This window comes from Nostoc sp. (assembly GCF_036917675.1).
GTDB lineage: Bacteria > Cyanobacteriota > Cyanobacteriia > Cyanobacteriales > Nostocaceae > Nostoc.
On record NZ_JBALCT010000072.1, the window covers coordinates 1 to 51,747 of the forward strand.

43 protein-coding genes and 3 pseudogenes are annotated in these 51,747 nt (G+C 42.4%); 33 read left to right on the forward strand and 13 right to left on the reverse strand.

Annotated features, from left to right (window positions below):
• Positions 1–96: 96 nt before the first annotated feature.
• From V7K31_RS28445 to V7K31_RS28475, 7 genes and pseudogenes are all read left to right on the forward strand, one after another.
• Positions 97–687, forward strand: a pseudogene (locus V7K31_RS28445) (D-2-hydroxyacid dehydrogenase); the annotation flags it as partial.
• A gap of 150 nt (positions 688–837) precedes the next feature.
• Positions 838–1,710, forward strand: a complete 873-nt coding sequence (locus tag V7K31_RS28450; RefSeq protein WP_334832861.1) for an S-methyl-5'-thioadenosine phosphorylase — start codon at positions 838–840, stop codon at positions 1,708–1,710.
• 260 nt (positions 1,711–1,970) lie between these two features.
• A complete protein-coding gene (locus V7K31_RS28455) occupies positions 1,971–2,438 on the forward strand; it encodes a MarR family winged helix-turn-helix transcriptional regulator (RefSeq protein WP_335099191.1) in 468 nt (155 codons plus the stop codon).
• A gap of 162 nt (positions 2,439–2,600) precedes the next feature.
• Positions 2,601–4,067, forward strand: a complete 1,467-nt coding sequence (locus V7K31_RS28460) for an HlyD family secretion protein (protein ID WP_335099194.1) — start codon at positions 2,601–2,603, stop codon at positions 4,065–4,067.
• A gap of 130 nt (positions 4,068–4,197) precedes the next feature.
• Positions 4,198–5,457: an MFS transporter gene (locus V7K31_RS28465; protein ID WP_335099196.1), complete on the forward strand. Its 1,260-nt coding sequence runs from the start codon at positions 4,198–4,200 to the stop codon at positions 5,455–5,457.
• A gap of 74 nt (positions 5,458–5,531) precedes the next feature.
• A complete protein-coding gene (locus tag V7K31_RS28470) occupies positions 5,532–7,112 on the forward strand; it encodes a DHA2 family efflux MFS transporter permease subunit (protein WP_335099199.1) in 1,581 nt (526 codons plus the stop codon).
• Positions 7,113–7,160: 48 nt separating this feature from the next.
• Positions 7,161–7,730 (forward strand): Uma2 family endonuclease, encoded by a 570-nt coding sequence (locus V7K31_RS28475; RefSeq protein WP_335099201.1) that lies wholly within the window; start codon positions 7,161–7,163, stop codon positions 7,728–7,730.
• A gap of 10 nt (positions 7,731–7,740) precedes the next feature.
• Here V7K31_RS28475 and V7K31_RS28480 read toward each other — a convergent pair whose 3' ends face one another.
• Positions 7,741–8,739 (reverse strand): NAD-dependent epimerase/dehydratase family protein, encoded by a 999-nt coding sequence (locus V7K31_RS28480; protein ID WP_335099204.1) that lies wholly within the window; start codon positions 8,737–8,739, stop codon positions 7,741–7,743.
• A 57-nt stretch (positions 8,740–8,796) separates the two neighbouring features.
• Positions 8,797–10,026 (reverse strand): tetratricopeptide repeat protein, encoded by a 1,230-nt coding sequence (locus tag V7K31_RS28485; RefSeq protein ID WP_335099275.1) that lies wholly within the window; start codon positions 10,024–10,026, stop codon positions 8,797–8,799.
• 667 nt (positions 10,027–10,693) lie between these two features.
• On the opposite strand from V7K31_RS28485, the gene V7K31_RS28490 reads away from it, so the two are divergent.
• From V7K31_RS28490 to V7K31_RS28500, 3 genes and pseudogenes are all read left to right on the forward strand, one after another.
• The gene (locus V7K31_RS28490; RefSeq protein WP_335099207.1) at positions 10,694–11,497 is read left to right on the forward strand and encodes a sensor histidine kinase; all 804 of its coding nucleotides are present in this window, start codon (positions 10,694–10,696) and stop codon (positions 11,495–11,497) included.
• Between the two features lie 21 nt (positions 11,498–11,518).
• On the forward strand, positions 11,519–13,993 hold the full coding sequence (locus tag V7K31_RS28495) for an EAL domain-containing protein (RefSeq protein ID WP_335099209.1): 2,475 nt from the start codon (positions 11,519–11,521) through the stop codon (positions 13,991–13,993).
• Between the two features lie 42 nt (positions 13,994–14,035).
• A pseudogene (locus V7K31_RS28500) lies at positions 14,036–14,424 on the forward strand (four helix bundle protein).
• 111 nt (positions 14,425–14,535) lie between these two features.
• On the opposite strand, the gene V7K31_RS28505 reads toward V7K31_RS28500, so the two are convergent.
• Positions 14,536–15,045 carry a hypothetical protein gene (locus tag V7K31_RS28505; protein ID WP_335099277.1) on the reverse strand — a complete coding sequence of 170 codons (510 nt, stop codon included), beginning with the start codon at positions 15,043–15,045 and terminating at the stop codon, positions 14,536–14,538.
• Between the two features lie 164 nt (positions 15,046–15,209).
• On the opposite strand from V7K31_RS28505, the gene V7K31_RS28510 reads away from it, so the two are divergent.
• The 5 genes from V7K31_RS28510 to V7K31_RS28530 all read left to right on the forward strand — a co-directional run bounded on the left by V7K31_RS28510 (position 15,210) and on the right by V7K31_RS28530 (position 19,110).
• Positions 15,210–16,109, forward strand: coding sequence for a YihY/virulence factor BrkB family protein (locus V7K31_RS28510; protein ID WP_335099212.1), 900 nt, complete (start codon positions 15,210–15,212; stop codon positions 16,107–16,109).
• Positions 16,110–16,195: 86 nt separating this feature from the next.
• Positions 16,196–16,702 (forward strand): DUF4112 domain-containing protein, encoded by a 507-nt coding sequence (locus V7K31_RS28515; protein WP_335099214.1) that lies wholly within the window; start codon positions 16,196–16,198, stop codon positions 16,700–16,702.
• Positions 16,703–16,721: 19 nt separating this feature from the next.
• Positions 16,722–17,651, forward strand: coding sequence for an alpha/beta fold hydrolase (locus V7K31_RS28520; RefSeq protein WP_335099217.1), 930 nt, complete (start codon positions 16,722–16,724; stop codon positions 17,649–17,651).
• A 517-nt stretch (positions 17,652–18,168) separates the two neighbouring features.
• Positions 18,169–18,402: a hypothetical protein gene (locus tag V7K31_RS28525; protein WP_335099219.1), complete on the forward strand. Its 234-nt coding sequence runs from the start codon at positions 18,169–18,171 to the stop codon at positions 18,400–18,402.
• A gap of 42 nt (positions 18,403–18,444) precedes the next feature.
• Positions 18,445–19,110 (forward strand): class I SAM-dependent methyltransferase, encoded by a 666-nt coding sequence (locus tag V7K31_RS28530; RefSeq protein WP_335099221.1) that lies wholly within the window; start codon positions 18,445–18,447, stop codon positions 19,108–19,110.
• A gap of 214 nt (positions 19,111–19,324) precedes the next feature.
• Here the strand turns inward: V7K31_RS28530 and V7K31_RS28535 are convergent, their stop codons facing one another.
• Positions 19,325–21,019 (reverse strand): fasciclin domain-containing protein, encoded by a 1,695-nt coding sequence (locus tag V7K31_RS28535; protein WP_335099224.1) that lies wholly within the window; start codon positions 21,017–21,019, stop codon positions 19,325–19,327.
• Between the two features lie 1,157 nt (positions 21,020–22,176).
• Between V7K31_RS28535 and V7K31_RS28540 the strand changes: the two genes are divergently transcribed.
• The 3 genes from V7K31_RS28540 (at position 22,177) to V7K31_RS28550 (ending at position 25,011) form a co-directional block, all read left to right on the forward strand.
• Positions 22,177–23,229: an aldo/keto reductase gene (locus V7K31_RS28540; RefSeq protein ID WP_335099227.1), complete on the forward strand. Its 1,053-nt coding sequence runs from the start codon at positions 22,177–22,179 to the stop codon at positions 23,227–23,229.
• Positions 23,230–23,345: 116 nt separating this feature from the next.
• Entirely contained in the window at positions 23,346–23,918 is a 573-nt protein-coding gene (gene dps / locus V7K31_RS28545; protein ID WP_335099229.1) for a DNA starvation/stationary phase protection protein Dps, read from the forward strand.
• A 346-nt stretch (positions 23,919–24,264) separates the two neighbouring features.
• On the forward strand, positions 24,265–25,011 hold the full coding sequence (locus tag V7K31_RS28550; RefSeq protein WP_335099231.1) for an ATP-binding cassette domain-containing protein: 747 nt from the start codon (positions 24,265–24,267) through the stop codon (positions 25,009–25,011).
• A gap of 107 nt (positions 25,012–25,118) precedes the next feature.
• On the opposite strand, the gene V7K31_RS28555 is transcribed toward V7K31_RS28550, so the two are convergent.
• Positions 25,119–25,733: a hypothetical protein gene (locus tag V7K31_RS28555; protein ID WP_335099233.1), complete on the reverse strand. Its 615-nt coding sequence runs from the start codon at positions 25,731–25,733 to the stop codon at positions 25,119–25,121.
• 483 nt (positions 25,734–26,216) lie between these two features.
• Between V7K31_RS28555 and V7K31_RS28560 the strand changes: the two are divergent.
• The 3 genes and pseudogenes from V7K31_RS28560 to V7K31_RS28570 all read left to right on the forward strand — a co-directional run.
• Positions 26,217–26,384: pseudogene (locus tag V7K31_RS28560) on the forward strand (ATP-binding cassette domain-containing protein); the annotation flags it as partial.
• Between the two features lie 8 nt (positions 26,385–26,392).
• Positions 26,393–27,025: an ABC transporter permease gene (locus V7K31_RS28565; protein WP_335099235.1), complete on the forward strand. Its 633-nt coding sequence runs from the start codon at positions 26,393–26,395 to the stop codon at positions 27,023–27,025.
• Positions 27,025–27,927 (forward strand): glycine betaine ABC transporter substrate-binding protein, encoded by a 903-nt coding sequence (locus V7K31_RS28570; protein ID WP_335099238.1) that lies wholly within the window; start codon positions 27,025–27,027, stop codon positions 27,925–27,927. The genes V7K31_RS28565 and V7K31_RS28570 overlap by 1 nt, the downstream gene beginning before the upstream one ends.
• A gap of 156 nt (positions 27,928–28,083) precedes the next feature.
• Here the strand turns inward: V7K31_RS28570 and V7K31_RS28575 are convergent, their stop codons facing one another.
• Complete coding sequence (locus V7K31_RS28575) at positions 28,084–28,464, reverse strand: hypothetical protein (protein ID WP_335099240.1); 381 nt, start codon at positions 28,462–28,464, stop codon at positions 28,084–28,086.
• Between the two features lie 167 nt (positions 28,465–28,631).
• Positions 28,632–29,348, reverse strand: coding sequence for a pirin family protein (locus V7K31_RS28580; RefSeq protein ID WP_335099242.1), 717 nt, complete (start codon positions 29,346–29,348; stop codon positions 28,632–28,634).
• 1,025 nt (positions 29,349–30,373) lie between these two features.
• Here V7K31_RS28580 and V7K31_RS28585 point away from each other — a divergent pair.
• Genes V7K31_RS28585 through V7K31_RS28595 form a run of 3 tightly spaced genes read left to right on the forward strand, consistent with a single transcriptional unit; the run spans position 30,374 to position 38,891 of the window.
• Positions 30,374–32,287, forward strand: coding sequence for a ShlB/FhaC/HecB family hemolysin secretion/activation protein (locus V7K31_RS28585; RefSeq protein ID WP_335099244.1), 1,914 nt, complete (start codon positions 30,374–30,376; stop codon positions 32,285–32,287).
• A 52-nt stretch (positions 32,288–32,339) separates the two neighbouring features.
• Positions 32,340–35,879: a two-partner secretion domain-containing protein gene (locus V7K31_RS28590; protein WP_335099246.1), complete on the forward strand. Its 3,540-nt coding sequence runs from the start codon at positions 32,340–32,342 to the stop codon at positions 35,877–35,879.
• Between the two features lie 51 nt (positions 35,880–35,930).
• Positions 35,931–38,891: a CHAT domain-containing protein gene (locus V7K31_RS28595; RefSeq protein WP_335099248.1), complete on the forward strand. Its 2,961-nt coding sequence runs from the start codon at positions 35,931–35,933 to the stop codon at positions 38,889–38,891.
• Between the two features lie 84 nt (positions 38,892–38,975).
• Here V7K31_RS28595 and V7K31_RS28600 read toward each other — a convergent pair whose 3' ends face one another.
• From V7K31_RS28600 to V7K31_RS28610, 3 genes are all read right to left on the reverse strand, one after another.
• Positions 38,976–39,119 carry a hypothetical protein gene (locus V7K31_RS28600; protein WP_335099250.1) on the reverse strand — a complete coding sequence of 48 codons (144 nt, stop codon included), beginning with the start codon at positions 39,117–39,119 and terminating at the stop codon, positions 38,976–38,978.
• 155 nt (positions 39,120–39,274) lie between these two features.
• Entirely contained in the window at positions 39,275–39,466 is a 192-nt protein-coding gene (gene rpsU, locus V7K31_RS28605; protein WP_094333031.1) for a 30S ribosomal protein S21, read from the reverse strand.
• A 130-nt stretch (positions 39,467–39,596) separates the two neighbouring features.
• Positions 39,597–39,920, reverse strand: coding sequence for an RNA recognition motif domain-containing protein (locus tag V7K31_RS28610; protein ID WP_334832914.1), 324 nt, complete (start codon positions 39,918–39,920; stop codon positions 39,597–39,599).
• Between the two features lie 377 nt (positions 39,921–40,297).
• On the opposite strand from V7K31_RS28610, the gene V7K31_RS28615 reads away from it, so the two are divergent.
• A complete protein-coding gene (locus V7K31_RS28615; RefSeq protein WP_335099252.1) occupies positions 40,298–41,692 on the forward strand; it encodes a TldD/PmbA family protein in 1,395 nt (464 codons plus the stop codon).
• Between the two features lie 393 nt (positions 41,693–42,085).
• Here the strand turns inward: V7K31_RS28615 and V7K31_RS28620 are convergent, their stop codons facing one another.
• The gene (locus V7K31_RS28620) at positions 42,086–42,976 is read right to left on the reverse strand and encodes a hypothetical protein (RefSeq protein ID WP_335099254.1); all 891 of its coding nucleotides are present in this window, start codon (positions 42,974–42,976) and stop codon (positions 42,086–42,088) included.
• A gap of 270 nt (positions 42,977–43,246) precedes the next feature.
• Between V7K31_RS28620 and V7K31_RS28625 the strand changes: the two genes are divergently transcribed.
• Positions 43,247–43,777, forward strand: coding sequence for a pentapeptide repeat-containing protein (locus tag V7K31_RS28625; RefSeq protein ID WP_335099256.1), 531 nt, complete (start codon positions 43,247–43,249; stop codon positions 43,775–43,777).
• 54 nt (positions 43,778–43,831) lie between these two features.
• Here the strand turns inward: V7K31_RS28625 and V7K31_RS28630 are convergent, their stop codons facing one another.
• The gene (locus tag V7K31_RS28630; RefSeq protein ID WP_335099258.1) at positions 43,832–45,496 is read right to left on the reverse strand and encodes an RNA-guided endonuclease InsQ/TnpB family protein; all 1,665 of its coding nucleotides are present in this window, start codon (positions 45,494–45,496) and stop codon (positions 43,832–43,834) included.
• A gap of 97 nt (positions 45,497–45,593) precedes the next feature.
• Positions 45,594–46,256 (reverse strand): HEAT repeat domain-containing protein, encoded by a 663-nt coding sequence (locus V7K31_RS28635; protein ID WP_335099261.1) that lies wholly within the window; start codon positions 46,254–46,256, stop codon positions 45,594–45,596.
• 172 nt (positions 46,257–46,428) lie between these two features.
• Here V7K31_RS28635 and V7K31_RS28640 point away from each other — a divergent pair, with 172 nt between their 5' ends.
• The 7 genes from V7K31_RS28640 to V7K31_RS28670 all read left to right on the forward strand — a co-directional run bounded on the left by V7K31_RS28640 (position 46,429) and on the right by V7K31_RS28670 (position 51,242).
• Positions 46,429–47,010: a phycobilisome protein gene (locus V7K31_RS28640; RefSeq protein WP_335099263.1), complete on the forward strand. Its 582-nt coding sequence runs from the start codon at positions 46,429–46,431 to the stop codon at positions 47,008–47,010.
• Positions 47,011–47,373: 363 nt separating this feature from the next.
• Positions 47,374–47,658 (forward strand): phycobilisome rod-core linker polypeptide, encoded by a 285-nt coding sequence (locus V7K31_RS28645; protein ID WP_335099265.1) that lies wholly within the window; start codon positions 47,374–47,376, stop codon positions 47,656–47,658.
• 137 nt (positions 47,659–47,795) lie between these two features.
• Positions 47,796–48,143, forward strand: a complete 348-nt coding sequence (locus tag V7K31_RS28650; RefSeq protein ID WP_442941402.1) for a phycobilisome rod-core linker polypeptide — start codon at positions 47,796–47,798, stop codon at positions 48,141–48,143.
• A 152-nt stretch (positions 48,144–48,295) separates the two neighbouring features.
• The gene (locus V7K31_RS28655; RefSeq protein WP_335099267.1) at positions 48,296–48,832 is read left to right on the forward strand and encodes a phycobiliprotein lyase; all 537 of its coding nucleotides are present in this window, start codon (positions 48,296–48,298) and stop codon (positions 48,830–48,832) included.
• A 77-nt stretch (positions 48,833–48,909) separates the two neighbouring features.
• Positions 48,910–49,539 carry a chromophore lyase CpcT/CpeT gene (locus V7K31_RS28660; RefSeq protein WP_335099269.1) on the forward strand — a complete coding sequence of 210 codons (630 nt, stop codon included), beginning with the start codon at positions 48,910–48,912 and terminating at the stop codon, positions 49,537–49,539.
• Positions 49,533–49,871: a CpeR family transcriptional regulator gene (locus V7K31_RS28665; RefSeq protein WP_335099271.1), complete on the forward strand. Its 339-nt coding sequence runs from the start codon at positions 49,533–49,535 to the stop codon at positions 49,869–49,871. The genes V7K31_RS28660 and V7K31_RS28665 overlap by 7 nt, the downstream gene beginning before the upstream one ends.
• 363 nt (positions 49,872–50,234) lie before the next feature.
• The gene (locus tag V7K31_RS28670) at positions 50,235–51,242 is read left to right on the forward strand and encodes a phycobilisome rod-core linker polypeptide (RefSeq protein ID WP_335099273.1); all 1,008 of its coding nucleotides are present in this window, start codon (positions 50,235–50,237) and stop codon (positions 51,240–51,242) included.
• Positions 51,243–51,747: the final 505 nt, after the last annotated feature.

Consider the following 51,747-nt stretch of genomic DNA (forward strand, 5'->3'; position numbering starts at 1 on the left):
CATGTTGCTCTCTCGGTGCTGTCTACTATCTATTCACAGCGTATACCGAGAGAGCTTTTTTACAATCTGTCCGACTTTTCAAACACCCTCTAAGATTTGCAGACTGAACACACTTGGGTAAGAGGAGTGTTTCTCGAAGAGTTGGCAGACGCGACTTTATTAATTCTTGGCACAGGAAATATAGGTAAAGCGATCGCATCTCGTGCCAAAGCCTTTGGAGTTCGAGTTTGGGGTAGTCGTCGCCATCCCGAACCCCTACCGAATTTTGACAAGATTGTGGGTGCTGATGAATGGCGATCGCTCCTCCCCGCAGTAGACTATGTTGTTATTGCTACACCTCTGACTCCAGAGACTAAAGGCTTAATCGATGAAGCTGCATTGCGCTCTATGCGTCAATCTGCTTACCTAATTAATATTGATCGTGGTGCAATAGTAGATGAAGCCGCATTGCTCACCGCTCTACCTGAGGGATGGATTGCGGGCGGAGGATTAGACACGGTTGCAACCGAACCTCTGCCGCCGGAAAGCCCCTTATGGTCGCTACCGAATGCCTTAATCACACCCCATTGTTCAGCCCTTTCGCCACGTCTGAGAGAGCGCATAGCACAACTGTTTATCGACAATCTCAAACGCTACCAAACCGGTCAGCCCTTGCGGAATGTCGTAGACAAGCAAGCAGGATACTGAACAATTCAAAGATTGGGCTTTGGGTAATCAGAAATTTGATTGCTAAAAATTATCGCTAGAATAACTGGGTGAGTTTATTTTCTGCCTTTTCTGATAGTCCCCTTTTCGATAAAATAACTTAGCAGATCAGCAAGGAACAGGTTTGGAATCATGGCTCAAGCTAGTGTTGGGATTATTGGTGGTAGCGGTCTGTATAAAATGGACGCGCTCCAAGATGTCGAAGAGGTGCAAGTCCAGACCCCCTTTGGTTCACCATCTGATGCTTTGATTCTGGGGACTTTGGATACTACACGGGTAGCTTTTTTGGCGCGTCATGGTCGCAATCACACGCTTTTACCCTCTGAGTTACCGTTTCGCGCTAATATCTATGCGATGAAGCAATTGGGTGTGAAGTATTTAATCTCAGCTAGTGCTGTGGGTTCCTTGAAAGCAGAGGCGAAACCACTGGATATGGTGGTGCCAGATCAGTTTATTGATCGGACAAAAAATCGGATTTCAACGTTTTTTGGTGAGGGAATTGTTGCTCACATTGCCTTTGGTGATCCGATTTGTAAAAATTTAGCTGTTGTGTTGGCAGATGCGATCGCATCTCTGAATTTACCTGAAGTTACTCTCCATCGCGGCGGTACTTATGTGTGCATGGAAGGACCGGCTTTTTCCACTAAGGCAGAATCGAATCTTTACCGCAGTTGGGGTGCAACAATCATTGGCATGACGAATTTACCAGAGGCGAAGTTGGCAAGGGAAGCCGAAATTGCTTATGCAACTTTAGCGCTGGTGACAGATTACGATTGTTGGCATCCAGACCATGACAGTGTGACGGTGGAAATGGTGATTGGCAATTTGCTGCGGAATGCTGTGAATGCTCAAAAGGTGATTCAAGAAACTGTGCGCCGGTTGAGTGAAAATCCCCCACCGAGTGAGGCACATTCGGCGTTGCAATATGCGATTTTGACTCAGTTAGATAAAGCACCAACGGCGACGAAGGAAAAATTAGGGTTATTGTTGCAGAAGTATTTGTAGTATTGGTATGAATAAGCGATCGCTACGACGGTCATTGATCTTTGCCGTACCCCTACGGGGAAGCAAGCTACGCGCAGCGTCTCCTAGAGAAAGGTCGAAGTTCGGGCTATGCCTATCCCGGATTTCTCACCAGATTTGAAAAAAGTACAGTCAAAGAATACCAGTTGATTCAAGTTCTTGCCTAACAGAGATGGAAAGTCACTGTTGCTAAATATAATTAGTCCAGGTAAGATAATATTACGCATACTAAGTATTATCAAATGATTTCTACATCTAATCACTCCCCAGCTTTAGAGTCGTGGCAGCAAAATCTGGCACCATACAATTTAGGCTACAGAATCAAATTAGTCTCACAACTGCTCAGTCGCAAGTTTACTGAGAGGCTAGAACCATTTGGACTTACGCCATTTCACTGGCTGGTGTTGTGCTGTTTGTGGCGAGAGGATGGTTTACCTACTTCTAGTATTGGGGACAAACTCAAACAAGTGGGAGGGACTTTAACAGGCGTACTAGATAGGATGGAAGAACGCGGCTTGGTGCGTCGAGAACGCGACACCCACGATCGCCGCATCTGGCGGATCTGGCTAACGGATGCAGGTAAGGAACTAGAAGCTGTCTTACCCCCAATCGCCGCAGCTGTACGTGATGAAGCAATGGACGGTATTTCTTTTGCTGACCGAGAACTGTTTTCCCAAATCTTGAATCGCGCGATCGCTAACCTCTCCTAAAGATGATCTCACAATCACCCGACCGGGTGAGGCACTGTAAAGATTTATTTTGAGATAATATTACGCATACTAAGGAAATAAGGATTTTTTTCAGAAAATACTACGCATTCTAAATAAACGACTATCAATCAAATTATTGAAAGAACAAGGAAGTTAACAATCATGAAAGCTAATACTTTGAACGGACGCAACGGACACAAGACCCCAATTTTAGAAAAAGAAGTGATTCCTGATTCAGAGACTTTAGAAGTTGTGACAGCAGAGACATCCGCAACAGCAGAAGCACCTGTTGTAATTCCTGAGATCGAGAAAGAAGTTCCAGCGAAGCCCAAAAAACCGACTGGTTTAATTTTGGCAACATTAGGTATGGGTGCGATCGTGGCAGGTACTTTTGGTTATCACTACTGGCAATACGGCTCCACCCACCAGGAAACAGACAATGCCACTGTTGCAGGAAACATTCACCAAATTAGTAGCCGCATTCCCGGAACTGTAAGTGAAGTGCTTGTGAATGATAACCAATTGGTGCAACCGGGACAATTGTTAGTCAAGTTAGATCCACGGGACTATCAAAGTAAGGTACAACAAGCACAAGCGTCCCTAGAAAATGCCCGTGGTCAGGCGCAAGCCGCCCAAGCAAATATTGCTTTAACTTCACAAACCACTACTGGTAAGACAACTCAAGCGCAGGGAGATGTTAGTGGTGCGGTAGCAGCAATTTCCACAGCCCAAGCAGCAGTACAAGAAGCCCAAGCTGGGATACCAGCAGCACAAGCCCAAGTCAGATTAGCCCAAGCGGGGATTCCCGCCGCCCAAGCGCAGGTAGCGCAAGCAAATGCGAATTTGGAAAAAGCTCAAACAGATTACAATCGTTATAACGAATTGTATAAATCAGGTGCGATCGCTCGTCAGCAACTAGACGCAGCCAAGGCAACTTATGATGTGGCTACAGCACAAAAAAACGCCGCTATTCAGGGAGTAGAACAAGCCCAAGCCAAGTTAGCCTCCGCCAAAGTTGGTGTCACCCAAGCCCAGTCTCAATTAGCACAAGCGCAAGAAAATGTGATCAACGCCCAAGCTAAATTGGCAGCATCTAAGGGAGGATTGCAACAAGCTACAGCCGGTGGACAAGATACAACAGTAAAACGTAGCCAATACGAAGCGGCAAAAGCTGCGATCGCCCAATCAGAAGCATCGCTGAAAGATGCACAATTGCAACTATCTTACGCCAACGTTACCGCCCCCAGTGCCGGACGGATAGGGAGGAAAAACGTGGAAATTGGCAACCGAGTCCAATCGGGAACACCATTAATGGCGATCGTGGATAACAACTATTGGGTAGTTGCGAACTTCAAAGAAACTCAATTAGAAAAGATGCGCCCAGGAGAAGCAGTAGAAATCAAGCTGGATAGTTTCCCTCATCACACTTTTGTTGGTCGTATTGACAGTATTTCGCCAGCTTCCGGCGCTCAGTTTGCCTTATTGCCACCGGATAACGCTACAGGTAACTTTACTAAAGTTGTCCAACGCATCCCAGTCAAAATAGTTTTCGACCAAAAGAGCATTCAAGGGTATGAATCGCGCATTACTCCAGGGATGTCTGCGGAAGTTGCGGTGGAAGTCAAGTAATACCAAATTGCTTGCAAAGAGATGAAAAACCTCCTTCTTGCTATGACATCTTCCTACATCTATTGAGAGGCGTATAGAGATGAGGTGAGATGATATTTATGAAAGCAGATTGGTATAAAACAAACCTTAGATGAAAAAACCACTACTACCTGCATTGAGGTCAAAAAACTACCAGCTGTTTTTTGCCGGACAAGGCATTTCACTGATTGGGACGTGGATGACACAACTGGCGACGATTTGGCTAGTTTATAACTTAACAAACTCCCCATTAATGCTAGGAGTTGTGGGATTTTCGAGTCAAATTCCTAGCTTTTTTTTAGCTCCCTTTGGCGGAGTATTTGTAGATCGCTTTTCTCGGTATCGTACCTTAATTAGTACGCAAGTCTTGGCGATGATTCAATCGTTAACATTAGCAGTGCTGACGTTAACTGGTGTGATTCAGGTATGGCACATTATCGCCTTGAGTTTGTTTCAAGGATTCATTAACGCCTTAGATGCGCCAGCCCGCCAAGCATTTGTGCCAGAATTGGTTGAACACAGAGAAGATTTAGCGAATGCGATCGCCATTAACTCTACAATGATCAACGGTGCGCGATTAATTGGCCCTGCGATCGGCGGTTTATTAATTGCTCGCGTTGGAACTGGCTATTGTTTTTTAATTGATGGTTTGAGCTACATTGCTGTAATCGCCGCTTTATTGGCGATGCAAGTTAAACCTTGGAAAAATGTGGTGCTTGACGGTAATCCCTTGCAGAAAGTCAAAGAAGGATTTGTATATGCCTTTAGCTTCCCACCCATTCGATCCATCTTATTGCTATCAGCTTTAGTCAGCCTTATGGGACTGCAAAACACTATTCTTGTACCAGTTATTGCACAACAAGTTCTCAAAGGTAGTGCAGAAACTTTGGGATTTTTGATGGCGGCATCAGGAGTTGGAGCCTTAACTGGTGGTATTTATCTAGCGACGCGCCAAACAATCTTAGGAATTGGGAAATTGATTGCCTTAGCCCCGGCAATTTTAGGAATTGGCCTAATTGGCTTTTCTTTTTCTCGATTTTTACCACTTTCTTTATTTACAATGTTATTTGTTGGCTTGGGAACAATTCTTCAGATTGCTGCTAGCAACACATTTTTACAAACAATTGTTGAGGACGACAAACGTGGGCGATTGATGAGCTTATACACAATGTCATTTTTGGGGATGATTCCCGTGGGTAATTTATTAGGAGGTTTATTAGCAAATTATATTGGTGCTTCTAACACTTTAATGATTGATGGGATAGCTTGTATTATTGGGTCGATTATTTTTAGCAGACAGTTACCTGCTTTAAGGCTAATAATGCGTCCAATCTATGAGCAAAAGGGCATTATACTAAGCAATAAAGCTTAAGATAAAAACTGCAAAGAGATGGTATAAGATTTAATCATAATTTTGTTACTTAATTTTGAAACAGGAAAAACACTATGGCTAATACAGGTGTAATTCGTCAGCAAGCACCCCCAGAACGTGTATCGCTAAGAACTTGGATTGGTGTATTAGCCAGTATGCTTGGTGCATTTATGGCAGTATTAGATATTCAAATAACTAATGCTTCGCTGCAAGATATTCAAGCAAGTTTAGGAGCAACTCTAGAAGAAGGTTCTTGGATTTCTACGGCGTATCTCGTAGCAGAAATCGTGGTAATTCCTCTAACAGGATGGCTATCACGGGTGTTTTCTCTGCGACGTTATCTGTTAGTCAATACTGCATTATTTATTTTCTTTTCTATATGCTGTGGTTGGTCGTGGGATCTCACTTCCATGATTTTCTTTCGGGTCTTACAAGGTTTTAGTGGAGGAGTATTAATTCCCACCGCTATGACAGTTGTATTAACGACTTTACCTCAATCTAAGCAATCAATTGGGCTGGCTGCATTTGGGTTTAGTGCAGTTTTTGCACCCTCAATTGGTCCGACATTAGGAGGTTGGTTAACAGAAAATTTTGGTTGGCAATACAACTTTTATATAAATGTAATTCCAGGGGCATTAATGCTAGCTGGCGTTTGGTATGGAATTAAGCAAGAACGACCCCAAATTAATTTACTCAAACAAGGTGACTGGTGGGGAATTATTGCAATGGCTATTGGATTAGGTTCCCTACAAGTTGTTTTAGAAGAAGGTAGTCGCAAAGATTGGTTTGGTTCAGCGTTGATTGTGCGCTTAAGTGTGGTCGCGGCAATTTTTTTGGCGATATTTTTCTATATTGAATTAACTCGTAAACAACCATTTATTAATTTACGGCTTGTGTTTCGACGGAACTTTGGTTTAGCGAGTATTGTCAATGTATCGCTGGGAATAGGATTGTATGGTTCAATTTATATTTTACCTCTGTATCTTGCCCAAATTCAACAATACAATGCGTTGCAAATTGGTGAAGTATTAATTTGGGCTGGTATTCCGCAACTGTTTATTATTCCGCTCATACCCAAATTGATGCAACGTATTGATGTGCGGTTAATGGTGGCTGTGGGTGTGACTTTGTTTTCCATCAGTGCATTTATGAACTCTGGAATGACTAATGAAACTGGATTAGATCAGTTACGTTGGTCGCAATTTGTGCGTGCAATGGGACAACCTTTAATTATGGTGCCGCTTAGTTCTATCGCCACTGCTGGATTGAGTCAGCAAGAAGCAGGTTCAGGAAGTGGTTTATTTAATATGATGCGTAATCTAGGCGGTTCTCTAGGAATTGCATCTTTAGCAACTTTATTAAGTAACAGAGAGCAATTTCACTCGAATATATTGGGTGATGGAGTATCTTTATATAACCCAGAAACTCAGCAGCGAATTGACCAAATGACACAGTATTTTATCAGTCATGGATCAGATTTGAGTACAGCACAAAATCAAGCGATCGCATCTATATCTAACATTGTCCGCCGGGAAGCGTTTGTAATGGCTTTTAACGATTGTTTCTACTTTATTGGCATTGCATTGTTACTCAGTGGGATTGCAATTTTATTCTTAAAAAAGGTTAAACCAACTGCTGGCGCTGTCGGTCATTAAATTTGTTCTATGGGTTAAAATGTTTGATAAAACTACTAAGGTACTAAAATGGTCATTAGTCAAAGTGAGTACTATATCTCCCCAGAAGAATATCTAGAAGGCGAGAAATTTAGTGAAATCAAACACGAGTATATTGATGGGCAAGTCTACGCAATGGCAGGGGCAAGTGATGCTCATGTCACAGTTAGCATGAATGTATCTATGCTGCTGCGAAACCATCTCCGGGGTAGTGGTTGCCGTGTTTACATGTTAGACATGAAAGCACAAATTGATGTCATAAATCGCTATTTTTATCCCGATGTTATGGTAACTTGCGATACACGAGATAGAGAATCTGAATATTTTAAATCTTATCCCTCCTTAATTATCGAAGTGCTTTCTGAGTCAACTGAGGGCTATGACAGAGGGAAGAAATTTGCTAGTTACCGACACTTAGAATCACTACAAGAATATGTGCTAATTTCACCAGATCAAATGAGTGTAGAATGCTTCCGCCGCAATGAACAAGGACAGTGGGTACTTTATGCTTATGAAAAAGAACAAGAAGTGCATTTAGCTAGCGTTGATTTTCGTTGTGCGATCGCAGCTATATATGAAGATGTATTATTAGTATCCTAATCATTCGACTTCAAACATCCTCTAAGAAATAAGTTCCCAACTCTTTGATTCGCTCTACCCAAGCCTTAACTTCATCAGCCGCTTTATATTTCCATTGAAGTTGAAGTACTTCTCTGGTGTAAGAATCATCAAACACCACGTTGTCTTTATTTTCAAATATTGGTGCTTGGAGTTTTACTTGAGCAGCCTCCGCAAACAAAGTTGCCATTTGGCTAATACTCAGATTTTCAGCCGCTGCAAGGTAGTGTTCTCCTTTGGAACCTTTTCGGGCTGCGGCGATGTAGCAGTCTGCTAAATCTTCAACGTGAATCCACGCAGTCATAAAGTCTGGTGGAAATGGCTGATAACCCTGGTGCGGTTTCCCGGTGATGAACTGCTGAATTGCAAAATCCCAGATACTGCCACGGGTAGGCGATGAACCATACACTGATGAAGGATAGACGATGGAGGCATTACCTCCTTTGCTAATATATTCTTCTATTAGTTCATCCTTCATCAAATTTACATTTACTAATAACTCAATCCATGCTAGATATTCCAGCTTTCTGGAACCTGTGTGAGGAGGTGTTTCTGTTATTCTTCCTCCATCAGCAGTCACTAAAGAAAAATTGCCACTGGTGGCAATGACATGAATATCTGGTGAAACCTCACTAGCAGCGTGTAAAGCGGCTTCTAATGCTATACGATCTTTCGCAAATTGAGCTTCTTGGGTTGATTCTGGAGGCATGTGCCATGCCAAATTAATTACCGTTTTAACATCATGCTTGCAAATTACTTCTTCAACATCCTGTTGAGAAAATTGTTCTTCTTGGGAGTAAATTATTTCTTTACAGAATGGTTTGATAGCCTCAATGTCACGGTTTGGACGCACAAGGGCTAACACGGCAAAATCTTGTGTTTGAGAAAGCTTGCGGCACAAAGCTCCACCAATATAGCCGGTTGTGCCCATCAGCAAGATATTTTTAACTGAACTGTTTGTCTCGTCTGGCAATTCTTTTGTTTCTAACATATTTGAGAGTTATAGCTAATCAAGTTCTTCAATTTCCATTCAACAAGCTAGTATTGACTATAAATTTGCTTTCGAGACTTTTTCAATTTGCCCAGTAAAGTATGCTTCCTCATGTTTGAGTTGTTTTGCTAATTCTAAGCCTTTTTGAAAAGCTGTTAATGCTTGAGGAAACTCTTTTCGTTCTAAATACAATTGCCCAATTTGGTCATAAGCTTGCATCATCCCGTAAAAGTTAGCGGCTTGCGCCTGTATTTGCACAAGAATCTCGCTAGCCTGCAAAGCCTCGTCTGTTTGTCCTTGAGAACGGTACAGCGCAATTAACTTCTGCAAAGCATCAGCAGCACGAACGTATTCTTTTAATTGCCAAGCAGTGGTATAAGCTTCTTGATAATTTTTAAAAGCTTCTAGCAGTAAGTTAGGATCTTTTTTTGCTAGAGATTCATAATCTGAAGCGATCGCTAGCTTTAATTCTGGTATTTCAGTTAGATTATTTTCATTGACGGAAATTTCTGCTAGTTTATTAAGTACATTCAATGACTGCTGCGGTTGGTTTGTCTGCTCGTAAATATAAGCTAGTCGTTGCAGATATGTTACCTCGTTTACACGTTCGCCTTGGGAAGTCGCTAAACCCAATAATTCCTCGTAGATTGGGGCGGCTTTGCGATAATCAAACCAACTCAAATGCAGTTCCCCAATTGTCTTAAGGATTTCTACTACTGCTGTTGGATTTTTTTGCTGTCGCACCACTAGCAAAACTTGGTCGTAAGCTTCCACAGCTAGTTTAACCGCTCGCACATTTTGGTAAGCTTGTCCTAGCGATCGCCACAATTCTAGATCAATTTGGGCAGTTGTTTTCTGAGATTGTGCCTGCTTTTGAATTGCTTGCAATCGCTGCGTAATATATTGTACTTCTGGGCTGTCGTTTTGATTCCAAGCGATCGCAGCGACTCGTGATAATGCTTGCACCTCTGCTAATGAACCTAAAAAGCGTCGCAAGCGCAGTTCCCGGTTCCAAATTTCAAACGCCGCCACCTGATCCCCTGCTTGCAGTTTCGCTGCTGCTTCTTGGTTTAAGGCATCCAGGGCTGGTTCTAAGTTTTGCCGTTCTTCGAGAGTTAAGGGCTGTTTATCCTTGGGCAAATGTGGTAGCAGTGGATCGGGTGTGGTAATTTCTAGGGGACTAGGAGGAAATTCATCCACTGGTTTGGGCTTTTTACTCTCTGCCAGGGTCAAGGAACTGCTAAAGAGTATAGCGGCAGTAACAATCACAATCAAGCGTCTGAGCATGGGTACTTTACTTTGCCTTGGGTTAGTTGCATGAGTTGACATTGCATACCACATTAACACAACTTATACAAGTGAAAATATATGGAATATAGCTGCGTAAATATACTGAATAATTCCCCAAGATTTCTTATTTACCTTCTCATGACTCAGAAAATATACGCTGCCAATAATTAATTAATATAGATATCCTTTACTAAAGGTTGTTTTAAAAGCCGCGGAAGGTATAACTTTGCCGTTCTGACTTAGGTCAACTGCAACGACAAAATAGGCTTTCAGCCATGTACTGAGATGCTTACCCGTACTCACCACGAGGGCAAAACACTCTTTTAAAACATCCTTTTAGAGCTAATTTGCTCTCGAAGTTAAGAAAATTGGTATCAGTTCCCAAGACTATGAGGAGTAGTACCGTAAAAATCTTTGGCATTGCTGATTTAGAGTATGAATCCAGATGTAGAGACGCGATATATCGTGTCTCTACATGGATTTTGACATCAAATAAAATCATTTTTATACTTATTATTCACCAAGCCAGTTTTTTCATGGATGCTATTTGCCGGAACGAAGATATAGCCACTCCGACTGGGGCTGCTAGTTACCCTTTTCCTTCTCTACGAGATGTTATTTAACGCAAAATAGTATAATTAAAATAGTTCAGGGTCAAGAGATAATGGAAGATATCCGAATGCTCACTACAGCTACGGAGAACGAAGAGAATGAGTTGTTTAAACGTCTGTTAATAGAGGCGAACTCCAACGATTATCAAACAAGTTTGCTGACTATTTTCGGCAGAATTATAGCTTCTGTTATCGTCGGTTTAGCGCGTAAAGAATCAGAGGAGCAGATTAAAGCATTGCTTGAAGAAAAAGAAATCCTATTAAAAGAGATTCATCATCGGCTAAAAAATAATTTGCAGATCATTTCTAGTCTGCTCAACCTGGAAGCAGAGTATCTCAAGGACAATCAAGCCATTGAGGTATTAAAAGATAGCCAGATGCGGATTCAATCAATGGCTCTAATCCACGAAAAACTATATCAATCTCAAGACCTGGCAAGGATTAATTTTCCTGACTATATCCAAGACTTAGTAACTAATTTGTTGTATTTATACAATCTTAATTCCAGTGCTATTACCTTGAAAATCAACGTTGAGGATGTTTTATTAGTCAGTGATGCGGCTATTCCTTGTGGTTTGATTATCAATGAACTTATTTCAAATTCTCTAAAACATGCCTTTCACCAAAGAGAATCAGGAGAAATTTGTATTGATTTTTGCTCCCTAGAAGCAAATGTTTTTACACTTACTATCAGTGATAATGGCATTGGTTTTGCCAAAGATTTTGACTTTGAAACTACACAATCATTAGGTCTGGAATTGGTAAAGGGTCTCACAAATCAGCTAAAAGGGAATATCCATTTTAGCAATAATAACGGAGTAGAGTTTAAAATTATGTTTTCGACCAAAAATTTATAATTTCATAAATCAACCAAAATTATGAGCAAAATAAATATATTAATTGTTGAAGATGACTTCATCGTGGGAATGGATATACAAAAGCGGCTACAAAAATCTGGATACACTGTTTTGGGTATTGTCGATACTGGAGAAAAAGCAATTGAAAAAGCAGCAGATGATTCTCTAGATTTGGTTTTAATGGATATTACCCTAAAGGGAAAGATGGACGGTGTGGAATCCGCCCAGATAATTCATAATAAGTTTAATATTCCAGTAATTTATCTCACTGTTGATGCAGATGAAAAAACATTAGAACGAGCAAAATTAACAGATCCATTTGGCTACATCATCAAACCTTTTAAAGAAAAAGAATTAAAGTTTAATATTGAAATTAGTCTATCCAAACATCGGATTCAAACTAAATTAAAGCAGAGTGAACAATGGTTGAATACTATACTTAAAAGTATTGGGGATGGGGTGATTACTAGCGACGCATTAGAAGCGGTGACTTTTATAAATCCGGCTGCGGAGATAATGACGGGTTGGAAATATGCAGATGCCTTTGGTAAAAAAGTAACAGAAGTATTCAATATTGCTGATGAAAAGACTCGGACAAAAATTGAAAGTCCTATCAGACAAGTCCTTGAGTCTGGGCTTACTGTCCATTTACCAGAACAGACGATGCTTATTGCTAGAAACGGTGCAGAAATACTAATTAATGATAGTATTGCACCGATTAAAGATGACGATGGTAAGATCACAGGTGCAGTTTTGGTCTTTCAGGATATAACCGAGCGTAAGCAGGTATTGGAGACACTAGCGCGTCACCAGCAAGAATTCAAAGCACTAGTTGAAAAGACACCTGATATTATTTCCAGATTTAACACTCAATTGCGCTACGTTTACGTTAATCCAGCTATTAAAAAGGTTACAGGAATATCACCCGAAACATTTATTGGTAAAACAAACGCAGAGTTAAATCTGCCGTCAGAATTTTGCGGGATGTGCGATCATAAGCTCCAGCAAGTTTTCCAAACTAAGCAAGAAACTGAGTTTGAATGCAGTTTAGCGATCGCTTTGGAAACAAAACATTACCATACCCGTCTCGTGCCAGAATTGGCTAGCGATGGTTCAGTATATTTTGTGATGAGTATCGCTCACAACATTACTGCTCTAAAAGCTGCCGAAGCGCAATTAGTTCATGATGCTTTTCACGATGTACTAACCGGTCTGCCAAACCGCGCCTTATTCATGGAACGGGTAAAACGTGCGCTAATGTCGGCAAAACGACGCGTGGACTATATATTTGCTGTTCTCTTTCTAGACCTAGATCGCTTCAAAGTAGTCAACGATAGTCTCGGTCACATGATTGGTGATCAATTACTAACTGCGCTTGCTCGCATATTGGAAAATTGCCTGCGTGTTGGAGACACAGTTGCCCGTCTAGGGGGAGATGAGTTTACAATTTTGCTTGATAATCTCAGCAACATTGATGACGTAATAAGGGTAGTAGAGCGGATACACCAAGCTCTGACATCTGCGTTTAAACTCAGCGGCAATGAGGTATTTACCACCGTCAGCATTGGTATCGCCCTGAGCAATCCTAGTTACAACCTACCGGAGGAACTTCTCCGCGATGCTGACATTGCAATGTATCACGCTAAGGCATTGGGTAAGGCACGCCATCAGATATTTGACTCAACCATGTACAGCCAAGTAACGAAACTATTAGAGTTAGAAACGGCTCTACGACGGGCAGTTGAACGCCAAGAGTTTCTGATTCACTACCAGCCAATTGTTTTGTTAGAAACTTACAAGATTGTTGGCTTCGAGGCTCTCGTTCGTTGGCAGCACCCGGAACACGGATTAGTTTTTCCAGACAACTTTATTCCACTGGCAGAAGAAACTGGGCTGATTATCCCGATTGGTTATTGGGTACTGGGCGAGGCTTGTCGTCAGATGCGCGCTTGGCAAATACAATTTCCTGCTGACCCACCCTTGACAATCAGTGTAAATATTTCAACTAAACAGTTTTCACAACCTGGGCTGATTGAACAAATTAAGCAAATTATCCAAGAGACTGGACTGGAAGGGAGCAATTTAAAACTGGAGATTACCGAAAGCGTACTTATGGAAAATATTCAATCATTACCTTTTATACTTTTGCAACTGCAAGAGATGAATATTGAATTACACTTAGATGATTTTGGCACAGGCTATTCATCCTTGAGTTACCTGCAACGTTTTTCAAGTAGTGCCTTGAAGATTGATCGTTCTTTTATTGCCAAGATTGGTACTAATGGAGAAAATCTAGAGATTATTCAGGCAATCATCACCCTAGCCCAAAATTTAAATAAAGATGTAATAGCGGAGGGCATAGAAACGGCGGAACAGCTAGCACAACTTAGAGCCATGAAATGCAAGTACGCACAGGGATATTTTTTCTGCAAACCCCTAGATAGCAAGTTGATAGAGAGATTAATGGCATCTGGCGCTCATCTGAGACAAGGATAGTGGCGCGAAGAGGCAGGGGGCAGGGGGCAGGGGGCAGGGGGAATGGAAAAAGAACCAATTAAAAGTCATGAAGACTTGGAAGTATATAAAATGGCATTTGATGTAGCCATGAAAATTTTTGAATTATCTAAGAAGTTTCCTATAGAGGAAAGATATTCGTTGACTGACCAAATTCGTAGATCATCACGCTCTGTTTGTGCAAATCTTGCTGGATCTTGGAGAAAGCGTCGTTATGAAGCCGCTTTTATTGCAAAATTGAATGATTCAGAAGCTCTGTTGCAGCAGAAACTCAGACTTGGCTTAAATTTGCTGTGAAATGTGGTTATTTAGACGTTGATACAGGCAGAGAACTTTATGGAGTTTACAACCGAGTTTTAGGGATTCTAGTAACTATAATCAACAATCCATCTCCTTGGCTCATAAAACGCTAATTTCTAATTTCTAATCCCCCCTGCCCCCTGCTCCCTGCTCCCTGCCCCCTACTCCCTGCTCCCTGCCCCCTACTCCCTGCCCTTTGCCCCCTACTCCCTGCCCCCTGCCCCCTACTCCCTGCCCCCTGCCCCCTGCCCCCTGCTCCCTGCTCCCTGCCCCTTTTCCTCTTTTTCTCGTCCGGCTCGTTCGTGTGTCAAGCTATCAATAGCATCACCTAAGGCAGTAGTTAGACTATTGCGGGTCTGGGCGTGGTTATCCTGTTCAGTTTTCAAAGCTTGCAAAAGGCGATCGCGTTCTTTGATCACGGTGATCAGTTTAGCTTGCAAGTCGTCCAAAGATTTTAGTTGTTCTATTTCTGGTTGGATTGCTGTGACTGGTGTCTCAGCAGCCAGTGTCTCAATTTCAAGACCGTGGAGTTTATGCAGGTCTGCCTTCAGGGATGCGATCGCCTGTTGGGATAGTTGCACATCTGTGCGGCGTTGTTCTGCTTCTGTGTTGTAAAGCTGACGCCATTTTTGGGCACTTTCCCAAGCAGCATCGCGATCGTGTTGAAGTCCCGCCATCTGCTCTTTGAGTACCTGGATTTCTGCCAACCACTGTTGTGTTAAATCTTGATTCATAAATAAATAGTTATTAGTCATTAGTCATTTGTCATTGGGCATTGGGCATTGGGCATTGGGCATTGGGCATTGTGGAAAGAATTCTTATAACTCCTAACTCCCCACTCCCCACTCCCCACTCCTAACTCCCCACTCCCCACTCCCCACTCGCCATTATCTTAATCATGCCAAAGCCTCGTTTTTTGCGCTTTTTTCGCCACCTCAATTGGCGCACCCTCAAAAAAACTTTTACCAGGACAATCGAAAGACGACTTTTGGGACTTGCCTCTGAAATCGCCTTCAATGCCATGCTATCGCTGTTTCCAGCAATTCTTGCTTTCATCACAGCCATTGGCTTATTAGCAGAATCTTTGCAAGCCACCTTTAATAAACTGGCGGTTCAACTAAGTCAAGTTCTACCTGAACAAGCTCTGGATCTGATTCGTGATTTTGCCACTACAGAAATTACCAACTCCAAAAACAGTGGTTTGTTTTCTCTGAGCTTTATATTAGCAATTTGGGCTGCTTCTGGGGCGGTGAATACCGCGATGACAGCCCTTGACCAAATCCATAAAATTCCCCCAGAAAAGATGCGCCCCTTTTGGAAAGCCAAGCTCGTCTCTCTGGGATTAACAGTCGGTACTATGTTGCTTTTAGTGTTCGCTTCTTTTTTAGTGTTTACTAGCGACTGGCTGTTGGGAATGGTAGTGCGCGAAAATGGTTCTTTGATCTTCTTGGTGCATCTTTGGCAGTTGTTACGCTGGCCTTTAGCTTTAACTATTGTTGCTGTCGCCTTTGGCTTTGTTTATCGCTATGGACCAAGCCAGTGGAACTCAGGCACGCCAATGATGCCTGGAGCAATTTTAGCAGCTGTTTTCTGGGCAATATTGTCTGCCCTATTTCGGCTTTATGTGGCGAATTTTGGCAACTATAATAAAGTCTATGGTGCTGTAGGGGCTGTGATAGTTTTAATGCTCTGGCTGTCGATGAGCGCTGCTGTTTTGTTAATCGGCGATCAGTTGAATGTGACTGTGGGCGAAGATATGCGCCCAAAAGCACAGTCAGAATCTCCCGAAAAATATTAATTAGTAAATCCCTGAGAAAACTTTTAACAAATCTCAGTAGGGGAGTAGAATGTCTAACGATTCAATACAAATAAGCGATCGCCTTTATGCCTGATTCTCCTCTTCGGTCTTCGATGATTGAACCTGATGCCAAAGCACCCACCTTGAAGCGCCTGCGTCAGTTAAGTCGGCTGCTGGATAATGTTATTACCATTCCTGGTACGAAGATTGGTTTTGGTCTAGATCCAATTTTAGGACTGATACCTATTGGTGGTGATTTTTTGGGAGTCATGTTTTCTAGCTACATCATCCTAGAAGCCGCGCGGCTGGGTGTATCTAGAGCCACTTTAGGCAAAATGGTTTTGAATGTGATCATTGATGGCTTGGTAGGCGCTGTGCCAATTTTGGGAGACTTGTTTGATTTTGCCTGGACAGCTAACAGTTATAATATCAAGTTATTAGAAGAGTACTTAAAGTTTCCCAGCCAGCAAAGGAGTGCAGACAGGTGGTTTATCTTTGCCGTTTTGGCTGGATTGTTGCTAATCTCCATTGTTTTAGTAGCATTACCCGTCATTCTGATTAGAATACTATGGAACGCCTTAACTGGCGGTTAAATTATTAATTGATAATTGAATGAAAGATTGGTGGCAAGCTACTTTTCCTCAAGGGCGGCAAAGTCTAATTATTACTGATGCTAAAGGGTATCCTGTACAAATTGCTTATGGCGAAAAAGGTAGAGGTAAACCGCTAATTTTATTACATGGCATGGGTAGTTGGAGCTATAATTGGCGGCACAGCATCGAACCATTATCTAAATATTATCGGGTAATTTGTTTTGATGCCAAAGGTTTTGGTTTTTCCGAAAAACCATTGTCTCGTAGAGAAGACAATGGTCATCAAGTTATTGAGTTTCAAAGAATTATTCAGGCATTATGTGATCAACCCGCAGTGATTGTGGCTGAATCTCTAGGGGGATTAGTTGCTCTTGCTCTTGCTCAAGAAAATCCGCAATTAATCGCACGGCTTGTAGTAGTAAACGTACCAGTTTTTACCAAAAATCTTCCTCATTGGGCTATGTGGTTACTTGGCCAAACGCCCCTGGAAATAATGCAAACAATTGATTCCTTACGTCTGGCATACTTGTTTGCACCTCTATTTAGAGAAATTATGGCAATAGAAAGACGTGGGGTGTTATTTGATCCGTCAATTTTGACACAGGAAGATGTCTATTGGATAACTTACCCCTTTATTGAATTGCCTGGTACAGTTGCGAAAGTCGCCGAAGAGTTACAAATAGCAGCGCGAGAAATTGAGAATTGGCAAACAAATAAGCCAAATATGCTCACCAAAATTCAAAATAATCTGAGTGCTATTAAGTGTCCTACACTAGTTTTGTGGGGTGATCAAGATAGTTGGTTTCCTGTTATTCATGGTGAAAAATTGCATCAGCATATCCCCAATTCTAAATTACAAATTTTGTCTAACTGCTATCATGATGCCTCAACTGGTGCTTTTGAGGAGTTGAATACAGCGATTCTTGAGTTTTTACGGGAAACTGACTGACTTCTAAATAAAAAGAGAGTGGGAGGAAGCATATCAGTCAGCTTTCAAACTCCCACTCTGCTATTTGCCACTGAAGTGAACAGGAATGTATACAGACGTTGCGCGTTATTTGGGGGCTAATCCGAACTTCGACAACAACGCCCGTAAGCATTTAATATTCCTGTTGCAGCAAATGCCAAACCTAATTATTGATATTTATCTACTGAGAAAAATACTCTGCAAATAATTGATATAGGAATCATATTTGATTTTTGAACAAAATTAGGTATTGTAGGGTGTGTTAGAACGCAGTTCGTAACGCACCAAACCCTTGATGATGGTGCAGTACTCTCCTTGCTAACACAACGCCAGTTGCTACAACGGAGGGAACCTCCGCAACGCACTGGCTCCCCTACGTATCTTTTCAGAAATCAAATACTAGTCCTATAGAGATAGTTTGTAATTTTTGTAAATCACTTAGTAGATAGTATTTTACAAAAGGAATTTGCTTTCTTGGTAGTCCCTGATAACAAAACCCTTGAAGTCGTTTATCTTTTACAATTTAACTTGGTTAATCAGAATCTGGTTGCCATTTTGGCAGGTTTTTAAATTTCTTAATTGCTTAGAAAGTCCCGAATTAGCGATCGCACTGGTACACAGACGTGTAGAAAGTGGCGGTAACAACATCTCAGAAAATACTATTCGCCGTCGCTATGAAAGAGGAAGAAAAAACTTAATTGAATTATACTTACCTTTGATAAACCATTTTTAGGCGATAGTATAATTGTAGATTATTTTAATTTTCTGATCTACCATGCCAAAACAGTCTATAGGTCTTGATAACCAACTCTATAATTACCTTTTATCCGTTTCGCTGCGGGAACCGGAGATTCTTTTGAAGTTGCGCCAAGAAACCGCTAGCCATCCCGGAAGTGGAATGCAGATTTCACCAGAACAAGGGCAGTTTATGAGACTACTAGTACAGATCATGGGAGCCAAGAAAACCCTGGAAGTTGGAGTGTTTACGGGTTATAGCTCACTTTCTGTAGCTTTGGCACTACCTGCTGATGGGAAAATTATCGCTGCTGATGTGAGTGAAGAATTTACTGCGATCGCTCGCCGATATTGGCAAGAAGCCGGGGTTGCTGATAAAATCGATCTACGATTAGCACCAGCTTTGGAAACTTTAGATCAGCTGTTGGCAACTGGCCAAGCCGAGACATTTGATTTTGCCTTTATTGATGCTGATAAAGAAAATTATGATGGATATTATGAGCGATCGCTACAATTGCTACGTCCAGGTGGATTAATTGCTATTGATAATGTTTTATGGTCAGGACGAGTTGCCCAGGAGCAAAATCAAGATCAAAGCACCCAAGCAATCCGGGCGCTTAACCAAAAGTTACATCATGACGAACGAGTTAGCCTTTCTCTTGTCCCCATCGCCGATGGACTTACTTTAGCAATCAAACGACCTTAAAATTGAAGGAGGCAGAAGGAATACTGCTTCCTGCCCTCTGCCTTTATTGATAATAAAAATGAATGTAGAGACGTTACATATATAGCTTTTACTAATCAAATGAGTTACATCATAGCCCCCTCATCGCTTGCGGGGAGGGGGTTGGGGGTGGGGTTCTTGTACCTCACCCAACTGAGAAACGCTATAACGTCTCTACAAGGGTTTCAGGTAAGACTTAGAAGTTATAGCCAACTCCTAATTGTAGCCCTACATCAGTATCATCCAGAAAAGCAGCATTTACACCACCTGTTAGCGTCAGTTTAGAACCGAGAGGAACGTCTACACCACCAGTTAGCAGTAATCCAATATCAGTATTGTTATTAGCTTCAATGGCTACACCAGCACCTATGTAAGGAGATATAGTAAAGGTTCTTTCACCCACTGAACCTGCTGTGTGGGGCGAAAAATCCAAAGTCAAGGGAATCAGATACTCTGTATGGTCCCCAAAGATCACCGATGGTCGCACTGATATAAAGTTTGTCAGACCAAGTTTGCTGATTACTGTAAAGTTACCATCGCTCAGAGCTCCATCGTTGCCGTTCAAACCAATGTTACCACCAATCCCGATGTAGCTTCTGCCACCACGAGTCGCTCTACCTGGCTCAACATCAGGCGTGTTTGCTGTTGGTGGCTGATTTAACTTACTGATGTTAATATCAGGCGGGATCAAGACTTGGTTAATTGCATGGATAACACCATTGCTAGCTTTGATGTCCCCCTGGATAACTCTGGCATTATTCACCTCAACTTGATTGTTAGCGCGATCGATTTGAATATTTACAGGTCTATCTTCATAGGTTTTCAGTTCCCCATTCGTCAGTTGACTAGCAGTTAATGCACCAGGAACCACATGATATCTCAAAATCTTAATCAATGCTTCTCTGTTCTCTGGTTGCTGTAACTGCTGTAGGGTAGCAGCAGGCAAAGCAGCAAATGCTTCATCGGTGGGAGCGAAAACTGTATAAGGGCCTGGCTGTTGAAGAATATCTGCTAAACCAGCTGTTTTTAATAAAGAAGTCAGAGTTGTCAGAGAACTACTGGATGCAGCAAGAGAAACAATATCGCTACCGGTTTGAGTTCCACCGACAATATACTGAGTAGCTGGAAGATTGCTAGCAATCGGTTGCAGCCGTCCCTGTTTAGCCAAAGCTTGATATAAAAGTGCTGCCGCTTCTGCACGAGTCAGGGGCTGTTGCGGATTGAGTTGTTTTATATCTGGATAATTAACAACAATATTAGATTGTGTTGCTGCTGTCACACTACTAACAGCGTAGTTCGGGATACTTGAGGCGTCATTGTAGTATGTGCTGAGGTCACTACTTGCTCCAGTAGTGCTACTAGTCAAACCCAAACCATTTGCTAAAGAAACGATCCCCTGTACTCTGGGTATTTGTTGATTTGGCAAAAATACGTTCCCAGGATAGCCCGCCAAAAATCCAGTTTCGTAGGCGCTTTGAATTGCAGAAGCCGCCCAATAGCCAGCAGGAACATCACTAAATCCACCTGCGGTTAATTGCCTAACTCGGTTTTGGTTCCCGAAAGCTTTTTGAATTAGGGCAGCAAATTCAGCACGAGTCACAGCTTGATTCGGTCTAAAGGTGCCATCAGGAAAGCCAGCAATTACGTTATTGTCTGCTAGGGCTTGAATGAAGGGACGCGCCCAATAATCTGAGGAAACATCAGACAAGTTAACTGTTGAAGTCGGCGATGGTGTCGCAGATGGAACACTACTAGGCGATGGTGTCGTAGATGGAACAGTACTTTGAGATGAAGCTGGGGTAGAAATTAAGATGGGAGTTATTGTCGCAGCTGTCATTCCCAGAACTACTAAAGCAACCCTTGCTGATGATCTACGAAAGTAACTAGACATGGAAATATCCTCTTTTTAAATTCTTGGATTGACTATTGGAAAATACTGGATGCAAGGTTAAGTGAATAGAAATATCGAGACGATTCTTTAGTTTGCCTCGATATGGAAACCACAAATACAACCGTTAACTCTGGAAAAGTAAAATCTTGGACATTATGAGTAGCTGCTCTGATATCTCATAAGATTTATCCAAATGTTCACCACACATAGTCTAGGATTCCTATTTGATTTTTAAAGAACCGCAGATGACACTAATAACGATAAGCAGGGATACTGTGGTAATCTGCTATGTTGCAACAATAAAGATATGTTAGTGCAAGTAGGCAATTTTATAACTGATAAAATCGCCGTCAAGCAGTGGAATTATTGGCTTTTAATAGCCGTCTCTTTATAATTGCCGAGCAAGGTTAATGCCGTCAAGCTCAATGTATCATAATCTTTAGCAAAATTTAAGAAAGAAAATGTGTCTTGGTAACTATGTATATTCTCCCTCTTTGATAAAAATTATACAACTAACTAAGGGCTGGATTTCGAGAAAAAACTTTCACTCTTTAGATAGTGTCCGTGAGGGGAAATTTTCCAGTACTAGACTGGGAGTTAGCGATCGCAATCAAAAATTTCAGGCATGATTGCACCAAGATTTTTGGCTAGGAATTATTTTTTGGCAAAAGAGAATGTCAAGAAAATTAACCCATAGATAAACTAGTATGACACGGCGGAAGTTTGCCTAGCTTTAATCAAGGGGCTTAAAAGGGTCATTTAAAAGTATTGGGCAAATAGAATGAGACTGTTGCTCAATTCACTCTCTTGTTAAACCCCCCACCCCTAAAACCTCGGTTTGACGTTGCTTTCCCGCCCTGAAATAAATTGCGGGCTAATAGCTAAAGTGCGTTGAAACGCACTGAAATTAAAAAAAGTTAGGATGGATTGGGGCTGATGGGTTAGACCCCTTATCAATTAGCCAACAGTCTCATAGAATTCGCGGCTATACAGACAATACCCACGAAGGTGCCTTTGAAATTCCTAGAGTCCAACATCCTCTTAGATAGTACGACAATACAAATAAGGGCTTGTCTTCAAACATTGCCCCCGGTTTCCAATTATCATGCCTTTAGGATGGTATTCAGATAGTTTTTTTCATTAATGAGAAAATATTCATGAGATACAAACTCTTGGGCAAAAGTGGGTTAAGAGTCTCTGAACTCTCCTTGGGAACCATGACCTTTGGTGAAGATTGGGGTTGGGGTGCATCTGTTGACGAAAGTCGGAAAATCTTTGATAGCTATGTAGAAGCAGGTGGTAATTTTATTGACACCGCCAACGGTTACACCGATGGTAGCAGTGAAAAAATTGTCGGTGAGTTGATCGCTAAAGAACGAGAACGTTTTGTCGTTGCGACAAAATATTCCTTTCCCTTGCAGATGATGATTGAGAAGAAGGGCGACCCTAACGGTAGTGGAAACCATCGCAAGAACTTAATTCAGTCTTTAGAAGGTAGCCTGAAACGGCTGAATACCGATTACATTGATTTATTCTGGTTACACGCTTGGGATTTCACAACACCGATTGAAGAAGTCTTGCGATCGCTTGATGATGTAGTCCGTCAAGGTAAAGTACTTTACATCGGTATTTCTGATACCCCTGCTTGGATCGTTTCCCAAGCAAATACCATCGCCCATTACCAAGGATGGACGCAGTTTGTCGCCCTGCAAATTGAGTATAGTTTAATTCAACGGACACCAGAACGAGATTTGCTACCAATGGCCAAAGCCTTTGATTTAGCAGTAACACCGTGGTCGCCCTTGGGTGGTGGTGTACTGACAGGCAAGTATAATCAGCCTGCTCAAACAGGAGGTGAACAAGGGCGACTCGAAACTTTGGGGGGAGGGATTTCTGAGAAGAATTTAGCGATCGCTCAAGTTGTCAGCCAAGTTGCAGCAGAAATTGACCACACACCCTCACAGGTAGCATTAGCTTGGTTACGCGCTCAAAGTGGTGTGATTATTCCGATCATTGGCGCACGTAAATTAACGCAGTTTCAAGATAACTTAGCTTCAATAGAAGTCAGCCTATCGCCAGAAAATTTGCAACGGTTAGATGAAGTGAGTCAAATTGAACTTGGTTTTCCCCATGACTTTTTGCAGAATGATGGAACTCGCGATCGCCTTTTCGGTCGCACATTCGATACCATAGAAAACCACCACATCTGACCAATAGTCATAAACAGTAACACATTCAGCCGTTAATATAATCTGTCGTCAGAGAGTTTCGCATAGCCAGCCACTTTCTCTAAAGTTAGGTATAAAAGGCATTAACGTTAAGAATCATGAGCGACAACACCATTTCATCACGTCTGTTCCCCACCCGCATTGACATTCCCGCAGAAGCGCGAGTGCAAATCGTGGTGCTTCTTAACCAAACCTTGGCAGCTACTTCGGATCTAAAAACCCAAGCAAAGCAAGCGCACTGGAATGTTAAAGGAACTGACTTCTACCAGCTACACCTATTATTTGATGAATTGGCTGGTGAATTGGAACAGTACATCGATATGGTAGCTGAACGCGTTACAGCTTTAGGCGGATACGCTTTCGGAACAGCCCGCGCCGCAGCTAGTAATTCAATTCTGCCAGAATATCCCTTAGATATTTTGGATGGTAAAGACCATGTGACAGCCTTAGCAGATCGCTTTGCACTTTATGCTAAACATCTTAGAGAAGCGATCGCTAAAACTGATGAATTAGACGACCTCGATACCGCCGATCTTTACACCGAAATTTCTCGCACCATTGACAAACGACTCTGGTTCTTAGAAGCTCATTTGCAAGTAGCAGAAATTAATGCAGAGAATGGCAAAACAGATACTACTAAAACTCAAAAGATAGCTGCTGCTGTAAGATAAGCACTTTTGAGAAACACTAGATTTAGTAGTAGTATGGTGCGTTACAGCTTTAGCCGTAACGCACTATCTTAATATAGCGGTATTAAAACTGATAAAATACAAAACCTCACCCCCAACCCCTCTCCTTAGTAAGGAGAGGGGAGACTTTGACGAAAGTAAAAGGCGGGGTGAGGTTAGGAACGTGGATTATAATAAAATGCAAAACTTCATCCTATCTCACGATCCCTCTCCAATATATCGGAGAGGGATTGAGGGTGAAGGTAAGCCAGCGACATAAATTGTATGTTATTTGATTCACATTCCTTAACTCAATCCAAATATCTTTTTGATATTCAACAAATTCCTTATGCCGCAAAATAACCAAACTGCCGTCGAATTCCGCGATGTCACTTTTAGCCGCAATCATCGCCCATTGGTGTCAAATCTCAATTTCACCATCCGTCAAGGGGAAGCACTGGTATTGCTTGGGCGCAGTGGTAGCGGCAAAACTACCACAATGAAGTTAATTAATCGCTTATTTACACCTACAGAAGGCGAAGTTTTATTTGATGGGATTCCGACAACTGAATGGGATGAAATTAAACTGCGGCGAAAGATTGGTTATGTAATTCAAGAAATTGGTTTATTTCCTCATTTCACTGTGGAACGTAATGTAGGTTTAGTTCCGGCTTTGGAAGGTTGGCAATCTAAACAAATAAAAATGCGGGTTTATGAATTGTTGCAATTGGTGGGTTTAGAACCAGCACAATTTGCAGGGCGTTACCCACATGAACTTTCGGGAGGACAAAGGCAAAGAGTCGGTGTAGCCAGGGCTTTAGCAGCAGATCCGCCAGTATTGTTGATGGATGAACCCTTTGGCGCACTCGATCCGATTACGCGCTTAGAACTTCAACAAGAGTTTCGGCATTTGCAGCAAGAATTAGGCAAAACAGTTGTTTTTGTCACCCACGATATTCAAGAAGCCTTTATTTTGGCATCGAGAATTGGTCTAATGTGTGGTGGAGAATTGGTAGTATTGGGGACAACAGATGAATTTATGCGATCGCAACACCCAGAAAGCCTCGCCTTTCTTCAATGTCTGCGTTCTTTGTAAGATACTTTTTGGTGAGGTAAAGATTGATTTTAAGGGCACAGCAGTGCTGTGCCCCTACCTGTGTACTTCATTTACCTGAAAAACGCTGTATATACAAGATGTGAAATCTAATTGCTCAATATGCCAACTAAAATATGAGTTAATTCAGTTAATTCTTCAGGAACACGATATAATTTGAGGTCTTCCGTTATCTGTTTTTCCTGACGGTTGTATATTGCAAATCGCCAATCTTCACCAGTAGTTACAGACCCATAAAGAAGTTGCAATTCTGAATCTATCCATTGATCAAGTGCAATCAACTCAACTGCTAATTGTGTAAATCCTCTACTTAAATCTGCTTGTTTAGCTTCAATTACTAACAATCCCTTACCTTTATTAATGTAGTAATCTAAGCTACCTTTTAGTTGGTCACTTACATTAATAGGATACTCAATATTCAATTCCGTTTGGGCAATTTCGCAAACTTCTAGTAATATCGGTGCAATAATTGCTTGCTTGCGTGCATCTTCACTAAGTAGCTTGACACGTCGGAGGTTTCGCTCAATCACTCGGTGTAATTCTGTAATTATCTCAGGAGGAAATTCTGTTTTTGGTAATTGCAACCGTTCGCGTTTATAAGAACAGCCAAGTTCAGCAAGAATATCTTCTGGGGAAAACGGAAGTTCAAAATATTTGCTGAATGTATAGCTTTGACCAGGTTGAATGATTCGGGGACGACTCATACAGCAGTTTTCGTGTGGATGGCATACACTACTCTACGATTATTCTTAACTTAACACTCTCGTTTGCTACGCCACGGAGATTCTTACAGCTATTTTCAGGTAAATAGACCACGCAGTAAGGGTACAGCATTGCTCATTGGTGTCAACTTAAGCTAAAAGTCTTTTCAAATCTACCAATAAATCGCTTTGCGTCTACGTGCCCAACAAACGGGAGCGGTCTACCTCGTGACGGGAGCGGTCTACCTTGTGACGGGAGCGGTCTACCTCGTGACGGGAGCGGTCTACCTCGTGCCGGGAGCGGTCTACCTCGTGACGGGAGCAGTCTACCTCGTGCCGGGAGCGGTCTACCTCGTGCCGGGAGCGGTCTACCTTGTGCCGGGAGCGGTCTACCTCGTGACGGGAGCGGTCTACCTCGTGCCGGGAGCAGTCTACCTCGTGACGGGAGCGGTCTGCATCGTGACGGGAGCGAGAATTAGGCAAAACAGAACAGTCGTTTTTGTCACCCACAATATTCAAGAAGCCTTTATTTTGGCATCGAGAATTGGTTTAATGTGTGGCAAAGAATTGGTAGTATTGGGGACAACAGATGAATTTATGCGATCGCAACACCCAGAAAGCCTCGCCTTTCTTCAATGTCTGCGTTCTTTGTAAGATACTTTATGAAAAATTTCTTCCTCGTTAAGTATGCCCCAGAAATTCTTCAGCATACTCTAGAACATCTATTTTTGGTAGGCATTGCAATTGGAATTGCCATACTTATAGGCATTCCATTAGGTATTTTAATTACACGTAAAACTTATCTCCGTCAACCAATTCTCGGCATAGCGAATATTCTCCAGACTATTCCTAGTTTGGCACTATTTGGCTTACTCATTCCTGTTCCCATAATTGGCGGAATTGGTGCAGTACCAGCAATTTTTGCCCTGATTGTATATTCCTTGCTGCCGATAATTCGTAACACTTACACAGGTATTACTGGCGTAGATCCAGCGATTCGGGAAGCTGGAAAAGGAATGGGGATGACAGATAAACAATTGTTATTACAAGTTGAGATTCCTTTGGCAATGGGAGTAATTTTAGCAGGAGTGCGAGTAGCAACAGTAATTGCCATTGGTATTGCAACCATTGCAGCAGCGATTGGTGCTGGTGGTTTGGGAGTATTTATTTTTCGTGGGATATCAGTAGTGAATGATCAGTTAATTTTAGCTGGTGCAGTTCCGGCGGCGGTAATTGCATTACTGGCTGACTTTGCAATTGGCTGGTTAGAGAATAAATTAAAAATTAAAAATTAATGAAAAGATTTTTAACACTTTGCTTTTTAACTTTTGCCTTATTACTGCTAATCACTAGCTGCACGCCAAATTTAAATAGTAGCAGCAATGGCAATATTATTGTTGCTTCCAAAGATTTTACTGAACAAGATATTTTAGGGGAACTGTTAGCACAGCAAATAGAGGCGACAACTAATTTAAAAGTCGATCTTCGCCCCCGTTTGGGTGGTTCTTTTGTTTGTCATAGCGCTATTACTGCTGGCAAAATTGACGCATATATTGAGTATACAGGCACAGCTTTTACTGGAATTTTAAAGCAAAAAGCAGTTAATGATCCTAAAGAAGTTTATGAGAAATTAAAACAAGCATACTCCCAGCAATTCAATCTGGAAGTGATGCCAAGCTTGGGTTTTGAAAATACTTTTGCGATGATTGTCAGGGGTGAAGATGCCAGACGCTACAATATTCAAACTCTCTCCGAAGCTACTGAATATACACCACAATGGCGAGGTGGTTTCGGCTACGAATTTTTAGAACGGGAAGATGGTTTTCCAGGATTAGCTAAAACTTACAATTTACGTTTTGCTAAAGCACCCCAAATCATGGACTTAGGTTTAATATATCGTGCTTTGATTCAAAAACAGGTTGATATGGTAGCGGGTAATTCCACTGACGGGCAGATTTCTCGCTTGGGTTTAATTGTGCTGAAGGATGATAAACATTATTTTCCGCCTTACGAAACTGTGCCAATTGTCCGACAAGAAACTTTAAAAAAATATCCCCAATTAAGGAAAGCGATCGCTCAACTTAGCGGAAAGATTTCAGCAGATGAAATGCGACAACTAAACTATTTGGTTGAGGGTGAATTACGTGATATTAAAGATGTTGTCCAGGAGTTTCGGAAATCGAAGGGATTAGGTTGATATCAAGGATAGGGAAGATGCGGATCGCAATACTGTTCGGTTAAGGCAAGAGACGCGATAAATCGCCGTCTTTACAATAATCAGTCCTTCGTCCTGACGGTGATTTATCGCGTCTTTGGGATCTATTATTTTGATCGAATAACCATTACTGCCTGTCTAATGTTGTTCACCCAAAAAGCTCCTTAACCACCTAATCGCTTCACTTGTTGTTTGCTCATTTGTAATTTGCAGACATTGCTGGACTGGTTCAATACCACTAATCTCTGGCAAGCTCATGGTGATGGGCGTAAATGAGTCGTATATTTGCTCTAAACGATCCAGCAAAACTTTAGCAATATCTGCCACTAAGCTCGCATGTCTTCCATGCTCTGGTAGCGGTGCCATTAATAAAATTTCACCTCTTCTATACTTAATCCGAGGTAAGGAGCGATCGCTTAGTTGCTGATTTAATACTTGATAGTCTTGCCAGTCTCCTAAAAGTTTCAACACCGCGCCAGGTGGCAACTCGATTCTTTCGGGTGTAATTATGGTATCCATATTCGGCTGTTTCACCAATCTGGCTCTAAGTTGACTTAAGAGACTGACAAATAAAAAAATATCGCAAATTTTATTGTGGGATGGGTGTCCTCACCCGTCCTATATTCAGGGCGGGCAGGATGCCCACCCCACAAGATGGATAATTTATTTCTTGTCAGTCCCTAAGATTAGCCTAAATCGAAAAGCAAGATTTCTGCGTCGATCTTAGTGCTAATTTCTAACTGTTCTTCGCCATTAATTTGCACTCCATCACCTGCTCTAAGTTCCTCACCATTCAAGTTAACTATACCTCGCGCTATTTGTAACCAGGCATAACGATCAGGTTTGACTTGATAATTCACAACATCACCATCCTCTAAAACAGATACGTATAAATCAACATCTTGGTGAATTATTACAGCACCATCGCGCCCATCTTTAGCAGCAATTAAGCGGAGTTTGCCTTGCTTTTCTTCGAGAGGAAAAGTTTTTTGTTCATACCTTGGTGTCAACTCATCTTCGTCAGGAAGAATCCAGATTTGTAATAAGTGCAGTGGTTCAGTTGGTGAAGGATTAAATTCGCTGTGGCTGATCCCAGTTCCAGCACTCATGATCTGTGCATCACCAGGGCGAATTACCGACCCCGTACCTAAGCTGTCTTTATGCTCTACGGCACCTTCTAAGACATAGGTGAGGATTTCCATGTCACGATGACTGTGCGTAGGAAATCCAGCACCAGGGGCGATGCGGTCATCGTTGATCACTCGCAGAGAGCGAAATCCCATACGGTTGGGATCGTAAAAACTACCGAATGAAAATGTATGATAACTATCGAGCCAGCCTGTTTTAGCGTGACCGCGTGCATTGCGATCGTGAATGAGGTGGCTAATTGTATTTTGAGACATAAGTTTACCTCGCTGTTAATTAGTTTTGAGTGTCAAAAAATTAAGTATTTAATTCCGAATTACTTTTGAACTATTTAAATAATAAAACATATACATATAAATTGAAAAGTACGCACTTAAAAGTGACGTACTTACCAAAAATATACTGTAAAATTTCCATTTAAATCATTGAACAGTAAAGATTCGTCGTTTCCGGCTTTGATTAATCATTTTTCATGGTAAATAGATCCACGCTGTCGGGGTAAAGCGCATTGCTGATGCATGCAACTTTAGATAAAAGCCAGTCTAGAAAAAGCTTTTACAGATTGTCTCGCTCGCAGTCTCTGATCTACGCTGTATAGACAAGTCCTAAAAACTAAGCCTAACTTGATAAGGCTTCCCTCGTTCCCTCGTTCCCTCGTTCCCGTACTCCGTATGGGAGCATTCATTGAGTCTCTGGCTCAATGTCTGACTGAAGGCAGAGCCTCTAATCAGCCATTTTAACCCTTTCAAGGTGAACATATATACGTACTATCAAAGTTTTTACGGCATTTCAGGCATCGGCTAGAACTGAACAAAGAATTTATCGATTAAACTCCAAATTTTTGGACTGTAAATTAAGCGATGCCTAGGTTGGGCTACGCCTACGCCTGAGCCAAAATACCAAAATTCGGCTAAAATATGAGTGACTTAATAGTACAAAAGTTCGCTTTAAAAGGGCTGCTCCTATATTTTTTATTGAAGAAATAAAGTTGATGTTTAGCTCCAACTCAAAATCTTCTATTGAAAAGTTATTCACAATAGAAGCTTGTTTTTATTTTTAAAGAGTATAAAAAAACCAGCAAATATCTAGCTGAAGTGGTAAGATTCTCTGAAATCCGTTTTTGTGCCTTTCTAGGTTTATACAAATAGTAGGTAATACGATTGATCAAACCATTTTATGTAGTACTTAAAAAGGTGAGGTTTTGCTGTGAATTAGAGTTATTTGCTTGTCTCACTATGGTGGTGGCAGATCGATTTAAAAAATAGTTAGCTTTTTCATAAAAATGGGGAAAATATGCTGTGTATGGTTCTGGTATTTAAGACTAGCTCTAAAATTTGCCAGAATTTTAGGAGTGTTACTTACTTTTTACGAGGGTAGTGCCTTTGCTGATGTCTTGCCTGATGCTGCGGAAAGTGTTAGTAGTTCAAGTTTAAATTTCAACATTAAGAGCCAGAGAGAGTCTGTTAAAGAAATTGAAAATTTAGCTTTTTCAGGAACTCGTCTGTTGACAAGCCACGATCAATTGCGTCAGAAGTCAGTACTGACAACAGACTTATCAAAGTTGAAGCAACCAAGATTAGACCCAATTTTGTCTCAGGTTCTCGACTCGGAGCCAAAACAGCCAATCCCAATCCCACAGCCAGAACCTGCCCTCGAACTTCCTCATCAAACATTTCCTTCCTCTGAAGAACGTTTAGAGCTTCCTAAAAGTATCATTGTTAGCAAATTTGAGTTTGATGGCAACACGGTATTTAGCAACGAAAAGTTAACTAAAGTTACTGCCCAATTCACCAAGCGATCGCTAACCTTTATAGAATTACTAGAAGTTGAGGCTACTGTCACCAAACTCTATACCGATGCGGGGTATCTTAATTGTGATGCTGTGATTCCGGCTGGTCAAACCTTATCTCAACAGGGATCAGTCGTCAAAATCCAGATTATTGAAGGAGGGCTAGAAGAAATTGCGGTGACAGGTACACGACGGTTGAACTCGAACTACATCCGCAGCAGATTAGCCATTGCCACCACTAAACCCCTAAATCAAAAGCGCTTGCTGTCAGCTTTGCAACTATTGCAACTTGACCCCCTAATTCAGAATATATCAGCCGAATTGTCTGCTGGGTCGCGTCCGGAATTAAGTTTACTGACAGTCAAGGTAGTAGAAGCCGACTCCTTTCATACAGAATTTTTTCTAGATAATGCTCGTGCGCCTAGTGTTGGCAGCTTACGACGCGGTGTCCGCATTAACGAAGGAAATTTACTCGGTTTTGGCGATGCCTTCAATCTGGAATATATCAATACTGATGGTAGCAACTCCTTTGACTTGCGCTACAACATACCTGTTAATCCTCGTAATGGCGCAATTACCCTCAGAGGTGGTTTGACGAGTACTGAAATTGTCAAACCACCCTTTGACCGCCTAGATATCATTGGTAATTCCAATTACTTCGAGTTAGGTTTTCGTCAGCCTTTAATTTTATCTCCCAACAGAGAATTTGCTGTGGGTCTATCCGGGTTGCGACAAGAAAGTAAATCTGAACTGCTAGGTAGTGGTTTTCCCCTCTCAGCCGGTGCTAATGAACGGGGAGAAACCCGCGTTTTTGCCTTGCAATTCTTCCAAGAATATCAACAGAGGGATTCTCAACAAGCCTTAGCCCTGCGCTCTCAATTTAACCTGGGTTTAGATATCTTCAATGCTACCGTCAACAATGAGCCTCCTGATACTCGGTTTTTTTCTTGGCGGGGGCAAGCACAATACGTGCGACTTTTAGCACCGCAGACTTTATTTGTGATCCGTTCTGACCTACAATTCTCAACCCGTGCCCTTGTGCCTTTAGAGCAATTTGGGCTAGGCGGTCTGCGTAGTGTTCGGGGTTATCCACAAGATATTCTCTTGACAGATAACGGCTTTTTTGCATCAGCAGAAGTGCAATTACCAGTACTGCGGGTAAAAAAGGTCGGAGGAGTTTTGCAAGTAGTGCCGTTTATTGATTTTGGTGTGGGTTGGAATAGTTCCGGGAATGCAGACCCAAATCCGAATACTTTGCTGGGGTTGGGATTGGGTTTACAGTGGCAAATGGGCGATCGCCTCAATGCTCGCCTTGATTATGGGATTCCATTGACAGATATTCAATACAGAGGCAGGACTTTACAGGAAGACGGTATTTATTTCTCAATAGTAGCGAGTCCTTTCTAAAAATTTTTTCTCAAAAAATCTCTGATTAGCAAAGGTCTAGAAGTCAAAAGTTATGCAACATCCCAAGCGATCGCTCCTGTTTAATACTTTACCTCTATTTTTAGGGGTGAATTTTGTGTTGGCTTTGTTCTCTTGTATCGCTCCCTTTCCAGCAAAAGCACAAATCACACCTGATGGAACTTTAGGCGATAAAAGTTCAGTTGTAGTACCAGACACTCTTAACGGCAGTCCTATTGAGCGGATTAATGGGGGAGCAATTCAAGGAAGCAACCTATTCCATAGTTTCAAAGAATTTAATGTTGGTGAAGGAGCAAAAGCCTATTTTACAAATCCAGGAGAAATTACGAATATTTTGACTAGGGTGACAGGAGGTAATCCCTCGAATATTTTGGGAACTCTGGGGGTTTTGGGACCAGCTAACCTGTTTTTCATTAATCCTAATGGAATTGTCTTTGGCCCCAATGCCCATTTGGATATGGGAGGTTCCTTTGTAGCTTCTACCGCAGATAGCTTGGTGTTTGATAATGGGTTAGAGTTTAGCGCCACAAACCCGCTTTCCCCGCCACTGCTGACAGTGAATATTCCTGTAGGATTGCGCTTGAGAGAGAATTCAGCAAGCATTGTCAATCAATCATCTGCTGTTCTTTACTTACCGTCAACAAACACCTTGGCGCTGGTAGGTGGAAATGTCATCCTTGATGGTGGGAGCTTGGGAGTACCTGGGGGTCGGATTGAGTTAGGAGGATTGACTGGTGCGGGAATAGTTGGTCTAAATATCCAAGAGTCCCAAGGAATACCAAGAGTAGCTTCTCTAAGTTTTCCCAATGGTGTTGAACGAGCTGATGTATCCCTGTCTAACAAAGCAGTGGTGAATGTTGCGGCTACGGGTGGCGGTAGTATTGCGATTAACGGTCGTAACGTGAATTTTTTGGCAGGAAGTCAGCTGCAAGCTGGAATAGGTCAAAATTTGGGTTTACCTGGAACTCAGGCGGGAAATATTCAAATTAATGCCACTGATCAGGTAGTTTTTAGTGGGGACAACAGTGGAGCATTCAATCAAGTGGGGACTGGAGGGCAAGGTAACTCTGGTGATATCAACATTAAAGCTGGTTCTATTGAGATGAGTGATGGTGCTAAACTCATTGCAAGTAATTCAGGACACGGAGATCCAGGCAAAATCAGTATTACTGCCCGCGATCAGGTATTGGTAAATGGCAGTGGAGTACTAAGCCAAGTGGAAGAAGGTGCCGTAGGCAATTCCAAGGGGATTGAGATTAATGCGGCTAGTGTTGCCATCACTAACGGTGCTCAACTCAGTGCCAGTAGCAAAAGTTCAGGTGATGCAGGCACGATCAGCATTACTGCCACTGACAAGGTACTCTTTGATGGAGAGTCTACCAAAAAGGAGCGCACTGCTGCATTGAGTCAAGTTGTTGACGGAGCAGTTGGTAAATCTGGCGGGATCGTGATTAACACCCCGATCTTAGAGGTGACGAATGGCGCTTTGCTAGATGCCAGTACCAAAAAAGGCTCAGGTGATCCAGGGGCGATCCGGATTACTGCCACTGACAAGGTACTCTTTGATGGAGTGTCTAGCAAAGGCGATCGCACTGCTGCATTGAGTCAAGTTGTTGACGGAGTAGTTGGTAAATCTGGCGGGATCGTGATTAATACGCCGATCTTAGAGGTGACGAATGGCGCTTTACTAGATGCTAGTACCAAAAAAGGCTTAGGTGATGCAGGCGCGATCAGCATTACTGCCACTGACAAGGTAATCTTTGATGGAGTGTCTAGCAAAGGCGATCGCACTGCTGCATTAAGTCAAGTTGTTGATGGAGCAGTTGGTAAATCTGGCGGAATCGTGATTAACACCCCGATCTTAGAGGTGACGAATGGCGCTTTACTAGATGCCAGTACCAAAGGCTCAGGTGATGCAGGCGCGATCAGCATTACTGCCACTGACAAGGTAATCTTTGATGGCGAATCTAACAAAGGCGATCGCAGTGCTGCATTGAGTCAAGTTTATGAAGGAGCAAAAGGTCAATCTGGCGGGATCGCGATTAACACCCCAATTTTAGAGGTGACGAATGGCGCTTTACTAGATGCTAGTACCAAAAGTTTAGGTGATGCAGGCGCGATCAGCATTACTGCCACTGATAAGGTAATCTTTGATGGCAAATCGAGAACAGGTTATCTCAGTGCTGCAACTAGCCAAGTCACAGAGACTGCTACGGGCAATTCAGCAGGGATTGAAATCTATGCTCCGATCGTGAGAGTTACCAATGGGGCACAACTAAATACTAATACTTTAGGGAAGGGCAATTCCGGCTCGATTCGAGTCACAGCTACTGATAGCGTAGTTGTTGATGGTACATCTCGCGATCGCTATAGGTATGAGTCTGCGATCGCCAGTGAAGTTGGGACTGGCGCCACCGGAGCCTCCGAAGGGATTATAATCAAGGCTCCTCGCTTGCAAATCAGTAATGCAGCTTTTGTCAGTGCTAATACTGATGGATCTGGTAATGCTGGTAATATTGATATCACATCTGACACTATTAAACTTTCCAGTGGCGGACAAATTCGTACTAACACTTCAGCTAGTTCACAAGCAGGCAATATCACACTGAATGTACCAAACAGCCTTACTCTGTCTGACTTTGGAACCGCAGTCTCAGCTGAGACTAAAAAGACTTCTACCAGTGCTGGCGGTAATATCTTCGTGATTGGCTCCCCCAAAAATGTCCTGATTCAAAATAGCGCCAAACTCTCTGTCAATAGTCAGGGAAGTGGAGTTGGAGGTGATATATCTGTGCAAGCCAATTCTCTAACTTTGGATCAAGGAACCATCTCAGCCGAAACCGCCAAAGAAACAGGCGGCAATATCAAGCTAGACGTAGCAGATTTATTGCTGATGCAAGGCGACAGTAAAATTAGTACCAGTGCAGGCATTGAAAGCCAACCAGGGGCAACTGGCAAGGGTGGGGACATTAGGATAGACACCCAATTTCTAATTGCATCACCCTCAAAACCAAAGGGTAGTGATATAACCGCCAATGCAACTTATGGTGACGGTGGTCATGTTGATATCACAGCTAGTGGTATCTTTGGGATTGAATTTCGGGACAAACCCAGAGATTTGCTAAATGATATCACCGCTAGTTCAGAGTTTGGTCGCCATCCAGGAGTGGTGAACATCAATCAACAGGTTGATCCTAGCCTGAATTTAGTGAAATTACCTGCAAATGTTGTCGATCCCAAAGATCAAATCGCCCAAAATCCCTGTAGTAAAGGTGTTGGTAGTGAATTCACGATCACAGGACGTGGTGGGCTGCCTCCTAGTCCCAACGAAGACTTAAGCCAAGAAGCTACTCAGGTTGGTTTAGTTGAACCAGTCTCAACCGTCAGTAATCTCAAACCAGCGTCCAAAACCTCCTCTAGCGATAATTCAAAATCCCAAATCCCCAGCCGGATTGTACCGGCTCAAGGATGGGTATTCAATAATAAAGGTGAAGTAGTTCTTACCGCCTACAATCCCAACGTCACTGGAACTCATCGCCTACCTAAGAAGTTAGGTAGTTGTCCTGCACGATGAGACGCAGGGAAAAAAGTATTTTTGGGAATTGCTTGACAGGATAAATAAGATATGAATAAAAAAAAGCAGAGATGGCGATGTCTACGATGGGCTACGCCTACACTCAAAGGAAGGTTTTTCTCACAAATTAGCCGTTATAAACAGAGTGATTTCATCGTCAAGAGACTCGATAGTAGTCTAATTTTAGCAGTTCTGTTATTTTTCTTGTCTGTGGGAGGAGTGCTAGTTACTACCCAGGTTTGGGCATCAACTGCGATCGTCCAAACTCAACAAGAGCCTTTACAGTTGGTAGAACAAGGCAAATTGCTTTACCAAAACAGACAATTTGCACAAGCCCTAACCGTTTGGGAACAGGCTGCTGCGGCTTTTGCGGCGCGAGAGGATAAACTGAATCAGGCAATGGCGTTGAGCAATCTTGCTCTGACAGCCCAACAACTCGGTAGGTGGGAGCAAGCTAAAAAAGCGATCGCTACTAGTTTAAATATCCTCCAAACACAGCCCAAAACACTGGAGCGATCGCAAATCCTCGGCTCCACATTGGACATCCAAGGACAGTTGCAACTAGCAGTGGGAGAATCAGAAGCAGCCCTAGCAACTTGGCAACAAGCGGCTGAAATTTATCAAAATCTTGGCAATCAAAATGCTGCAACTAAAAACCAGATTAACCAAACTCAAGCTATGCAAGATTTGGGTCTTTACCCAATGGCTTGCAAGACCTTACTAAAAACTTTAGAGCTTGATCATCAAAAATGCCAGATCACAAAAGAAGAACTGCAAACCTGGAAAAAACGATTTGTCAACAAGGGAAATTCCTCTTCTTTAAATATTCTGGCTTTGCGTAGTCTCGGCAATGTTTTGCGAGTTGTTAGTCAACTTGAACAATCGCAAATGGTCTTGTTCGCAGCTGGGCAATTGGCTGAAGAATCAGCAGATTCGCAAAATTTCGCTGCTACTTACCTGAGTTTAGGCAATACAGCCCGGTCTTTGGGCAATAGAAAAATACAGTTAGAAACACCAAAGGAAGAACCGATAGTACTCACACAGTCTCTAGACTGCATCCAAACAGCTAGTACAGCCAATGCTGCCCAATTGTATCAACAGGCGGCTACTTGCTATCGGCAAGCGGAATTATCTACTTCATCAGACATCAAAAGACAAGCTCAATTGAATAGATTCAGCCTCTTGGTACAAACTCAACAATGGTCTGAACTGCCAACACTGCTATCCGAAATTAAATCCAGTCTCAATGATTTATCAGTTAGTCATCCGACTATTTATGCTCAGATAAAATTTGCTCAAAGTTTGATGTGTCTGCAATCAAGAATGAGTAAAAACTCCTCAAATGCTTTATCCCCGGTTCTGCAACTATGTAGCTTCGTCAAAAATCCACCTCCGAGCATTGGTCTTAAAACTCTTGAATCCTCAAAAATTTCCTCATGGCCAGAAATTGGGCAAATTTTACAAACCGCCCTCAACCAAGCTCAACAATTGGGAGACAAGCAAGCCGAAGCCGATGTGCGTGGTTATCTAGGAGGAGTTTACCAGCAAATGGGAAAATTGGCAGAGGCACGACAATTAACTGAACAAGCTTTACAGCAGAAATCTAGTTTTAATGATTCTAGTATTACCTATATTTGGCAATGGCAGCTAGGACGGATTTACCAAACTCAACAAGACCAAAAAAGCGCACTCAAAGCCTACACCTTAGCTTATGAAACTCTTCAGTCTTTGCGTAAAGACTTGGTTGGTATTAACCCAGAAATTCAATTTACTTTTCGTGATAGTGTAGAACCAGTTTATCGAGAGTTGGTCTATTTGCTCTTGCAACCCCTTGGTTTTCAACAGATAAAGCAAACGAAGATTAATCAGGAGAATCTCAAGCAAGCTCGTGATGTTATCGAAGCACTCCAACTAGCAGAACTGACCAACTTTTTTCGAGAAGCTTGTGTAACCAGCCAACCCCAACCAATCGACCAGTTAGATCCAAATGCTGCGGTCATCTATTCGATTATTTTGCCCGATCGCCTTGCTGTGATCTTGTCTCGACCTCAAAAGCCCTTAAAATACTATGCAACACCTCTGAAGCCTAATTCCCAGCCAGAAGAAGTTGGGGAAGTGGAGCGTGTTTACAATGATATATTAACTGGCTTCAGCCGTTACATCCAGAGTTCTAACTTAGATTCACTTCGTCCACAAAAAATTTTTTATGACTGGTTAATCCGTCCAGTTGAGGCAGAACTGGAAAAGGATGACATCAAAACTTTGGTGTTTGTATTAGATGGAGTTTTACGCGGAGTGCCGATGTCAGCACTTTATGATACTCAGAAGCAGAAGTATCTAATTGAAAAATATAACCTGGCTTTGAGTCCGGGGTTGCAGCTGTTGTATTCACCTTCCCTTTCCCCAAACAAATTGCAAACTTTAGTGGGAGGTTTGGCTGATGCTAGACAAGGGTTTTCCAAACTTCCGGGAGTGGAAGAAGAAGTTCGGGAGATTGCCAAGATAGTTCCCACAGAAGTTCTCTTAAACAAAGAATTTACCCGCTCTCGCCTGAAAGTTGAAATCAACAATCTACCTTTCCCCATTGTTCACTTAGCAACCCACGGTCAGTTTTCTTCCCAGGCTGAAAATACCTTTTTGTTGACTTGGGATGGTCGGATTAATGTTAAAGAATTAGACCAATTATTGCAAGCACGCGATCGCCCAGGTCGAAGTCCTTTAGAATTGTTAATTTTGAGTGCTTGCGAAACTGCCGCAGGTGATAATCGAGCGGTTCTGGGACTAGCAGGGATGGCGGTGCGTTCAGGGGCACGTAGTACATTAGGAACCCTTTGGTCAGTAGCAGATGAATCTACAGTTGAGCTGATGAACAAGTTCTATTCAGAATTGAAGCAACCTGGAGTAACTAAAGCTGAGGCACTTCGCCAAGCTCAGTTGTCCCTGTTGCGATCGCCAAATTATCGTTATCCTTACTACTGGGCACCATTTGTTTTAGTAGGTAATTGGTTGTAAACTTCTGTATCTTCGGAATTAAGCATAAATAATTATATAGATTACCTAAGGGGAAATTATCCTCAAGCAAAAAGCGCTTATGCTTTACTGGGTATAAATCAAATTGCAAATGGTCTTGCGATCGCACAGCGTATCGCTTTGTGACTCAGCCAAATGTAGTAAATTCAGCCTAGCGATCGCCACCCCAGAAGTAACGATAACAAGTTTTTTGTCAGTTGGGGGACACACCGTTATTTAAATTGCCTATCTTATAATTAGTAATGGCTTTGCCAAAACCTACCCTTTAGATTCAGATGCAGGAGTATAGCGATCGCCTCTTTGACACGGCTAAGAATTTAATGAGAGAGTGCGATCGCGTGGCTTACCGTAGGTATCGCTTGTTGTCAATTACGACGGAAATTTCTCTTACGTTGCTTGTGCCTTGCTACTTCTTTGCGCTTGTGTTTTTCCAAAGGCGTTTCAAAGTGACGATGCTTTCTCATGTCTGGAAAAATACCTGCTTTGGAAACTTCCCTCTTAAACCGACGTAAGGCTGACTCAATTCCTTCATTTTCGCCCACAAATACTTGGGTCATTTTCATCTCCTACTTAATTGGTACTGGGCAATTTTAGGCCATCCAGTATACCGGAGTGCAAAAAGGGCAGATAATGATTCTGCCCTTAAGACGTTAAAACTGAATTTTTTATCTTAAAGCTTAATAAAGCTTAGTAGCGTCCTCGGGAGTATCCACCACCACCACCACCACTGTTGCCGCGACGGTCTCCACCAAAGGAACCACCTCTATCTTCCTTCGGTTTAGCCTTATTGACTTTGAGATCGCGTCCCATCCACTCAGCACCATCAAGAGCTTCAATGGCAGCTGTTTCTTCGGCTTCTGTTCCCATCTCTACAAAAGCAAAGCCGCGTGGACGTCCGGTTTCACGGTCAGTAGGCAACTGAACACGTTTTACAGAACCATGTTCGGCAAAAACAGAAGTGAGGTCTTCTTGTGTGACCTCGTAGGATAGATTACCTACATAAATTGACATGCATTATCTCCAAAATCATAGGTGTGTAGAGATTTAGATTTCGGAGACAAGCTTGTTAAGACCAAAAGGGAAAAGCCTGTCAATACTAAAAACAAACACTGTAACCGAATTTTATTCTCACCTAATTACCTTAGCACATCATTCAGTTCTTACCCACCGTAAAAAAGGAAGTACTAACAGTTAGAGTGCTACGCACAAGATTGGGTATTGGGCATGGGGCATGGGGCATTGGGCATTGGGAATTTATTTTTTCTTCCCCTGCTCCCCTTGTCCCTTTGTCTCCTCATCTCCCTCATGGGTGAACTCGTGATTGGAGTAGCATAAATTCCCCAAATAATTGCAAAATAAATGGAGTTCGTCATTGTTATTACTTGAAAATGCCGACTACACTTGCTGACGCCCAAAATTTACTTTCTGATTTGATTGCCCGCTACTGTGAGCGTGTAGATTATTTGATGATTCGCCTTGAAGAGGCAGAAGGGACTGATATCTTGTTGCGTGGCGACAAGGTAGAAACCCTGAGTGAAGGCATCTCCATTGGTGGACATATTCGCGCTTGTTATAAAGGTGGATGGGGGTTGAGCTGCTTTAATCAACTGGCGACAATCAAAGATCGGATAGAAGAAGCGATCGCTGCGGCGCGGATGGTTGGTGATGAAGAAACTTTACTTGCACCCATTGACCCGGTGCAAGCAGTATGCATTCTACCCCTAAAAGGCACTGATCCCCGAAAAATCGCGCTCTCGAAGAAAAAACAATTGTGCGATCGCTATGCCCAATTGCTCAAAAGCGTTGATCACCGGATTACCACTACCTCGGTGCGTTACGGTGACAGCGCCCAAAAAGTGATCATCGCTACCTCAGAAGGGACTTTGATCGAGCAATCTTGGGTGGATATGGAAATGCGCTTTGCCGCCACCGCCAGAAATGGCGAAACCGTACAAACGGGACGGGAAACTACTGGCTCTCGCAAAGGTTACGAAGATTTAACTGATTTGGATGAACAGGTTAAAGGTGCAGCCCAAAGAGCGATCGCCGCTTTATCTCTGCCATCGGTCAAAGGCAATACTTACACCGTAGTCATTGACCCAATTTTGACGGGTTTATTTGTTCACGAAGCCTTCGGACATCTTTCTGAGGCCGATATGGCTTATGAAAACCCCGATCTGCTGGAAGTCATGACCATTGGCCGGCGGTTTGGCCCAGAAGAACTGCAAATTTTTGATGGTGCAGCCCCACAGGGACATCGCGGCAGCTATTTTTACGACGATGAAGGCACGCCTGCCACTACTACTCAACTAATTAAAGATGGAGTTTTAGTTGGACGTTTACATTCTCGTGAAACGGCTGGCAAATTGGAGGAAGCGCCTACAGGTAACGCACGCTGTCTCAACTATCATTTTACTCCGATTGTACGGATGACAAATACCTGGATTGAACGGGGTAAAACACCAGTCGAAGACTTATTCACCGATATCAAAGAAGGAGTTTATGCCCGTAATTGGTTGGGTGGGATGACAAATGGGGAAATGTTCACCTTTAGTGCTGGGGAAGCGTGGATGATTAGGAACGGCAAAATTGCTGAACCTGTGCGGGATGTAACGCTTTCGGGAAATGTATTCCAAACTTTAGCGGATATTGAGGCGCTTGGTGATGATTTTTACTGGGATGAATCCGGCGGTTGTGGTAAGGGAGGGCAAAACGGCTTGTCAGTGGGTTGTGGTGGCCCTAGTCTGCGAATTCGAGATGTAGTGGTTGGTGGGGAAACGTGAACTATCCGCCGCTATACCCAGTATTTTAGGTATAGCGGCGGACTTAGGGACTGACAAATAAAAAAATATCCAATTATTTATTGTGGGGTGGGCGTCTCGCCATTGGTGTCAACTTAGCGTGAAAACCTATCTAGACAAAGCTTTGATAGATTCCCTCGTTCCCAGTCTCCGACTGGGAATGCCTAATATGAGGCGGAGCCTCAAGACTAGCGGCAGAGCCGCAATGAAGCGCATTTCCAGCCTCTGGCTGGAAACGAGGTTTTAAAGGGGTTTCGCTTAACTTGACACCAATGGTGTCTCGCCTGCTCAGTAAGCAAAGGCGGGCAAGATGCCTACCCCACAAGATTGGATAATTAATTTCTTGAAAATCCCTTACGGCAATTAGTAAAAAAATCAATTTGCTAGCCAGAAAGCGACGTTACGCACATAGATTTTGATATCTTCTAAGGCGCGTGGCTGTTTTTTCATGCCATCTCCTGGTGGCTCATCCACAAAAGTGGGACAGCCTTTGTTAATATCCCAGTTGTAATCTACTAAATGATGGAAGCTAGAGTTAGCTACTGCTCGTCCTAGTATATTTCCCTGTTTATCTTGATGATGCTCGATCGCTACAACCAAATTGAAGTTACGGCCTGTAACTAGACTTTTACCCAGAGCAATTACCCGCGTGTTTGCATTGCCCGGAGGCACGCCAATACCGCCTTCGTGCGGATGTGCTGGGAAAAATTCGATACTTCCCGAAGGTGAATTGGGATTTTTGAAAAGTTCGTGAATGGGTTCAACAATGGTAATTTTTTGATAATCTCCGTTAGCTCCAGAATGATAGTTAGGCCAGGAAATATAAGTTGTGTATGAGTCATCTCGGCTCCAGCGAGATTCATCGGGATCGGGATTTTTGGTGTTGAAATAGTGGAGATCACCAATGTCAACTAAACCACACATCGAACAGCCCATATCCTGATGATCGCGTGTTGTCAGAATACCGCCGCCGCGTTGCCGAAAAGCATTAATTCCAGCAATGTCTTTTTCGGTTAAACCGTTATTTACCTCTAAGCCAAATAGCCAAAGTTGATCAAAATCTGATTTGTCGAGACTACTTAAAACTGAGTCGCCACCAACTGCATCTGATTCGTAATCGTGTCCCGTAGCTTCAAATAAGGAGTTTCCTGCTTCGTCTTTAATCGATGCTAAGTAATCTTGTAACATCGAGAAACGAAAAATGCTCCAGTCATTTTCAGTCGTAGGAATCGTAGTCTGCAAAAGAATACGAATTGGTTTTGCCATAACCTCTGCCAGACGAACACCATTATTGAGTATAGCGATCGCTTTGCACTAATGCTGAAGTTTTTAAATTCCTCAACATCCCTCTCAAGTATGAAAGTAACTCACAACTCTAGGTAGTAGCGCCATTAGTTAAGGATAGTTAATGTAGATAAATCTGATTAGATGTTCACTCTAGTTTGATTCACTACATCAATCCCCCGTAGGGCGTGCTGGGGATTTAATGCCTGTATGGATAGCCTCAATTAAACGTTCCTTAGCGCAGCGACACATATGAAAGCAGATCAACTTCTGAAAAACTATGCCGCAGGTGTCAGAGATTTTACTGGTGTCAACTTGAGCGAGGCAAACTTAAGGGAAGCCAATCTCAGTGGCGTAATTTTAGATAGAGCAATCTTAGATGGAGCTAATCTGAGTCACGCTAATTTAGCCCAAGCCAGTTTGATTGAGACAGACTTAAATGGAGCAGATTTGAGCAATGCTAACCTCACTGGTAGCAACTTAAGTGGCGCTATTTTGGATGGAGCGATCTTGGATGGAGCAGCAATGGAAGGAGCTAATTTGAATCACGCTGATTTGACGGTTGCGAAACTGATTCAAACTAATTTGAGTGACGCGGATTTGCACAAGGCCAGCTTGATAGCGGCGAATCTAGATGGAGCCGATTTGACTGGTGCAGACTTAACTGTAGCCGACTTGTCCCAAGCAAATCTCACTCAAGCAGATTTGAACCAGACAAATTTGAACGGAGCAAATTTGGATGGAGCCAATATAGAAGGAACAATCCTAGATGAGAATGTATGACATCTCCCGCCGCTAAGGAACTTGACACTCCCCGGTCTAAAGACACGGGGATTCTTAATTGAACAAACTTAACTGTTCAAATAATATCCGCTTTTCAGGTATTACCTTAGATGTACGGTTATTGCCCTGATTCCGTTCGCCATTGCTGGCAGAATCATAACTGACAAGCGTGACTTTCCGAGAGTCCCCCGGTAGCTTTTTACGTCTTATAGTGACGAATATTAGATTGCCTCTACGCAGAATTGTTCGAGAAGCTTGCGTATCGGCATGGTCAATATGACCACAGTTTTCACAAATAAATTTCTCGCCATCTCTATTAGCTTTACTAATATGATGACAATCTGAACATTCCTGAGATGTGAACTTAGGGTTAACAGACAATACTGGCTTACCAGATTTCATTGCTAACCAAGCAATTTTAGAAAACAGTTCACCCCAACAAGCATCAGATATAGATCGGTTCAATCCACGTTTTGCAGATTGTCCATTAGCCATGAATCGCCCTTTCTCCCTTTTGGGTTTACAGCGAGACTTCATAGCTTTGACATTTAAATCCTCTTGAACAATCGCCGCACCCGTATCAATAACCTTCCTAGCTGCTTTCCATTGGTAATCATTCCGTTTGTCCGTAATCTTTTTATGGAGCTTTGCTACTTCCCGTCCCGCCTTGCTGCGATTCTTAGAGCCTTTGACCTTACGATTAACCCGGCGTTGTCTAATTCTTAGCTGTCTACGGGTCTTTTTATTAGTTGAGAATTTGGGGTTTTCAACAAAAGATCCATCTGACAATGAAATCAATTTGTTAATTCCAACGTCAATTCCGACAGCTGATTTAACAGTTTCAATAAGAGGAATAATTGGTAGATCATCTACTAGATTAAGTAGTACGCTAATGTACCACCCATCCGCTTGTTTCATTACGGTAACGGAACGGAAAGCGGCATCAATTGGGATAGCGCGGCTATCTAAATATCGCATATCCCCAATTCCCGGCAAGTAGATATGAGAGTAACAATCTTTGCGTTTCCCATTTCTATCAGTCTTACCATCCCGCTTGACATTGAACTGAGATTGCCCTGGCTTGTACTGAAAACTATTAAAATTAGAGACTTTTCTGAAAGCAGGAAAACCACGTCTGTGCTGAAAAAATCCGTTGTATGCCGTATCTAACTTGGCTAAATTGCCTTGTAAAACATCTGAGTTAATTCGGGCATAGTAGGGATTTTCACACCGTAACTCAGTAGTTCTTTTACTCTGAACATCGGAGGCGCTACCCCATTTCAAAATCCCTTTACTGCTTTTCGTTAACCCAGCAGACATTACACCATGCTTGACGACTGGACACGTTAACGGGCATGAAGCGCCGTACTCAGCACCAGTTTCAATATCGCAGTAAGCAGCATAGCCATACATCACGGGCTTCACTGAATCTTGGTTATTAGACTCAAAGCCAACTTTGCGTTCTGCTAGACAATAGTTTCTATGTTTCCGAAGTGTTACAAGCCACTCACCCATAAGTGCTTGTTGTGCCTTATTCGGTTGTAGTTTGTAATTCCAACGGATTTGCATAGATAGTTTGTTGTTTGCTCTTAACCAAGGATTATATTTTTTCTCTGTCGAGAATGAAACAACCCTGCTCTGGGCATTAGGGGCAGGGAGACAAAACGCAGCTTTGGCGGAGTGGGGTTCTTTGGGTTTAATAAGTAATGAAGCGGACATGATCTAACCGGATATTTTTGTCAAATTTAAGGTATAATCATCTGTCGGCTATTGGTCAAATGTGTTTTCTCACAATATTCAGAACAAATCCACACCGCTATTGTGGCAACAAGTCTTCTAAAGCAGCTCCGACAACTCGGTGATCCTTATCCTGTCTGAGTTGGTTTAGGGCTGCTTTGGCTTCCGGCTCGTCAAATCGTTTCAGGGCATAGCCAACTCGCACACGCATCCGCCAAGATTCAACATTCACCAACGTTAGTATTTGGGATAATGCCGCACGATGTTGGCTAGAATCAGCTAGTAAGCCGAGTGCATCAACAGAGGATTCCTGAACTGTGAAATCTTCATCTTTTAAACCCTGAACGCAGATATCAAATAGTTCTTCAGGGCAATCCATTTCGGCGATCGCGGCCAAAATACTCCGCCGCACTAGCCAGTGATCATCCTGATAAAATGCCAGAACTAGATGAGAAACTGCGATTCTGCCAAATAGCGATAAAGAATTTGCTGCCTCAGCTCGCACGTTGGGGGTATCGTCGAATTTCATAATTTGCATCAAAGCAGCAAAGGATTCTGCGGATTGTTGATTACCCAAACCCCTGGCCACAAAAGAACGCACCAAAAATTCTGAGTCATGAAGTTTACTCCTCAGCAGAGGAACTGCAACTTCTGATTCATAATTATTGAGGGCAGCGATCGCCTTCAAACGATAATGAAAATCTGGATTCTTCAGTTCAGCTTGGATTTTATGAATTTCCATAGGTGCATTTGGTACAGCTATTCTTTACTTTATTTTACAGATGTCACCAAATGGCGATCGCATTCTAAGAAGATTGAATCACGGGTATGGGCATTGGGAAAAAGGAGGCAGTAGACAGGAGAGGAGTTCTTTAATTTTGAATGCGTGAATTTTGAATTTGGAGCGAAGTGACGTGATTGAATTAAGCGAAACCGTTAAAGAATTAATAGCCAAAGCTAGAATTGTCAGCTTTGCTGAATGGGAACAGTCCCATCCAAAAGCAGCGATCGCCATATTCCAAGCTGCGGACAATGATATTCGGTATCTGAGCGACGAAGATTTATTGCAGCTTATAACCTTGTCACCTGAGAATTGCGCCTTAATTCCTGTTGCTGTGTTGTTACGCGATCGCGCCGCCGAAATTGTTGATGAAGCTAGAGAGCAGGTTTTAGTGACTTATCCTGAAATTATCCAGCCTGGAGGCGGTCTTTATCCACCTGAACGCGCTGAAGCTTGCTGGCGAGATTTTTGGCATTTTCTCCGTTGTATTACTTATGGCATAGCAAGTGGACATACTGAGTATACGGATCCCACAGGACTGCACTATATGAACTTGCTTTATCAGGAGTTACAAGTTCCATTGGATGCAATGGTCTTAGGCTTAAAAAGCATCAAGGCTGCTAGTTTGAAACGCTGCCAAGCTAATCAGCAGGAAACTCTTGCTCCCTATTTTGATCATTTAATCAGCCAACTGGCTACTTTCCAAATTCGCTAGTACCCAAGAACGAGTGCTGAGTAAAACATCAGATTACCCACTCAGGACTCAGCACGATTAATACTCTTGGTCAAGCGAATATCACCATACCATCGCCTGTATCCCAATCACCAATCCGATACTAAAAAAAAGCTGAAGTTTTTTGAAAGTATTATTTAACTTAATAAATTTTAATATATATGGTTTCGGCATCGTATCAGAATATGTAATAGATATTATAATGATGCAAAAACTTAAAATCATCAGGACTAATAAGAACTTAAAGTCTCTATGGCCTCTTCTTTATTAGATGATCTAAAGTTTGTTAACATCTGCAGAATATCCTTCTCATAAAATTTAATAGTTAACTGGGAGATAGTTTGAATGGCTTTTGGACTAGCATCACGATTAGGGATCGGTCTGTTTGAAGATACCGATCCTATATATCTGTGGCCAAGTCGCTCTAATGAGGAAGTTGAAACCGTAATTAGAACTGTCTACAAGCAAGTTCTAGGCAATGCTTATGTGATGGAGAGTGAGCGGCTTTCCGTTCCTGAATCCCAACTCAAACGGGGTAAAATTAGGGTTCGTGAGTTTGTGCATTTATCAAAAGTTAGCCTGGGGTTTGATCAATTTCGCCGTCAGTTGTTATATATGAAAGATATTTAACGCACTTTCACAAACTAAAGTTTTACAAAAGCTAGTCAGGAGCAAAAACAACTGACAACTGATGGGAAATTCTACCTTTATAAAGGCTAGGATGCTCGGAAATTTCATTTAATTAGTCTTTTTCAGGAGATACTTAAATGTCACTTTGGGCTATTGATTCACCTAATGTTGAACTGCGTCCGAATACCAGCGAAAGTGAATTACAAACACTGATTCGGGCAGTTTACAAACAGATTTTAGGCAATGCTCACTTGTTGGAAAGTGAGCGACTAGCCACTGCGGAATCACAATTGCGCGATCGCAAAATCAGTGTCCGTGAATTCGTCAACACCGTTGCGAAATCAGAACTTTATCAATCCCTATTTTTCAACTCTTCTTCCCAGTATCGGTTCATTGAACTGAACTTCAAACATCTGCTAGGACGTCCTCCTGCTGATCAGGCAGAAATTTCCGAACACGTCCGCATCTACAACGAACAAGGATAAGGGGTAATGGGGAGTGGGGAGTGGGGGGAGAATAAAAACTCCTAACTCTTGTACAGACGCGATTAATCGCGTCTCTACTCCTAACTCAGCACTCAGCACTTTAGCCAAGATATAGCTTGGTTTATAAGCTACTTTTTAAGATCACTTTTCTAATGGAAATTACTGAATTCTTTGAACTTTCAATTGGACGATGGCGATCGCAGCGTAGCGGTCATCATTTAGCATTCGCGCACTTTGAACAAGTACTGACTAACATTGACATTGAATCTCTATCCACCGATGATCCGGCAATACTAGCAATCTGTCAATTGTATGACACTGACCTCGCCAGTATCACCCACCCTTTTCGGATGACTTGGGAAGGTGAGTCAGACTGGGACGATAAACCAATCTCTGGTAGTACTGTGCTGGTGCCAATTCCCGATATCGAAAATCCTTCTAGAGGCAAACTCCTGCGTGACTTGGGATACGCCGAAACAATTCCAGCAGTGGCTAAATATCATCTGAGTGACGATGGTATTTTTACCCTGCTAACAGAGTATGAACTCGCTGCTGCTGAGGAGCGAATTTGGTTTGCTAACCCAAATCTGCGATTTCGGGTAGCGATGATTAAAACCAGTGATGGTAAAGGTGTGACAACAGCTTCCTTTTCTTCAGAGATTCGCTCTTTGTCAAGTTCAACCAGTTAGCAATATCACGTTAAAACATCAGGGGATTGTTAATTTTAAATTTTGAATTTTAAATTTTGAATTTGGAGCGAAGCGACGTGACGATAGCGCCCAATGAATCTAGCACCAACGCTAGCGATTTGCTCACCTTAGCCTCTTGGATGGCAGGAGATTTTAGCAACTACAAGCAATCTTTTGCAAATCCGCACCTTTACGCCCACATTCACATTTATTTTCGTCCTTTACCAGTTGAATTTTTTTCTGCCATCGGTTTTTATTCTGAACAAGCGTATGACCACGATTTATGGACACCCTATCGCCAGGGAGTACATAGACTCGTCGATTGGGGCGATCGCATTTACATCGAAAATTACAGCTTGAAAGACCCTATGCTTTATGCAGGTGCTGCTCGTGAATTAGATATCCTCAAAACCATCACCCCAGAAAGCATCGAACGGCGTTATCACTGTTCAATGGTTTTCCAGCGAGAAGGTGAAATGTTTCGAGGCAGTGTGGAACCGGGCAATCAATGTCTGATTAAGCGCAATGGATGCCAGACATATCTGATTAGCGAAGTAGAAGTAACCGAGCGTACTTGGATAAGTCTAGATCAAGGTATGGATATTGAAACCCACGAGCAAAGATGGGGATCAACTGCTGGCCCATTGCGGTTTGAAAAACGGGCAAGTTTTGCTGATGAATTACGTGCAGTGAGCGCATTATGTTGATTCAGCTTGAATGTGTTAAAACCAAAATGTTACCTCCACCGGCTGAAAAAAAAATGCGCTGCTGGATTCGCAGTCGTCACTTGATTTGTTCGGGTAACTTTTTTATATTCGAGACATTAGAATATACGACGATTGAGAGATTCTCTGGATGTGTTGCTTCTTTAGGAGGAACAGTAATATCTGTTGATCCTGTTAATAAAATTTGGATGGGCGATCATCGCCAAGTTATTTTATATCAGGCGAAAGCTAGTTTACATACGCCTCATCATACTTTGAAACAATACTGGATAAAATACGGTGGTTTCTACACAAGATTTGATGAGCGTGTTTGAGAGTTACTATCCTGCGGAAATTCTTCTGACAATTAAATTTTGAATTTGAAATACTCCCTAAGGGGGTTGACGGCTAATTGTTAATGTCTAATTGCTAATTATTATCATGATTAGCTGTTAGTTATTAACAGTTAGCCGTCTAATTTTGTAAGAAAATGTAACTAAAAAACTCCCCAAAACTTGATAAATTATATCAAGACCCAGTAATTAGTAAATCTTAATACGATTTCTTTGTGAGGCGGCGCTAAACCCTTCTGACTTCTTGTGTCCTTTGGGACACAAACAAACAAGAGTTTTAGAGAGTTATTGCGTAAGCCCTATTTACTTTACAAATTAGGCACTCCTACCCACACTAACCCAAGTATGCAGACCTTCATAGACGACGAAACCAGACGACGCCAATATCAAGCATTTCCTCAAACAGAACCCATCGAGCTGTGGACTATTGCTTCAGATGATGAGATTGAAATTGTAATTCGGGCAGTTTATCGGCAAGTGTTAGGTAATGCCTATATTATGGAAAGCGAGCGGCTGATTGTTCCAGAATCGCAACTCAAGCAAGGCATAATCGATGTTCGTGAGTTTGTGCGTCAGGTTGCCAAATCAGAATTGTATCGCTCCAGATTTTTTGATAACGTTTACCGCTATCGTGCTATTGAGTTGAACTTCAAGCACCTGCTGGGTCGCGCTCCGGATGACTACTCCGAGACAATTTATCACAGCAACATTTTAGATGAGAAGGGTTTTGAGGCGGATATTGATTCTTATCTTGATAGCGACGAGTATTTAGATGCTTTTGGAGATAATATAGTACCATATTATCGGGGTTATAAAACTCAAACGGGCAAAAAGATATTGGAATTTACCAATATGCTACAACTGCTGCAAAGCAATTCTAGCAGCGATCAGAACCTCACAACGAATAATAAACCTCAACTGGTGCGATCGCTAATTACCAACACTCCTTACGGTAAAGTTAAACTCACGGATGTTAGTGCAATACTTGCTGAAGTATTCAAGCCCAGGCCAGAAACTGCTGCTCCAGTCAATCAGTTTATTGCAGCTCGCACAGCAGCTGAAGAAAGCTTACAGCAAAAGATTCAAGAGCAAGAAAGCCAGATTGCAACTTTGCAACAACAGCTAGCAGACTTACGACCATTTGCCAGCATCGGGACAACAAAATTTAGTAGTAGTTGGCAGACTTCCAGTTACGTGACCAGCACAGGCGAATATACATCTTTGCAACAGCAAGCTGACGCGCAAGCAAAACAGATTGCAGGTTTGCAAGAGCAAGTTGCTGATTCGCGGCGGTCTGCCACAATTGGAGAAGCCCGGTTGAATAAGTGGCGCAGTCGCGTTTTTAATGGCTAATTTCTCTACTGTTTAACTTTGTTGGGTGCGTTACGCCAAAAGCTAACGCACCGCTTTTGCAAAAGTTAAAAATGTGCGTAGTTTTCCGCCGTAGGCATCGCCTGAGATAATTCTAGAAAGTGCGTAGATGCTTCTTCGGCTTGTCGCTAGACATCGCCTCAAAACTTCACCAACCCAAAATCGCGTTCCGCCCGTTGGATGGCTCCCTCTTTTAACTGTTCTCTGAGATTGACCAAGGCTTTGTGAACAATATAATATTGTACGGCTTCATTGATGAATCCACTGCGATCGCCTAGCCTCTCCTCTGGAGAATCCCCTTTTTCAATGACTCAATCAATTAGTTCAATTGTCTCATCTGGCAAAGTGATATAGCGTTTCCTAATCAAATGAGTTGCATCATAGCCCCCTCCTCGCTTGCGGGGAGGCAGGGTGGATTAATTGTCGAGAGAGAAAAGTTTTTCTCTCTGGACCGTTGAACTCACAGGCATTGCACAAGATGAGTCGG

Coding starts and splice junctions, on each gene's coding strand:
- V7K31_RS28450 (WP_334832861.1), top strand. CDS start 838: ATGGCTCAAGCTAGTGTTGGGATTATTGGTGGTAGCGGTCTGTATAAA.
- V7K31_RS28455 (WP_335099191.1), top strand. CDS start 1,971: ATGATTTCTACATCTAATCACTCCCCAGCTTTAGAGTCGTGGCAGCAA.
- V7K31_RS28460 (WP_335099194.1), top strand. CDS start 2,601: ATGAAAGCTAATACTTTGAACGGACGCAACGGACACAAGACCCCAATT.
- V7K31_RS28465 (WP_335099196.1), top strand. CDS start 4,198: ATGAAAAAACCACTACTACCTGCATTGAGGTCAAAAAACTACCAGCTG.
- V7K31_RS28470 (WP_335099199.1), top strand. CDS start 5,532: ATGGCTAATACAGGTGTAATTCGTCAGCAAGCACCCCCAGAACGTGTA.
- V7K31_RS28475 (WP_335099201.1), top strand. CDS start 7,161: ATGGTCATTAGTCAAAGTGAGTACTATATCTCCCCAGAAGAATATCTA.
- V7K31_RS28480 (WP_335099204.1), bottom strand. CDS start 8,739: ATGTTAGAAACAAAAGAATTGCCAGACGAGACAAACAGTTCAGTTAAA.
- V7K31_RS28485 (WP_335099275.1), bottom strand. CDS start 10,026: ATGCTCAGACGCTTGATTGTGATTGTTACTGCCGCTATACTCTTTAGC.
- V7K31_RS28490 (WP_335099207.1), top strand. CDS start 10,694: ATGGAAGATATCCGAATGCTCACTACAGCTACGGAGAACGAAGAGAAT.
- V7K31_RS28495 (WP_335099209.1), top strand. CDS start 11,519: ATGAGCAAAATAAATATATTAATTGTTGAAGATGACTTCATCGTGGGA.
- V7K31_RS28505 (WP_335099277.1), bottom strand. CDS start 15,045: ATGAATCAAGATTTAACACAACAGTGGTTGGCAGAAATCCAGGTACTC.
- V7K31_RS28510 (WP_335099212.1), top strand. CDS start 15,210: ATGCCAAAGCCTCGTTTTTTGCGCTTTTTTCGCCACCTCAATTGGCGC.
- V7K31_RS28515 (WP_335099214.1), top strand. CDS start 16,196: ATGCCTGATTCTCCTCTTCGGTCTTCGATGATTGAACCTGATGCCAAA.
- V7K31_RS28520 (WP_335099217.1), top strand. CDS start 16,722: ATGAAAGATTGGTGGCAAGCTACTTTTCCTCAAGGGCGGCAAAGTCTA.
- V7K31_RS28530 (WP_335099221.1), top strand. CDS start 18,445: ATGCCAAAACAGTCTATAGGTCTTGATAACCAACTCTATAATTACCTT.
- V7K31_RS28535 (WP_335099224.1), bottom strand. CDS start 21,019: ATGTCTAGTTACTTTCGTAGATCATCAGCAAGGGTTGCTTTAGTAGTT.
- V7K31_RS28540 (WP_335099227.1), top strand. CDS start 22,177: ATGAGATACAAACTCTTGGGCAAAAGTGGGTTAAGAGTCTCTGAACTC.
- dps (WP_335099229.1), top strand. CDS start 23,346: ATGAGCGACAACACCATTTCATCACGTCTGTTCCCCACCCGCATTGAC.
- V7K31_RS28550 (WP_335099231.1), top strand. CDS start 24,265: ATGCCGCAAAATAACCAAACTGCCGTCGAATTCCGCGATGTCACTTTT.
- V7K31_RS28555 (WP_335099233.1), bottom strand. CDS start 25,733: ATGAGTCGTCCCCGAATCATTCAACCTGGTCAAAGCTATACATTCAGC.
- V7K31_RS28565 (WP_335099235.1), top strand. CDS start 26,393: ATGAAAAATTTCTTCCTCGTTAAGTATGCCCCAGAAATTCTTCAGCAT.
- V7K31_RS28570 (WP_335099238.1), top strand. CDS start 27,025: ATGAAAAGATTTTTAACACTTTGCTTTTTAACTTTTGCCTTATTACTG.
- V7K31_RS28575 (WP_335099240.1), bottom strand. CDS start 28,464: ATGGATACCATAATTACACCCGAAAGAATCGAGTTGCCACCTGGCGCG.
- V7K31_RS28580 (WP_335099242.1), bottom strand. CDS start 29,348: ATGTCTCAAAATACAATTAGCCACCTCATTCACGATCGCAATGCACGC.
- V7K31_RS28585 (WP_335099244.1), top strand. CDS start 30,374: ATGGGGAAAATATGCTGTGTATGGTTCTGGTATTTAAGACTAGCTCTA.
- V7K31_RS28590 (WP_335099246.1), top strand. CDS start 32,340: ATGCAACATCCCAAGCGATCGCTCCTGTTTAATACTTTACCTCTATTT.
- V7K31_RS28595 (WP_335099248.1), top strand. CDS start 35,931: ATGAATAAAAAAAAGCAGAGATGGCGATGTCTACGATGGGCTACGCCT.
- rpsU (WP_094333031.1), bottom strand. CDS start 39,466: ATGACCCAAGTATTTGTGGGCGAAAATGAAGGAATTGAGTCAGCCTTA.
- V7K31_RS28610 (WP_334832914.1), bottom strand. CDS start 39,920: ATGTCAATTTATGTAGGTAATCTATCCTACGAGGTCACACAAGAAGAC.
- V7K31_RS28615 (WP_335099252.1), top strand. CDS start 40,298: ATGCCGACTACACTTGCTGACGCCCAAAATTTACTTTCTGATTTGATT.
- V7K31_RS28620 (WP_335099254.1), bottom strand. CDS start 42,976: ATGGCAAAACCAATTCGTATTCTTTTGCAGACTACGATTCCTACGACT.
- V7K31_RS28625 (WP_335099256.1), top strand. CDS start 43,247: ATGAAAGCAGATCAACTTCTGAAAAACTATGCCGCAGGTGTCAGAGAT.
- V7K31_RS28630 (WP_335099258.1), bottom strand. CDS start 45,496: ATGTCCGCTTCATTACTTATTAAACCCAAAGAACCCCACTCCGCCAAA.
- V7K31_RS28635 (WP_335099261.1), bottom strand. CDS start 46,256: ATGGAAATTCATAAAATCCAAGCTGAACTGAAGAATCCAGATTTTCAT.
- V7K31_RS28645 (WP_335099265.1), top strand. CDS start 47,374: ATGGCTTTTGGACTAGCATCACGATTAGGGATCGGTCTGTTTGAAGAT.
- V7K31_RS28650 (WP_442941402.1), top strand. CDS start 47,796: ATGTCACTTTGGGCTATTGATTCACCTAATGTTGAACTGCGTCCGAAT.
- V7K31_RS28655 (WP_335099267.1), top strand. CDS start 48,296: ATGGAAATTACTGAATTCTTTGAACTTTCAATTGGACGATGGCGATCG.
- V7K31_RS28665 (WP_335099271.1), top strand. CDS start 49,533: ATGTTGATTCAGCTTGAATGTGTTAAAACCAAAATGTTACCTCCACCG.
- V7K31_RS28670 (WP_335099273.1), top strand. CDS start 50,235: ATGCAGACCTTCATAGACGACGAAACCAGACGACGCCAATATCAAGCA.